Below are 55,020 nucleotides of genomic sequence, written 5' to 3'. Positions count from 1 at the left end.
ACTGTCCCTGATCGACATCTTCCGCCGCTCGCAGCGCCCGGTGGTCGGGCTGGGCATGGGCGGACTGCTGGTGGCCGAGCAGGCCGGCGGTACGGCCAGCGAGGAGCCGCCCTACGTGGCGCGTTTCACCACCGCCCACAAGACCGCGGCCGGCGAGGGTGACCCGGTGGCCGAGGCGGTGGACGGCCACCGCGTGCTGCAGCTGCACCACGGCTCGGTGGAGCTGCCCGAGGGTCTGGAGCCGATCATGGTGGATGACGATGGCCAGTGGCTGATGGTGCGGCCCGACGAGCTGACCTATGGCATGCTGTTCCGTCCGGAGGCCAAGCCCGGGATGCTCGAGGATATCCTGATGGAGGGCGACCACAATCCGCCGCCGAACATGGGCGAACTGCTCGGCGAGGCGCGCATGGAATGGAACCAGATGCAGCAGGTTACCGACGAACTGCTCGTCGCCCTGGTCAAGCAGCTGTCGCTGATGCAGGAGCGGCGCAAGATGCCCGTGTTCAGCCTGCAGATCGAGGGTGATGGATGATCCCGCCGAAGGGCTCGACGGACGCCGGCCTGCCCGGGGATCTCGGACAGGTCCTGGCCGGAGGCCAGGGCGGGCGCAAGCGTGATGTGACCACCGAGGCCATCGCCGAGGTGGCCGCGCGCCTGTCCGAAGCCGACCGGACGAGCCTGCTGAAATTCGCGCGTTTCCTCGAATCCCAGGGCGATGGCGCGGGCGAGGAGTCCGGTGACATCGCCGCGGGGTCCGAACCCGAGCCGGCCGGCGTGCCGGAACCCGAGCCCATCCCGCGGCCCGAGGGCGAGTCGGTGATCAAGGCGATGCGCCGGCTGACCGCCACCTATTACATGCTGGACCGCGGCAAGCTGCTCAACGAGGCCTCGTCCCTGATGGCCCAGCACGTGATGCAGGGGCGCGAGGCCAGCGAGGTCATCGACGAACTGGAAACGGTATTCTGGTCGCACTATCAGGCCAGGGTGCAGGCCGAGGACCCGCATCGCGACGGTAACGACAAGGACAGCCCGACGTCATGATCGACATGCTCCGCCAGTGGTACCGGCGGCACTTCACGGATCCGCAGGTGGTGATCCTGGCCATGCTGTTGCTGGCCGGGTTCCTGATCATCGTGTTCGCCGGGCGCATCCTGGCGCCGCTGCTGGCGAGCGTGATCATCGCCTATCTCCTGGAAGGGGCAGTGGCCAAGCTGCAGCGCCTGCGGGTGCCGCGCATCCTCGCGGTGATACTGGTGCTGCTGGGAGCACTGCTGGCCACGCTGGCCGCACTGTTCAGCGTGGTGCCGCTGATGTCGCAGCAGGTGACCCAGCTGGTGCGCGAGCTGCCGGGCATGATCTCCGAGGGGCAGAAACTGCTGCTGCAGCTGCCGGAGCGCTACCCCCAGCTGATCACCGACGAGCAGGTGTTCGAGCTGATGGGCGCGATCCGTGCCGAGGCCACCCAGCTGGGGCAGCAGGTGGTGACCTTCTCGCTGGCGTCGGCACGCCATCTGGTGGACGTGGTGATCTACCTGATCGTGGTTCCGCTGATGGTGTTCTTCATGCTCAAGGACCGCGACCAGATCCTCGGCTGGATCCGGGGTTTCCTGCCTCGGGATACCCATCTGGCCAGCGAGGTCTGGGGCGAGGTGAACGTGAAGATCGCCAGCTACGTGCGTGGCAAGTTCATCGAGATCCTGATCGTCTGGGTGGTCAGCTTCACCACGTTCAACTGGTTTCAGCTGGAATACGCGGTGCTGCTGTCGTTCATGGTCGGCATCTCCGTGATCATCCCCTACATCGGTGCCGCGGTCGTGACCATACCCGTGGCGGCGGTGGCGTATTTTCAGTTCGGCTTCAGTTCCGAGTTCGCCTGGGTGCTGGTGGCCTACGGCGTGATCCAGTTTCTCGATGGCAACGTGCTGGTGCCGCTGCTGTTTTCCGAGGTGGTTAACCTGCATCCGGTGGCGATCATCGCCTCGGTGTTCATCTTCGGCGGGATCTGGGGCCTGTGGGGCGTGTTCTTCGCCATCCCGCTGGCCACCCTGGTGCATGCGGTGATCAAGTCCTGGCCGCGGTCCCTGCCACCCGGATCGCCGCCGGGCGATCCGCCGCCGTCCGACGGGGATGCGGATCCTGCCGCAGCGATCCCCGCGCGCGACTCCGCCTGAGGCGGAGTCGCGTTCCTTTTTCGTACACGCCGACCAAAGATCCCGCATGACCGGAACCGAACTGCTGATGAACGTCACGCCCCAGGAGAGCCGGGTGGCCCTGGTCGAGAACGGCGTGCTGACCGAACTGCACATCGAGCGCGCGCGTCAGCGGGGCATCGTCGGCAACATCTACAAGGGGCGCGTGGTGCGCGTGCTGCCGGGGATGGATGCCGCGTTCGTCGAGATCGGTCGCGACCGCACCGCCTTTCTGCATGCCTCGGACGTCATCTCGCGCAACGAGGACGAGGGGCGGGGAAGCGAAGCGATCCGCGATCTGCTGCACGAAGGGCAGGAGCTGCTGGTGCAGGTGACCAAGGACCCGATGGGTTCCAAGGGCGCGCGCCTGACGACCTACATCACCGTGCCGGCCCGTCACCTGGTGTTGATGCCCAACCAGAACAACGTCGGGGTCAGCACGCGGATCGAGGACGATGCCATGCGTGCCCGCCTGCGCGAACAGGTCGAGGCCCTGCGCGACGAACTGGCCCCGCAGCACGGCTTCATCGTGCGTACCGCGGCGGAGCTGGCGGACCACGAGGCCCTGGGTACCGACACCGCGTTCCTCAAGAAGATCTGGGACAGCCTGCAGGAAGCCGCGCGCAGCGCGCCGGCCGGGACCGAGGTGTACGCCGACCTGCCGCTGGTTCAGCGCATCCTGCGCGACATGGTCGGGGTGGACCTGGAACGGGTCCGCATCGACTCGCGCGAGACCTACCAGAAGATCGTCGATTTCTCCCGGCGCTATCTGCCGGAGCTGACCGAACGCATCGAGCACTACCCCGGCGAGCGGCCGATCTTCGATCTGTTCAACATCGACGAGGAGATCCAGCGCGCGCTGGAGCGCAAGGTCGAGCTGAAATCCGGCGGCTACCTGATCTTCGACCAGACCGAGGCGATGACCACGGTGGACATCAACACCGGCGGCTTCGTCGGCCACCGCAAGCTCGAGGAGACCATCTTCAAGACCAACCTGGAGGCGGCCCAGGCCATCGGTCGCCAGCTGCGCCTGCGCAATCTCGGCGGGATCATCATCATCGATTTCATCGACATGCAGGATGACGAGCACAAGCGCCAGGTGATCCGCGCGCTGGAGAAGGCGCTGGAACGCGACCACGTGAAGACCCAGATCTGCGACGTGTCGCCGCTGGGACTGGTGGAAATGACCCGCAAGCGCACCCGCGACAGCCTCGAACACCAGTTGTGTGAGCCCTGTCCCACCTGTGGCGGCCGGGGGTATCTCAAGACGGCCGAAACCGTGTGTTACGAACTGTTTCGCGAGATCCTTCGGGAGGTGCGCCAGTACGATGCCCGCGAACTGCGGGTGCTGGCCTCGCAGAGCGTGATCGACCTGCTGCTGGACGAGGAGTCGGCGAGCCTGGCGGAGCTGCAGAGCTTCGTCGGCATCCCCATCCGTTTCCAGGTCGAAACCCTCTACACCCAGGAGCAGTTCGACGTCGTGTTTGTCTGACGGGAGGTCTTCCAGCGTGAATGCAGCGGAGCGAACCGGGTACGCCTGGAACAGGCTGCGCACGATCGCTCGGGTGCTGCTGCCTGCGTTGCTTGTCGTGGTCCTGCTGCTGGTGCTCGTGCTGCTGGGCCTGCGGCTGTTCCTGCCGCACTGGGACGGGTTGCACGAACGCCTGGAAACGGCCGCTTCCGAAACCTCCGGCATGCAGGTGCGGGCCGAGTCGGTGGAGCTGGGCTGGCGCGGCTGGACCCCCGAGCTGGTGGTGCGCGGGGTGCACATGGTCGAGGGCGAGGCCGAGCCCCTGGAGGTCGAACGGGTCGGGGCCACCCTGGACCCGGTGGCGTCGTTGCGCGCGTGGGCGCCCCGCCTGCGGCTGCAGGTCATCGGCATGGAGGCCCGTCTGGTCCGCCAGGCGGACGGGCGGGTCACCTTCCATGGCCACACCATGGGCACCGGCGAGGGCGCGGTGCTGGAACATGCGCTGGAGGCCTGGCCGGAGTTCGATGGCGAGGCGATCTCGCTGGTGTGGGAGGACCGCGTTGCCGGTATTACGTCGGCCGCCCGGCTGGAGCGTCTGAGCTTTCGCAGCGCCGCGGATGGCGACGGCCTGCTGCGGCTGGCGGGCGCCCTCGACCCGCAGGCCGCCGGTCGTTTCGAACTGGGCGTGCGGATCCCGGCGTCCGCCGCCCGCGATGCCCGGTTCTTCCTCGAGGGCCAGAGCCTGGAGATCGCTCACTGGGCACCCTGGCTGGCGTATCTCGGCCTGCCGGCGATCGACGGCACCAGCGGGGCGCGGATCTGGGGTGACCTGGAAGACGGTCGCCTCACCCGTCTGCGCGGGTTCCATACCACCCGGATGAACGGCGACGAGGACGCGCGCGAGCGCGAACTCGGACACCGCTTCGACTGGCACGTGGACGATGCCTGGCACCGCTCCGCCTGGACCGGCACGCGGCCCGGTTCCGGTGACCTGCGCATGCGCTATCGCCTGGAGACGGGGGCGCACGGCGCCGTGGTGGACCGGCTGGAGCTGGCCGCGCGCGGGCTGGAGGCCGACGTCTATGCCCCGTTCAAGCCTTTGCTGGATCATGCGGCGCCCGCCCTGGCGGACCCTGTGGCGCGCCTGCGTCCGCGCGGCCGCCTGGCGGAGGGCACGCTGGTGGCGCGGCGCGACGACGACCGTCTGCGGATCCGCGAAGCAGAGCTCGATCTGCGCTCGTTCAGTCTGCGCACCGATGGCGACTGGCCGGGGGTGCGTGGCCTGGATCTGCGTGCATGGTGGGACGCGGAGACCGACGAGGCCGGCGCCACGTTCGATGGCGAACACCTGCGTGCGGAGTTCCCGCGCGTGCTGGGTGACGAGATCCTGTGGCTGGACCGCCTGCGCGGCGAGCTGCATGCACGGCGGCATGCGCCGGGCGACTGGACCGTGACCGGCGAGGGGCTGGAGGTCCGGGCCGAGCAGGGGGCGGCTTCGCTGCGCGGAGAACTGCGCCTGGATGGTCACGAGCAGGGGCCGCTGCTGGCCATGGCGATGGACATTCACCATGCCGACGGGGCCTATGCCGCTCGCTATCTCCCCGAACGCTATCTCCCGGCGACCACCTATCAATGGCTGGCGCGCAGCATCGTCGACGGTCGGGGGACCGGCGGGGGCATGGCCTACCGGGGTCGCCCGCGCGAATTCCCGTTTGCGGACCACCAGGGCGTGTTCGATCTGTGGGCCGATATCGAGGACGGAGTGCTGGACTATCAGGAGGACTGGCCGCCGGCGGAGGAACTGGCGGGGCGTCTGTGGTTTCGCAACGAGGCCTTCCGCACCGAGGGTGCGCGGGCCCGCATCCTCGACACCCGCATCACGCGCGGCGATGTCACCGTGACCGACATGACCGGCGAGCCCGATCTCGAACTGGATGCGTCGGCCGACAGCAACGCGGCGGATCTGCTCGCATACCTGCGCCGGGCCGGGCTGGGCGACGAACTGGCGGAGCTGCGCGACGGGGCCGAGGCCGCCGGCCCGGCGGGCCTGGACCTGCAGCTCCTGGTGCCGCTGGACAGCGATCGCATGGATGACCTGCGGGTGGCCGGGCGGCTGCGGCCGCAGGGGCTGGACCTGAACGTGCCGCAATGGCCGGTCGCACTGGACGGACTGCGCGGCGAGATCCGTTTCGATACCGCGGACCGGGTGCATGCCGAGGGTCTGGAGGCAGGGGTGCATGGCGAACGGGTGGCCCTGGATATCGACTGGCCGCTGGACGGCGAACGCGCCCGGCTGGGGCTGCGTGGTCCGCAGCCGCTCGAGCCCTGGCTGGAGGGGATACCCGAACTGGCGGCCCATGCCAGTGGCCGCGCCCACTGGGACGCGGAACTGAGCCTGGGGGGCGGGATGGACGGGATGCGCCTGGATCTGCGTTCGGATCTGGAGGGGGCCTCCATCGACTGGCCCGCACCCGTGGGCAAGACCGAGGAGAAGCGACGCGAGCTGGAGCTGTCGTTGCCGCTGGGTAACCAGCGCCCGGCCGTGGGAGATCTGGTGCTGGGGGATGCCCTGCGGGCACGCGTGCGGGTCCTGGCGGAGACCGGGGTCGGGGAGCCGCCGGCGCTGCAGGCGCTGGCCCTGGGGCTGGGGCGGGCGACGGTGGATCCCCCCGGGCTGCCCTCGCAGGGTGCCGTAGTGGAGGGGCATTTCGGCGAGCTGGATGCCCGCGCCTGGGTCGATGCCCTGCAGGGCGCCCCGTGGGCGGGGAACGTACAGGTCGCCGGCCCCGGTACCGATGCCGCGGAGGAAGCCGTCACCGGGGTACCGCTGAATCGCCTGATCCTGCGCGTGGACCACGCCCTGCACTGGGATGGCCTCAGCGTTCCGGAAACCCGGATCCGGGCGGTGCGGGACCTCGGGGGCTGGCAGGTGGAAAGCCGTTCGGACTGGCTCGCGGGAACCGTGGGGTGGCGCTACGGTATGGGCGACCGGCGGGACCATCTGCAGCTGGGGCTGGAACGGGTGGATCTGCCGGAGCTGGAATTCGCCGGACCCGACGGGGATCCGTCCCTCGAGGAGCCGGCGGTCGTCGAGGGTCTGACCGATCCCCGCAACTGGCCCTCGGTGCGGCTTGCCCTCGACAGCCTGCGCCTGGGGGATTACCGTTTCGCCGACATCCGCGGGGATCTGGTCCCCCACTCCGATGGTCTGGCCCTGCAGGATCTGGTGCTCCGCAGCCCGGATCCGGGTGTTCGGGCATCCGGAAGCGGGGGCTGGCGCGTGGATGCCGAGGGTCGCGGGCAGAGTCGGCTGCAGTTCGAGCTGGAGGGTGGCGACTGGGGGCAGGGGCTGGAGTCCACGGGCCTGAGTCGGGCCCTGCGGGGCGGTGCCGGGAACGGCGTGGTGCAACTGGAATGGCCGGGGCCCCTGTTCCGGCCGTCGCTGCGGCGCCTCACCGGCGAGATGGCGCTGGCCATGAGCGATGGCGAGCTGGCCGATGTCGAGCCCGGCGCCGGACGGCTGCTGGGCCTGGTGAGCCTCGACCTCCTGCCGCAGCGGCTGCGTCTGGATTTTCGCGACCTGTTTGTCGAGGGGCTGGCCTTCAGCGAACTCGAAGGCACTGCCCGACTCCGTGATGGCGTGCTGCACGTGCCGGAGCTCCGCCTGGAAGCCGGCTCGGCCGCCATCCGGGTGCGGGGAGATACGGATCTCGTGGCGCGCGAATACGACCAGGAAATCGTGGTCGTGCCGCGCCTGCGTACGGCGTTGCCGATCGCGGGGGCGCTGCTGGGCGGCCCGGTGACGGGGGCGGCGGTACTGCTGCTCGAACGCGTGCTGGGGATCGGCGATCAAATGGAAGAGGCGGCCCGGGTGGAGTATCGCGTGACCGGGCCGTGGGAACGGCCGCGGGTGGAAGCCCGAGTGGAAGCCGCGGAGAACGAACAATAATGAATTCGAACAATCACGAGGAACGCGCATGACACCGGTCGCCGCCATCCAGATGGCATCCGGGACCCAGCCCCGGGCCAACCTGGCCGATGCCCGCCGGCGCATGGTCGAGGCGGCGGAGCAGGGAGCCCGGGTACTGGTGCTGCCGGAGAACTTTGCCTTCATGGGGATGCAGGAAACCGATGTCCTCGACATCGCCGAGGCCCCCGATGGTCAGGGCCCGCTGCAGCGTTTCCTGGCCGAACAGGCGCGCACTCTGGGGGTGTGGATCGTGGGTGGGACGGTGCCGCTGCAGGCCCCCGACGGTGAACGCGTGCGTTCGGCCTGCCTGGTGTATGACGACCGCGGCGAGCTCGCGGCCCGTTACGACAAGATCCACCTGTTCGACGTGCACCTGCCTGACAACAACGAGGCCTATACCGAGTCGCGGGTGTACCAGCCCGGTGATGAGGTGGTTACGGTGGACACCCCCGCCGGTCGCCTGGGACTGGCGATCTGCTACGACCTGCGTTTCCCCGAGCTGTTCCGCGCGCTGCTGGACCAGGGCGCGGAATGGCTCGCTCTGCCATCGGCGTTTACGGCGCAGACCGGGCAGGCCCACTGGGAGGTGCTGCTGCGGGCGCGTGCGGTGGAAAACCAGATGTACGTGGTGGCCGCGGCTCAGGGCGGTTTTCACGTGAACGGTCGCGAGACCTGGGGCCACAGTGCGGTGATCGACCCCTGGGGTCGCGTACTGGGGGAGCTGGGGCGCAACCCCGGGGTCCTGCTGGGGGAGATCGACGGCCGCGAGGTGGAACGCATGCGGACCGTGTTCCCCACTGTCTCGCATCGGCGTCTGGGTTGTGCCATTCCGGAGTGAGCCTCCCGGAGCGCGTGGGGGTTGCGAGAGCCCCCGCCGCTCGCGGGCTTGAAAGCGCTGCCCGGGCCCCAAGCCTCATACTGACGAAAACGAGCCAACCCGAGGGATGCATGATCGACAACCTGGCCCGACAGACCCTGCTGGATCCCGCCGGTCTCGGCGAATCCGAACTCTCCCGCCTGGTCGGAACGACTTTCGGCCAGGGGATCGACGGCGGTGACTGCTATTTCCAGTTCGCCTGCCAGGAGGGCTGGTCGCTGGAGGACGGGATCGTCAAATCCGCGAACTTCAACATCGAGCGCGGCGCCGGCATCCGCGTGGTGCGCGGCGAGCAGACCGGGTTCGCCTACTCGGACGATCTCGCCATGCCCGCGCTGCTGGAGGCGGCGGGCACCGCGCGCAGCATTGCCCGCGCGGGCCAGAGCGGCGGGGTGGCGGTGCAGGGGCGTACGCCCGCGCGCGAGCTTTACGTGCCCGACAATCCCATCGACTCCCTGGGCGAGCAGGAGAAGATCGACCTGCTCAAGGAGGTCGATGCCGAGGCCCGTGCCGCCGATCCGCGCGTGACCCAGGTGATGTGCTCGCTGGCCGGCTCGCGCGAGGTGGTGATGGTGCTCAACGCGCGCGGCGAACTCACCACCGACGTGCGTCCGCTGGTGCGGCTCAACGTGCAGGTGATCGTCGAGCAGGGCGGGCGTCGCGAATCCGGCAGCTCCGGCGGCGGCGGCCGCTTCGGCTATCGCCATTTCCTCGAGAACGGGCAGGCCGCCGCCTACGCGCGCGAGGCGGTGCGTCAGGCGCTGGTCAACCTCGAGGCGGTGGACGCCCCCGCCGGCAGCATGAAAGTGGTGCTGGGTCCGGGCTGGCCCGGCGTCCTGCTGCACGAAGCGATCGGCCACGGCCTCGAGGGCGACTTCAACCGCAAGGGTACCTCCGCCTTCGCCGGACGCATCGGCGAACGGGTCGCGGCCGAGGGCATCACCATCGTCGATGACGGCACGCTGGCCGGGCGCCGCGGCTCGCTCAACGTGGATGACGAGGGCAATCCGACCGAGGAAACCGTGCTGATCGAGGACGGCATCCTGCGCGGCTACATGCAGGACGAGCTCAACGCGCGCCTGAGCGGCACGCAGACCACCGGCAACGGTCGGCGCGAGTCCTACGCCCACCTGCCCATGCCGCGCATGACCAACACCTACATGCTGGGGGGCAACGCCGATCCCGAAGAGATCATCGGTTCGGTGGAAGACGGCCTGTATGCGGTCAATTTCGGCGGCGGTCAGGTGGACATCACCTCCGGGAAGTTTGTGTTTTCGGCCTCGGAGGCCTATCTCATAGAGAACGGAAAGGTGACGCGGCCGGTGAAGGGTGCGACCCTGATCGGTAACGGTCCGGATGTCCTGACCCGCGTGTCGATGGTCGGCAACGACATGCAGCTCGACCCCGGCGTGGGTACCTGCGGCAAGGAGGGGCAGGGCGTGCCGGTTGGCGTGGGCCAGCCCACGCTGCGCATCGACGGCATGACGGTGGGCGGTACCCAGGCGGCATGACCCGGCATCGTCCGGGGCGTCACCGGACCGGATCTGGCCAGCAAGAAAAGGAGAGCCGCATGAATACCGATTTTCTGGAACAGGAACGCTCCCTCCCCGAAGGGCACGGCCACGACAAGGTCGTTCAGTGGCACGTGTTCCGGGCCCGCGACAAGGCCGAGGAATTCGCCCGTCACGTCAATTTGGGCGAGGGCCAGGACCTGATCGGTGGCTGGACCCGTGACAGCGTCGGCATGCTCTACTGGGTCGGCGTGCACGTGGATGACCTCGAGCGCTGGGGTAACGTCGGCGCGGTCCACAAGCACGGCACCCGCGTCTAGCCCGACTTCCGCACGGGGTCCGGGTCCGCCCCCGGCAGGGGCGGGCGCGGACCCCGTGGTTTTTCTCTCCCCCAAATCGAAAACGGACCGGAATCCGCATGAGTCAACGTCCCGCAGTCGAGACCCCGGAAGCCGCCGCCCAGGCGCTCTCGCACAGCCCCGAATCCCTGCGCGCCCGCGTGCAGCAGGCGCTGGAAGAGGCAAAGAAGCAGGGGGCCACCGATGCTCAGGTGGTCGTCAGCCACAGCGTGGGCCTGGACCTGGGGGTGCGCAAGGGCGAGATCGAGACCCTGGAGCATGAACGCGACCAGAACCTGTCGCTGATCGCGCACTTCGGTCAGTCCAAGGGAGCTGCGTCGACCACCGATTTCAGCGAACAGGCCCTGCTGGATACCGTCGAGGCGGCCTGCCGCATCGCCCGGTACACCGAGCCGGATCCGTATGCCGGCATGCCGTCGATCGCCTTCAAGGCAGTGGACTGGCAGGACCTGGACCTCGATCACCCCTGGGAGCTGTCCATCGCGCAGGCCACCGAGCTGGCGCAGCGCACCGAACAGGCCGGGTTCGACGCCGAGTCGCGCATCGAGAATTCCGAAGGCGCCTCGGTGAATACCCGCCGCGCGATGGCCTTCCTCGGTGACACCCAGGGCTTCATGGGCGGCTATCGCAGCACCCGCCATTCGCTTTCCTGCGCCCTGGTGGCGCGCGGCGACGATGGCATGCAGCGCGATTACGCCTACAGCGTCAGCCGCCGCGCCGCCGATCTGGGTATCCCCGAGGACATCGGGCGCGAGGCGGCGGAGCGCACCGTGCGCCGGCTGGGCGGAGAAAAGCTCTCCACCCGCAGCTGCCCGGTGCTGTTCGCCCCGGAGATGGCGCGCACCCTGATCGGCAGCTTCACCCGCGCGATCTCCGGCCCGGCCCAGTTCCGCGAGAGCTCGTTCCTGCTGAACGCCCTGGACGAACGCATCTTCCCCGAATGGATGCGTATCGAGGAGCGCCCGCTGACCCCGCGCGGGCTCGGCAGCGCACCGTTCGACGGCGAGGGCGTGCAGACCCGCAACCGGCCGTTGGTGGAACAGGGCGTGCTGCGCAGCTACACCCTCGACAGCTACGCCGCCCGGCGTCTCGGCCGCGAGACTACCGGCAATGCCGGCGGGGCGCGCAACGTGACGGTGCGTCCGGGGACGCTGGATGCCCCGGGCATGCTGCGCGAGATGGGCACCGGACTGCTGGTGACCGAGCTGATCGGTCAGGGCGTGAATCCGGTGACCGGCGACTACTCGCGCGGCGCGGCCGGGTTCTGGGTGGAAAACGGCGAGATCGTCCATCCGGTGGAGGAGATCACCATCGCCGGCAACCTCAAGGACATGTTCCGTGCCATCGTCGCCACCGGGTCCGACGTCGACTACCGCGGGAACATCCGCACCGGCTCCATCCTGATCGAGTCGATGACCGTCGCCGGGGAATAGGCCTCGCTCACCGGGACCCTCCCGGAGGGCCGTGCTGGCCCCTGCAATCATGCGGGGCGCGCCGTTGCCAGTTGGGCCAATATGGCCGGGTACTGGCGTGAGGGAGTGGACGAAGATGAGGGATTCGGAACAGCGCCCCGTCCGGGGGTGCCTGCGCCGACGCCTGGCGTCGGGTGCACTGACTACCGGCCTGTGCCTGACGGCGGGGGGCGCGGTGGCCGCACCGCCGCAGGACATGGGCGAGGCTGCACGTGATTTCGTCGCAGCGGAAGGGTATTGCCGGGTCGAGAGCGGAGAGATACCGGACCTGTTGCGAGAGCGGCTGCCGCCGGAGCAGCGCGAATCGGTGCGGCCGTTCGAACGGGCCGGGCCGTGGACCGTGCCCGTCCTGCTGCTGGAGGGCCACGAGGGCCCGGCGGAACCGGCGCGTTACCGGATGCAGGCGGGCTTCGAGTGGATGGAGGGTAGTCCGCCCGGGCGGATGCGGGATCTGCATTTCGTGCAGATCGACCGTTTTGAACCTTCGGACGAGGACGCCGGCGACGGTAACGACGGTGGGGCGTGGGACGGGGTCTCCTGGCGCATGGTGATGAGCCCGATCCAGGGGTTCCCGGGGCACGTGGTCGCGGCCTCGCGCCGGAGCCTGGACGCATCGGCCATCGAACAGGCCCGCTGCCTCGAGCAGGCCTGTACCGATCCCGAACCGCTGGGTGACCGGGTCACGCAGTGGCGTGACAACGGCGAGGGGCTGTGGGATTTCGTCCCGCCATCGCTGTCGTCATCGCCGGAAGGCGCTCCGGCCCCGGCATTCCTGCTGGGGTCCCTGCTGGATACCCGGCCGGGACAGCTGGAGGCCCGCGAGAGCGTCGGCTTCGCCGAACCCTTCGCCGAAGCGGTGGTGGAGGTCGGGCTGGAGGAGCCGGGCAGCGTGGATATCCTGCTGCGCGACGGCGACCTGATGGACCACGAGCTGGAGGCGATCTGGCAGCGCCTGAGCGTCGGGCCGGACGCGCAGATCCGCACCGCGTGGGCGGTGGATCGGCGTCCGCCCCCGCCCTGGCTGGAGGAAGGTGACGCCCCGGATGCGGCCCCGGATGCCGCCCCGGACGACCCGGACGACGCCGGGAAGGACAGGCGGGATGCCGAGTACGGCAAGGGCGGTCAGCCCGCCGGTGCACTGCAGGGTTCGTGGCGTGCGGCGCTGGTCGAGGGTGACGTGCCGCTGGCGTATTTCAGCGTGTTCCATGGCCGTGGCGAGACCCGTGCGCAGGGCGATTTCCTGATGGGCAATGCCCGCGGGCCCGGGCTGGACGGCGCCAGCGGTGATCTGGATTCGGTGGCGCTTGCCGCAGACGGGGAACGCGTGGAACTGGTGTGGAACCCGACCCCGGACCAGCAGGAGAGTTACCACCTGGAGCTCGAACGCCTGGATGCGGACACCTGGGAGGGCCGCTTCCATGCGGCGCGCTATCCGCACGAACATGCGGTGCGGATGACGCGGCGCGTGGACTGAGACGGCCGGCTGGCGACGGGCGCCGGCCGGGGGGGTCAGAGATCGAAGATCTCGGCCTTCAGGCCCCACTTGGAGGCCAGGGTCTCGGTGGCGTTGAGGAACTCCTCGGCGCGGGCCGGGTGGTTCCACTGGCCCTTCGCGATCCAGTTGAGCGCGGTGTCGCGATCGGGGGCCAGCGACAGGATGTGGATCAGCTCGCCGGCGTCACCGCCGATGACCTCCCCGCCCAGCAGGCCGCCGGTGTCCATGTCGCCGATCAGGCGAACAAAGCCCTCGGGCTCGTCCTGCCCCAGGGCGCGTGGCGAGGTCTCGAACGCGGCGAAACCGACCGCGGGTTCCAGTTCCTCGTCCTCGGCATCGTCCTCGTCCATGCCCAGACGCGCCATCTCCACCGCCGAATAGATGGCGATCGGCACGTAGCGCTCGTCCTGCTCGCGGGTGTTGCCGGTCTGGATGTTCTCCACCGCGATGGTGGCATCGGCCAGCGCGTGGTTGGCGGTCTGCCATTCGCTGGCGACGTCGCCGATGGCATAGATGTGGTCGACGTCGGTCTGCAGGGTGGCGCGTCGCTGCACGAAGCCGCGCGCGTCGGTCTGCACGCCGACGGCCTCCAGGTTCAGGTCCGCGGTATGCGGCGTGCGGCCAGTACCGAGCAGGACCCAGTCGACCTCGTGGCGCCCGCCGTCCTGATCGGTGATGACGACGCCGTTATCGGTGGTCTCCACGCTCTCGTAGCCCTTCACCCGGATCGGCTCGACGCCGTTCTCACCCAGCTTGTCCTTCAGCGTCGACAGGGCCTGGGGGCTGAACTTCTGGCCGTTCAGGGGTTTCGAGCGGGTCAGCCAGGTCACTTCCTTGCCCAGCTGGGAGAAGATGAAGGCGAATTCGGTGGCCACCACGCCGGAGCCGATGATGGCGACCCGGTGCCCTAGCGGCGGACGCTCGTCGAACAGCATGTCGGTGGTGATCACCCGCCCGGGGACGGCCTCGAACGGTGCGGGCACGGTGGCCGTGGCGCCGGTGGCGATGATGGTGTGCTTCGCTTCCAGGGTCTCGCTGCCGTCGGCGCCGGTGACCTCCAGGGTGGTGGCGTCGCGAAAGCGCGCGGTGCCCTCGCGGTACTGGATCTTCAGGTGCTTCATGTACTCCAGGTAGGAGTCGCGCACCGAGGTCACGACCTCCTTCTGATGGTCCCAGGCCGGGTCCATCTCCGCGCTCAGCGAGCCCCGGATGCCGCGGCCCTCGAAGTGGCGCTGGGCGGCCACGGTGCGCGCGGTGTGGTACCAGTCCTTCTTGGGCACGCAGCCGCGGTTGAGGCAGCAGCCGCCCCAGGTGTCCTTCTCGATGATGACGACGGAGAGTCCGCGCAGGGCGCCGAGGACGGCGGCGCGATAACCGCCGGGGCCGCTGCCGATGATGGCCAGGTCGAAGGTTTCGCTCATGGATGTGCTCACGGATTGGGATCTTCGGTCAGGTCGATGATGGGTTCGTGCCATTCCAGCGCGGTGAGTTCGAGTTCGAACACGCGCCCGCCGGCTTCGTAGTCGAAGCGCACGGGGATGTGGTTCAGGTCCGGGGCGAACCAGGCGGCGAGTTCGACATCGCCGTTGTCGCTGCGGCGGACCACGCGCACGGTGTCCAGCGAGCCGATGCCGGAGTCCACGGTTTCCTCGCCGTCGCGGCGGAATTCGTATTCGCGCAGGCGGTCGCGCTCCAGGGTGCGGATGCGGACGGTGTCGCCGGTGACGCCCAGTTCGCCGGTTTCCAGCTGCTGCATCATCATGTAGAGCGAGCCAAGGAAGTCGAGGGTGCCTTCGGGCACGTCGAGCGTGAACCGCTCGCTGTCGATGTGGCCGATGGCCTGCTGTTCCTCGTGGTCCAGGCGGGTTTCGACTTTACGTTCCTCACGCGGGGTGACCTGGTGGGAGCGCGACGAGATCAGGTGCAGGCCGGAACCATTGGTGTTCAGCAGCGATTCGCGGCTGAGTTCGAAACGCCCGAGTACGCGCAGGAATCCGGTCACGTGGGCATCCATCGCCATGCGCGTGCGGAGGTCTTCGTGGTTGAGGCTCATGGAGGCATTCAGCGTGCTGGCCATGGCCGTGGCTTCGAAGCTGGCCGTGAACGGCGGAATCCGCGACGCGTCCGCCGGGTCCGCGTTGCTGTCGGTGGCAGGGGCGGCGGTCGGGAACGCCGTTGCGAGGATCGCGGCCAGCGCCAGGACGAGACCGGTCAGCAACCGCGCCGTGAAACGCCGTCGGGCGGCGTCAGGACGATTCACCTGGGGCATGGGAAGTCACCTCGTGATCGAGCTGCAGGGGCGCCTCCAGCGGGGCGCCATCGTACCGGATCGTGGGTTCCGACCACTGAATCCGCCCTGAACACACCAGCCCGGCTGCTGCGGGGTAGAGGCGGTGCTCGGCCTGCTGCGCGCGGGCACTCAGGGAGGCTTCGGTGTCGTCGGCCAGAACCGGGACCCGTGCCTGCATGATAACCGGTCCCCCGTCCAGTTCCGGCGTGACGAAGTGCACGCTGGCGCCGTGTTCGGTCTCGCCGTCGGCCAGGGCGCGGGCATGGGTGTCCAGCCCGCGGTATTTCGGCAACAGCGACGGGTGAATGTTCAGCAACCGTCCGGTAAAGCGTTCCACGAATCCCGGGGTCAGGATGCGCATGAACCCGGCCAGCAGCACCAGGTCCGGCTCGAACGCCTCGATGGCCCCGGCCAGGGCCGCGTCGAACGGTTCGCGCCCGGCGTAGTCGCGGTGGTTGAGGACCTGTTCCGGGATGCCTCGGGCGCGCGCGAACTCGAGTCCGCCGGCGTCGGGGCGGTTGCTGATCACGCCGACCACCTGGCCGTTGATCTCGCCGCGTTCACAGGCGTCGATCAGGGCCTTGAGGTTGCTGCCGCGCCCGGAGATCAGCACGACCAGCCGTTGCGGGGTCATGCCTGTCATCCCGCGGTGTACACCACGCCGGGTTCGTGTTCCGCGCACTCGGCCACCACGCCGATCGGCCAGGCGGGAATGCCGGCGGCCGCCAGTTCGGTGGTGGCCGCATCCACGTGCGCTTCCGGCAGGATCAGCGTCATGCCGATGCCGCAGTTGAAGGTCAGCAGCATCTCCTCGTCGGCGATGCCGCCCTGCTGCTGCAGCCAGCGGAACACCGCCGGCCACTGCCAGGCGTTGGTGTCGATGCGCGCATGCAGGGTCTCCGAGAGCAGCACGCGCGGCAGGTTCTCGGTCAGGCCACCGCCGGTGATGTGGGCCGCCGCATGCACCGGATGCCGCGCCATCAGTTCCAGCAGCGGCCGGGCATAGATGCGGGTGGGCGCCATCAGGGCCGCGCCCAGGGTCTCGCCGTCGCCGCCCGGCAGCGGCGCGTCGAGGTCCGCCTGCACGTGTTCCAGCACCCGCCGGATCAGCGAGTAGCCGTTGGAATGCGGACCGCTGGACGCCAGCCCCAGGATCACGTCGCCCGCGGCCACCTGGCTGCCGTCCAGCAGCTGATCCTTCTCCGCGATGCCGACCGCGAAGCCGGCGACGTCGTAGTCCTCGCCCTGGTACATGCCGGGCATCTCGGCGGTCTCGCCGCCGATCAGCGCGCAGCCGGCCTGTTCGCAGCCCTCGGCGATGCCGGTGATGACATCGCCGGCGATGTCGATGTCGAGGTGGCCGGTGGCGTAATAGTCGAGAAAGAACAGCGGCTCGGCGCGCTGCACGATGATGTCGTTGACGCACATCGCCACCAGATCGATCCCGATCGAGTCGTGACGATCGGTCTGCTGGGCGAGCCGCAGCTTGGTGCCGACCCCGTCGGTGCCGGATACCAGCACCGGCTGGCGGTAGCGATCGACGGGCAGTTCGAACAGCGCGCCGAAACCGCCCAGGCCGGCCAGGACCTCGGGGCGCAGGGTGCGCTGCGCGTGCGGCTTGATGCGTTCGACGAGTTCCGACCCGGCGGCGATGTCGACGCCGGCCTCGCGATAGGTCAGACCGGAAGAGGATTCGGACATGGGCAACGTTCCCGGAAAAGGGCCTTCTGGCGGGCCGCGACGCTGCCCGTGGGCAGGCGCGCATTGAACCCGGGCATGTTAGCCGCCCGTGCCGGGGCGTGCAAAGCGCGGGCGGCGCGCCGGCGGCGGGCGCTGTGCTATGTTGAGCGGCGTGTTGCCTGCCTGCTGCCCGTGAGTCCCATGTCTGCCGTGTCGCGTTCCATCTCCGCCGTCGTCCTGTTCCTGTCCCTGTGGCTGATCGCTTTGCTTCCACAGGCCGCGGGGGCGGGGACGCTGGTCGTTCAGAGCGATGCGGAAGAGCGCGAAGCGGCGCTGGCGGAAGGGCTTCACGCGGCGCTGGTGCGGGTGGCGGGGCTGGATTCCGACGCGGTGCGGGCGCTCGCCGACGAGCTGCGCGAGGCCCCGGACGATGACGAACTGCCGGCGGCGCTGGAGCGCCAGCAGGCGCGCGAGGCGGGCGGCTATCGCCTGGAGTTCGACCGGACTGCCCTGCGCCGGTCGCTGCGCGACGCCGCCGTTCCGATGCTTGTCGGCTCGCGTCCGTCCCTGCTGGTGTGGGCGGTGGAGGAGGCCGGCGGCCGACGTGACCTGCTGGGCACCGCGTCCGTCGGGGAGGACTCCGGCGTGCTGGCCGCACTGGAGACCCTGGCCGGCGAGCGGGACATGCCGCTGCTGTTCCCGCTGGGGGATCTGCAGGACCGGCGCGAGGCGCGCATCAGCGACATCGTCGGACGCGTGACCGAGCCGCTGTTCGAGGCGGCCGGGCGCTACGGCCCGGACGGCCTGATCCTGCTGCACCTGCGACCGGCGGAAGGCGAGACCCGCGCGCGGGCCCTGCTGGTGCACCGGGACCGCGAATACCGTGCCGAGGCCACCGGCGCGGATGCCCCGGCGGCCGCGCGTCAGGCGATCGCCGCCGCGCTGGACCGGATGGGCGCTGACCTGGCGCGGGTGCCGGACGAACCCGAGTGGATCACGGTGGGCTTTACCGGGGTGGCGGGTTTCGACGGTTTTCGCCAGCTGCGTGCCCGGCTGGACGGCATGGAGGCCATCGAACGCGTGCAGCTGGACTCGCTGGGCAGGGCCGCCCTGACCTTGCGGTTGCGCACCGGTCTGGATGCCGAGGCCCTGGGCGAAGTGCTGCAGGAGGCGGGTTTCCCTGCGGCCGGGGAGGAGGAACGGGAAGAGGCCGGACTCCCCGACGCTGCACTGTGGCTGGGTGTGCGTTGATCCGGGGGAAGATCCGATGAGCGCCACAGAAACCCTGCCCCCCGGTGGCCCGGCCCCGGGGAACGTATCCGCCGCCACCGTGGCCGCCCTGCTGGGGCTGCTGGTCGTGGCCGGCGCGCTGTATCTGCTGGCGCCCATTCTCATGCCATTTCTGGTCGCCCTGCTGGTGGGTTACCTGTTCAACCCGCTGGTGACCCGCCTGGGGGTGCGTTTGAATACCTCGCGCACGGTGGCCACGCTGGTCATCTCCCTGCTGGTGATGCTGCTGCTGGCGGCGGTGGTGCTGGTCCTGATCCCGCTGGTGGCCGCCCAGCTGGAGCGCCTGTTCCTGTTCCTGCCGGAGATCATGGCCTGGTTCGACCAGCAGGCACGGCCATGGCTGGAGCGGCATGTCGGCGACGGCATCCCGGCGCTGGATCCGCAGGCGGTGCAGGACATGGTGGCGCGCCACTGGCAGGAGGCGGGCGGCCTGGCCGGCGGCGCGCTGCACTGGATCGGCAGTTCCACCACCGCGCTGGTGATGGGCGTGCTCAACCTGGTGCTGATCCCGGTGGTGAGCTTCTATCTGCTGCGCGACTGGCCGCGCCTGATCGACGGCCTGCACGACCTGCTGCCGCTGGCCTGGCGCCCGTCGGTGGAGACTTTCGCGCGCGAATCCGACGAAGTGCTGGGTGCGTTCCTGCGCGGGCAGCTGCTGGTGATGGTTTCGCTGGGCCTGTTCTATGCGGTGGCCCTGTCGCTGGCGGGCGTGGAGCTGGGGCTGGCCATCGGCGTGATCGCGGGCGTGGTGAGTTTCATCCCGTACGTGGGCGTGATCGTGGGCATCAGCCTGGCCAGTGCCGCGGTGCTGTTTGCCGGGGATGGCTGGCTCCTGCTGCTGGTGGTCTGGGCGATCTTCGCGGTGGCGCAGGTCCTCGAATCGGTCTGGCTGACCCCGTGGCTGGTGGGGGACCGCACCGGGCTGCACCCGGTGGCAGTGATCTTCGCCGTGCTGGCCGGGGGGCAGCTGTTCGGGTTCGTGGGGGTGCTGCTGGCCCTGCCGGTGGCGGCGGTGCTGGCCGTTGCGGTGCGCCACGCGCTGGCGCATTATCGCGCGCTCAATCAGCCCGCCCCCGGAGGGGATGCCGACCCGTGACCCGAGATCCTGCCAGCGTCGACACCGACGTGGCCCAGCTCCCGCTGGACCTGCGGCTGCGCGATGCATCGCGCTTTGTGGAATACCACGCCGAGGCCAATCGGATCGCGCGCGACACCGTCGAGAGCCTGGGGCGCAACGCCGGGCTGAGTCAGCCGCAGGTCTATCTGCACGGGCCGGGCGCGACCGGCAAGACCCATCTGCTGCAGGCCGCCTGCCACGTGGCGCATGAACGCGGCGACCGGGCCGCCTACCTGCCGCTGGCGGAACTGGCCACGGCGCCCCCCGCGGCGGTGCTGGACGGGCTGGAGCGTGCAGGGCTGGTGGCGCTGGATGACCTTGCGGCGGTGGTCGGTTCGCCGGCCTGGGACGAGGCGCTGTTCGGCCTGCTCAACCGTCTGCGCGATGCTGGCTGCCGGGTGCTGCTGGCGGCGCCGGAGCCGCCGGACGACATGGGCGCGACCCTGCCGGATCTGAGCTCCCGCCTGGGCTGGGGGCCGGTATTCCGCCTGGAGCCCCCGGAGGAGGAGGATCTACGGCGCATCCTGGTGGACCGCGCCCGGCGGCGCGGCCTGGAGATGCCGGATGCGGTGGCCGCCTATGTGCTGCGCCACCAGCGGCGGGATGTTGCCGCGCTGCTGGCCCTGCTGGAACGCCTGGACCTGGCGGCGCTGGCCGAACAGCGCCGCCTGACCATCCCCTTCGTGCGCGATCAGCTGGCGCGTTCGGCCGCCGACTGAGCCGCGCGGGCGCGGCGCGCGTCCAGCTTCACGAACAGCAGGCAGCCGGCAAACCAGGCCAGGCTGAAGCCCGTGACCAGCGCACCGTAGAGACGGTCGCTGGCGACCGACGCCAGTGTGATCCCGAGGGTGATGTAGGCCAGCGCCAGCAGGCTGGCCCAGGCATGGGTGTAGCGGCGCGCATGCAGGATCCCGCGCAGCGGGAACAGCAGCGGCACCAGCAGGATCGCCAGGGCGAGGGCGCGCGGCAGGGCCTCCGGCGGCTGCAGCCAGCCGGTGAACGCCAGCAGGGTGGCGAACAGGCCGAACCAGCCGATCAGGGCCATCCAGCGGAACAGGGCCACGAGGTTCATGCCTTGCCGCCTCCCTGGCCCTCTGCGGCCTGAAGCCGCTGCGCCAGCCGCCCCACGCGCTCGCCCAGCGCGCTGGCGATGCGCTGCTCCTCGCGCGAGACCGGCGCCTCGCCGCGTTCCCCGGCCACGTGGCTGGCGCCGTAGGGCGTGCCGCCGGTGGTGGTCGTGGAGAGTTCCGGCACGGTGTACGGCACGCCGGCCCACAGCATGCCCTGATGGATCAGCGGCAGGGCCATGGTCAGCAGGGTGGTCTCCTGACCGCCGTGCTGGGTGGCGGTGCTGGTGAACACCCCGAACGGGCGGTCCACCAGGCCGCCGCTGGCCCACAGCCCGCTGGTGCCATCGAGGAAGTGCTTGAGCGGCGCGGCCATGTTGCCGAAGCGGGTCGGCGAGCCCAGCACCAGCCCGGCGCATTCTTCCAGATCGCGGGTCTCGGCCCAGGGCGGGCCGCTGTCGGGCACCGCCGGGGTGTCGCCGGGGGTGCCGGTGGTCACCGGCGGGACCGTGCGTACCCGGGCGGTGGCCCCGGACTGCTCCACGCCGGTGGCCACGTGGCGCGCCAGTTCGGCAGTGGCGCCGTAGCGGCTGTAGTACAGCACCAGGACTTCCACGGCGGCGCTCACGGCAGGATCTCCAGGATCTGTTCGGGCGGCCGGCCGATGCGTGCGGCGTCACCGTGGACCAGGATCGGGCGCTCGATCAGTTTCGGGTGTTCGACCATGGTCCGGATCAGCGCCTCGTCGTCCAGCTCGGCGTCCTTCAGGCCCAGTTCGCGGTATTCGGCCTCGCCGGTGCGCAGCAGCTCGCGCGGGCGCACTTCCAGACGCTCGAGGATCGTGCGCAGGGTGTCCGCGTCCGGCGGGGTCTTCAGGTATTCGACGATCTCCGGCTCGATGTCGCGTTCACGCAGCAGGGCCAGCGCGGCGCGGGACTTGCTGCAGCGCGGGTTGTGGTACAGCGTAGGGCGTGGCGATTCGGACATGCACGGACTCCGGAGGTGAAGGATTCATGACTGAGGCCAATGATAACCGGGCCCGCCGCTGGCGTGTCAGCGGCCGGGTGCAGGGCGTGTTTTTCCGCGCCTCCACGCAGAAACAGGCGCGCCCGTTGGGCCTGACCGGCCATGCCCGCAATCTCCCCGACGGCAGCGTGGAGGTGCTGGCGGTGGGCTCGCCCGAGGCCCTCGACCGGCTCGGGACGTGGCTGCAGGAGGGCCCGCGCCAGGCCCGGGTGGACGATCTGCAGGTCGAGGACGTTCCGATCCCGCAGCCGCCGCCGGAGCGGTTCACCACCGGCTGAGCCGGGTCGAGTCTTTCCCCCGACGCATTGCGGGTGTAGATTAGAACGAACGTTCGTTTTAGTGAGGCGTCGATGACTGCCAGTCCCGGAAAGGTCGTACGCGGGGAGACCCTGCGCAAGCTGGTTCTGGACACTGCGCTGGAGCGCTTCAGCACCGACGGCTATTTCAATACCTCCATCCACGACATCCGCCGCCAGGCCGGGGTGTCGATTGGTTCGATCTATCACCACTTCGGCAACAAGGAGGCCCTGGCCAAGGCGCTGTACGACGACCTGCTGCAGCGCATGGACGCCGGGCTGCAGCAGGTGATGGAGGAGAGTCAGGACTGCCGCACGCGCTGCGACGGGATCATCGCCTTTCTGTTCGAGACCACCGCACAGGCCCCGCAGACCATGCGCTTCGTGCTGGAGTCGCGGCACCGGGAGTTCCTGCCGGATGAACCGCCGGTGTGTTCGTCGCAGCCGTTCCAGCGCATGCGCGAATGCATCGAGCAGGGCATGGCGGCCGGCGAGCTGCGGCCGATGGAGGTGCCGGTGGCGGCCACCGTGGCCTTCGGTGGAGCCATCCGCCTGCTGCACCTGTACCTCGATGGCGTGCTGGACCGGCCCCTGTCCGACTTTTTGCCCGACATGCAGGAGGCGGCATGGCGGGCGATTGCGATGGATCCGCCTCGCAACACCACTCGGGAGAACGCATGATGATGAAAAGAATGGCCGTACTGCCGTTGCTGCTGGCGCTGGCCGCCTGGCCAATGCTGGCGGTGTCCGCCGCCGAAGCCGGCGCTGAACCCACCGACGCGAAGGCGCTGGAGGGCGTCGAAACCGGGCGCGTGGTGTTCGATCTCAACAACAGCGACCCCGAGGGGCTGGCGCTTTACCTGACGGTGATCCGCGAGACCCACGAGGACTTCACCGACCAGGGCGTGGAGCCGGACATGATCCTCGCCTTCCGCGGGCTGGCGGTGACCATGGTCAGCGAGGACCGCGAGCGGTTCGAACTGACGCAGTTCGAGCATCTGGACGCGATCGAGGAACACATCGCCGCGCTGCGCGAGAAGGGCGTGCGGATGGAGGCCTGTTCGGTGGCCACGCGCCTGTTCGGCGTGGATCACGGCGAGCTGCTCCCCGGCATCGAGCCGGTGCGCAATACTTTCGTGTCGCTGACCGGGTATCAGGCGCAGGGCTATGCGGTGATCCCGATCTACTGACCCCGGGAAGAGAACCGGAAAACCACCAGGAGGAGGAAACTACATGAGAAAAACGATACTGAGCATCTTTTTCGCCTGCGTCCTGCCGCTTGGCCTGGCCGTGCCGGCGGTCGCCGACGACGAGGGCCTGGACAACCGTGAGGCCACGCAGGGGATCGAGACCATGCGGGCGGTCTACGACATGCGCAAGTCCGATCCGGACGTAATGCTGGCGTACCTGCGCGGCATTGCCACCAACCACGAGAACCTGCTCAAGGAGGGCGTGGAGCCCGACCTGCGCATGGTGTTCATCGCCGAGGCGGTCAAGTTCATCACTACCGATCCGGAGCCGGAGGTGGACATCGACCACGCGGAGACCCTGGAGGAGATCGCGAAGGCAGTGGACCGGCTGGATGAGCTGGGCGTGCAGATGGAAGTCTGCTCGGCCGCCACCCGCGCCTACGGCGTGGACAACGACACCATCCTGGAGCCGATCAAGCCGGTTCGCAGCGGATTCATCGCGGTGATGGGCTACCAGAACCAGGGCTACGCGCTGGTACCCGTCTACTGAACCCGGTGGACGGCACCGGGCATCGGGGCAATGTCCGGTGCGCCGGTGTCGTCCTCCCCGCTGGACAGCAGATGTTCCAGCGGTTCGGGTTGATGGATGTGGAAGCCCTGGCCGAATTCGATGCCCACCTCCCGCAGGATCTCCATGGCGGTGGTGTCCTCGACGTATTCGGCGATGGTGCGCAGTCCCAGGGTTCCGCCGATATGATGGATGGACTCCACGATCGCTCGATCGGAGGGGCTGGATGCAATGTCCCGGACGAACCGGCCATCGATTTTCAGATAATCCACCGGCAGTTGTTGCAGGTAGGCGAAGGACGACAGGCCGCTGCCGAAGTCGTCCAGCGCGAACTCGCAGCCCAGCCCCCGCAGCTCGTGGATGAATGCGGACACGGCCTCCAGATTGTCCACCACCGCCGTCTCGGTGATCTCGAAGCAGATCGTTCCCGGTTCTGGTACGTGGTCGCGGATCTTCCCGGTCACGAAGCGCAGGAATCCGGGATCGCTGAGCGAGGCCCCGGAAAGGTTGATGTTCCATGCGACACGATGGCCGCTGCGTTCCGGCTCGTCGCGCAGTGCAAGGGTGCGGGTGACCACCCAGCGGTCGATGGCACCCATCAGGCCGAAGCGTTCCGCGGCGGGGATGAACTGCCCCGGCAGGACAGGTTCCTCGTCGGGCCTGTCCTGCATGCGCACCAGAACCTCAATGCGCCCTGCCGGATCGTCCTCCAGACTCTGGATGCGCTGGGCGTACAGGGCAAAGCCGCCGCGTTCGATCACGCCGCTGAGGTGCGCGGCCCAGTGCATCTCGTCGTGACGGCGGGACAGCTCGCCGTCGTGGGTGGTGTAGGTCTGTACCCGGCCGCCCCCCCGTTCCTTGGCCATGTAGCAGGCGGTATCCGCTGCGGCCAGGATGTCGCGCACGTCATTCTCGCTGCCGTCGAACAGTGCGATGCCGGCGCTGGCGCCGATGCGGAACTGACGCTCCTGCCATTCGAAGCGGTAGGTGCGGACGACCCGGATCAGTGCGTCGGCGGCGCCCCGGGCGCCGTCCTCGGTTGTGCCGGCGAGCAGGATGCCGAATTCGTCACCGCCCAGCCGGGCGATGGTATCCGCCTCGCAACCCGCGGACCGCAGGCGGGCGCCGAGTTCCTGCAGCAGCTGGTCGCCGGCCATGTGCCCGGCGGTGTCGTTGACGATCTTGAACTGGTCGAGGTCCAGATAGATCAGGGCGTGAAACCCCTTCTCGGCATCCGGGGCGGTGGAGCCGAGCGTGTCCAGCCGCTCAAGGAAGAAGCGTCGGCCATGCAGACCGGTCAGGTCATCGTGGTGGGCCTGCCACGTGGTCTCGCGGACCAGATCGTTCAATCGGGCATGCTCCTCGCAGGCATGCAGGGCAACGGCGAGGCGTTTGGCCAGCTGGGCGATCTCCTGCACCAGATCCTGGCTGAAGGGTCGGGCACGCCCCAGGACGAGAGCACCGAAGCCCTCCAGGCGCCACAGATAATAATGGCGGTCATTCCGGAGCAGAGCCGGGACCGGCAGCGGATCGTCCGAACTCAGGGCTTCGTCCAGCTGCGGCAGCAGCGACCGGATGTCCACGCTGCGGGGGGCCGACATCACGATTCGTGGCCCGTCGGCGAGGACGGTGACCGAGGTGCAGCGGAGACGGCGCAGGAACAGGGGCAAGCAGTGCCCGAGCATCCCGTCACGATCGAGGCTGACGCCGATCGCCATCGCGATTTCGTGCAGCACTTCAAATTCGTACAGACGGTTGTGGCTCACAGCAGGCCTGCCGTTACGGTCTTGTTGTAGAACTCGAGTGATTCCTCGCCACAGTTCGCGATCTCGCCCAGCGAAAGCGCGCCCGCCAGCGGCAGGGTGTCCTCCTCGCAGAGGGTTGCGACCTCCTGGTCGTAAGCCCGTCCGAGAAAATGGGCCCGCGATATGCAGTCCATGGTCAGGCGGATGGTCGGAGTGAATTCTTCCGCGCCTTCCCGGCTGCGTTCCCGTGCCTTGCGGGCTGCGTTGAGAAGCGTGTGGCGATTGCCGGTCAGGACCCGCACGAACGCCCCCTCCGGCACCTCGCCGACACAGACCAGTGCATTTCCTTCGAGCTGAATCGGGTCGCGCACCACCAGCTCGCCGCCAATGCGGCCGATGCCGAAGGGGTAGGCGGGCGCGAGGCGGGTGAACGAGGCCGGTGTGGGGGCCTCTCCGCCGTGTTCCTGCACAATCCGGCCCCATACGGAAGCGGCCGGTTTCCAGTCAAGGCCGTGTATGGTGTTGCTGCTGGCGGATGTCACCTTGAGGGGGGCGGATATCGGCTCCCAGCCGTGGGCCACGCCGATGCCGGCAGGCAGATCCAGCCAGGCTACCACTGCACTGTCGGCGTGCAGCCCTTCGGAATCCAGTACCACCGGGCCGGGCTGTAAGCGAGCATTGCCGCAACCGCCACCGATATAGCCGGTTTCCAGCCCGAAATGGTCGTACAGTGCATTGACCAGGCGATCAATGCCGGCCGCCAGTCCGTCGACGAAGACGAACAGCAGGCCGTGGCCCGGTGGATCCGGGAAGGCCCTTTCGAGCGCTTCGGGCGGGTCGCATTCGGGCTGCGACAGCGCATCGATGCGGGCGACCCGGGAGAACCGGGGAAGCCCCACGGCGATCGCGCCGCTCTCCATGACACCGTCGTGTGTCACCAGGCCGGGGAACTCGCCGCCGAAAACGGGGCATTGCCGCGTCCCCAGTAATTCGGTCCAGGCCGCGGGTTCGGGCCGGGAATGGCCGTGGGCGACCATCAGCAGGATGCCGCCAATCGACGGGTCGGCCTCGAGATCCCGCAACATGACCTCAAGGTTTTCTGTCCTCGAGTCGGAACTCGTCCTGAGCTGTATCAATCGGTGCTCCTTCGCCGGACTCCCGGACCCGCCGATGAAGCCCTACCTTAACACCGGTTTTTGCCGAGGTCGCTACGGTGGAGGCATCTTTTCTTCAGCCGCGCGCCAGCCGGCGGTTGAGCACCCATACGGATAACGGCGCGAACACCGCCGCGATCCCCGCCGCCCAGGCCAGCGATGCCAGCGCCGGGGCCGCGACCGCTCCGTCGTCGTTCATCAGCCCGCGCGCGGCCTCGGTCAGGAGCGATACCGGGTTGGCCTGGACGAAGCCCTGCAGCCACTCGGGCATGGTCTCCACCGGGACAAACGCCGAGCTGACGAAGGTGACCGGGAACAGCGCGGTGAAGCCGAACAGCTGCACGTGTTCCGGGTCGCGCGCGAGCACGCCGACCAGCACCATCACCCAGGAGAACGCCACCGCGAAGGTGAGCACCAGCAGCACCATGACGAGCAGATGGCCGAAGGAGGTGGCCAGGCGGAAGCCCAGCAGGTAGCCCACGATCAGCAGCAGGGCGATGCACAGCACCTGCTTCACTACGTCCGCGAGGATGCGGCCGGCCAGCGGCGCCCAGCGCGGGATGGGCAGGGCGCGGAAGCGGTCGAACACCCCGCGGGTCAGGTCGGTGTTGAGGCCGTGGCCCACATACACCGTGACGAACAGCATGTTCATCACGATCACGCCCGGCAGTACGAAGGCGAGGTAGTCATCCGGCGAGCCGGCGATGGCCCCGCCGAACACGAACAGGAACAGCACCAGGAACAGGATCGGCTGGATGGAGTAATCCCCCAGCTCCCACGGATTGCGGCGCACCTGCACCAGGCTGCGCCAGGCCAGCGCGAGGGTCTGGTCGAGGGCATTCATGCGGCATCCTCCCCGCTGTCCCCGGCGGCATCGGCCGGCGCGTCGGTGCTGCCGGTCTGCCCGGTGAGTGTAAGGAACACGTCGTCCAGGCTGGCGCTGCGCAGGCCCAGCTCCGCGACCTCGATCCCGGTGGCATCCAGTTCGCGCAGCACCGCCGGCAGCAGCGAGGCCTCGGCCACCGGTGCGCTGAGGGTCTCGCCTTCCACATGCGGGTCGCTGCCGGTGAGGGCGGCCACCTGGCGGGCGGCCGCATCCGCCTGGTCCGCCCGCGCCAGGCGCAGGAACAGCGTGCGCGTGCCGACCCGGGCCTTCAGCTCCGCGGCCGTGCCCTCGGCGATTACGCGGCCCTGATCCAGCACCACGATGGAATCGGCCAGTGCATCGGCCTCCTCGAGGTACTGGGTGGTCAGCAGCACCGTGGTGCCCGCGTCCTGCAGCCGGCGTACCCGCGCCCACAGGTCGCGGCGGGCACGCGGGTCCAGTCCGGTGGAAGGTTCGTCGAGGAACAGGATGCGCGGGCGGCCGACCAGGCTGGCCGCCAGATCCAGCCGCCGGCGCATGCCGCCGGAATAGGTCTGCACCGGGCGGTGCCCGGCGTCCCGCAGGGAGAAGTCGGCCAGCAGCTCGTCGGCGCGGGCCCGGGCCGCGGCGCGTTTCATGCCCAGCAGGCGGGCGATCAGGATCAGGTTCTCGCGCCCGGTCAGCTTCTCGTCCACCGATGCGTACTGGCCGGTCAGGCCGATGATCTCGCGCACCCGCGCCGCCTCGTCGACGACATCGAGGCCGCCGACCCGCGCGCGACCGGCGGTGGGCGAGAGCAGGGTCGCCAGCATGCGCACCGTGGTGGTCTTGCCGGCGCCGTTCGGGCCCAGCAGCCCGAGTACATGGCCGGCGGGGACCTGCAGGCTGACCTCGTCCACCGCGCGGGTGCCGGCGAAATCCCGGACCAGGCCTTCCACTTCGATGGTGTTGTCCACGCTCACCTCCGCTCGCGCGCGGACGGTCAGGCGTGCTGCAGCTCGCGCGTCAGCTCGCGCCGGATCATCCAGTCCACGTACAGGAACCCGAAGGGCACCACGCCCATGATCAGCACCAGCAGCCACTTCAGAACCGACCAGCCGCGCATGTGGCTGGCCACCACGGTGGCGGCCGCATAGATCAGGAACAGGATGCCATGGATCCAGCCGACCCAGGTGACCGCCATGTGCATGTCCGCGTAGGTGCGCAGCGGCATGGCGACAAACAGCAGCGTGATCAGGGAGATACCCTCGATCACGCTGATCGCGCGAAAGTATTTCATGGCCTTCCGGTATCGCTGGTGAAACGGCCGCGAAGGGTAGCACGCGGGCGCCCCGTTGGCGGCATTCCCGGTGCCTGACGCAGCCCTAAGGGAAACACTGATCCATGTACACGCTCGCGCTTGAGTCGCTTTTGCGTGCGAACAAGGCGCGGCGACCGCCGTGCAGTCATTCTGCACAAGGAAGCCGCAACGCCGTGCGCGCGCAAAAGCGGCCGAGCCCCTACGGGGTTGGGCCCCGGGTTCCCCGATCCGGCGTTGCGCCGCTTGCGGGTAGAACCACTACCCACTGCACGACGCGCCTTGTCTCGGAAAACCCGGGGCACCAACGCGAGCGTGTACATGGATCAGTGTTTCCCTTAGGGGGTGATGGTGACCGGGGGCTCGAGGGCGCCGAGCAGGGCGTCGCCCTGCGGGCCGGCCAGCAGCGGGCTGCGGCGGCCGAGCACCACTTCGGCCGCCGGCTGACGTTCCAGTGTGCGGAGCAGCTCGCGGGGAGCGCTCGAGCGCAGCGAGCGAACCCGCACCGGAGGGTCGTCGGTCGCCACCCATTCGCTCAGGGCCCGGTCCCGCTCCCGCGCGGCGTCGGGGTCGTCCAGCGGGACGAGCAGCACGGTCAGGGGGCGCCTTTGCTGGCGGGCCCGGGCGCGGGCGAAGACGAGCGCTTCGTGCGCGGTCTCCGGGGCATCGACCACCACCAGGACCGGGCTGTCGGGGCGTGTCGGCCGGGTTCCGGTGAGGTGGACCCGTCCCGGGGCTTCATGGACCAGGCTGCGCGCGGTGGAGCCCAGGCGGCTGCCGGTCGCGGCCGACCATCCGATCTTGCCCAGCACGAGGAAATCACCCGGGGTGGTCAGCGCAAGCACCTCGCGGCGCACCGATCCGCGGCGGACCTCGAGCGAGCAGTGGATCCTTGCACGCGCGGCGGCCTGTTCGGCCGCACGGCGGAGGTGGGCGGCGCGGCGCCGCAGGCGGGTTTCCAGCAGCCCGGTTTCCAGTGGCCGCGGCTGCCCGGAGAGCGAACCGATCTCGCGGGTGAAGGGGTAGGCGGCGCTGCGCAGCAGATCGGCCTCCTCGACAAAGATCGCCTGCAGCTCGCCCTGCAGCGTGGCGGCCAGGGTCGCCGCGGCCTCGAGCGCGGCCTGGCTGGCGTGCGAGGCGTCGAGCAGGACCAGGATGCGCCCGGCCTCCGCCGACGGGAGCGGCTGGGTGCCCGCGGGGTCAGTCATCGTCCTCGGCCCGAGGAACGGGTCCGGCGTCCTCGGCGCCCGCGTCGTCGTGCCGGCGATGCCGCGCAAGGCGGGCGAAGGTCGCCAGCCGGTCGGCGACCGCACGGTTGAAGCTCTCCGCCGGGAACTCGCCATCGGCGTCCGCTTCCCCGGGGGACATCTCGGTGAGCAGGCCAATGGCGTCGTCTACCGTGCGTAGCGGGTACACGCGGAAGTGGCCGGCGGCCACGGCTTCGCGCACGTCGCGCCGCAGCATCAGGTGCTCGACGTTGCTGGCGGGGATGAGCACGCCGTGGCCGTTCATCTCGCCCGCTTCCCGACAGACATCGAAGAACCCCTCGATCTTTTCGTTGACCCCGCCGACGGCCTGGACTTCGCCGTGCTGGTTGACCGAGCCGGTCACCGCCAGCGCCTGCTTCAGCGGGATCCGTGCGATGGCCGACAGCAGGGCACAGATCTCGGCCACCGAGGCGGAATCGCCCTCGATCCCGCCGTAGGACTGTTCGAAGGCGAGGCTGGCCGACAGCGACAGCTCCGCATCCCCGGTGTAACGGCTGGCGAGAAAGCGTGAAAGGATCATCACGCTCTTGCTGTGGATCGGCCCGGCCAGTCTGGCCTCGCGCTCGATGTCGATGACCTGGCCCTTGCCCGGCCGCGCGGTCGCGGTGATGCGCATCGGGCGTCCGAACAGGTGGCTGCCCAGCTGCATCACGGACAGCCCGTTGACCTGGGCCGTCTGCGTGCCTTCCGTGGCGATCATCACCGTGCCGCGGCGGATCTGTTCCAGGCTGCGCCGCTGCACGCGTGCCGAACGCTCGATGCGTTCCTCGATCGCGCGTTCGATGTGGGCGGCGCCGATGGTTTCGGCCTCTGCCTGACGCGCCCAGTGGTCGGCCTCCATCAGCAGGTCGCGCAGGGTGCGGTCGTGAGCGGTGAGTTTCGTCTGATCCCCGGCCAGACGGCTGGCGTGTTCGATGGTGCGGGCCACGGCGCCGCGGTCCAGCGGGCGCAGCTCGTCGCGCCGCGCCATGCTGGCGAGCATGCGCGCGTACAGGGCGTAACCGGCCTCGTCGCGCTCGAGGTCGTCCTCGAAGTCGGCCTCGACCTTGAACAGCTCGGCGAAGTCCGGGTCGTAATGCGACAGCAGGTAGTACAGCAGGCGGTCGCCCACCAGCACCACCTTGGGCGATACCGGGACCGGCTCGGGTTCCAGGCTGACCGTGCTGACCAGGCCGTAGAGCCGCTCCAGTGATTCGATGCGGATCTCGCCGGAGAACAGCACGCGCTTCAGGCTGTCCCACGCCATTGGCTGCATCAGCACTCGCCGGGCGTCGAGGATCAGGTAGCCGCCGCTGGCATGGTGCAGCGCACCGGCGCGGATCAGCGAGAAGTCGGTGTACAGCGCGCCGTTGTGCACGTGGTGTTCAATCTGGCCGGTCAGATGCTGGTGATTGGGCAGATCCTCGTAGATCACCGGCGCCCCTTCGGTTTCCGCATGGTCCACCAGCAGGTTGGCGCGAAAGCGGGCCAGCATCGCTTCCGGGGGCGCGTGATCCTGCCCGCTCTGCTCATCCTGCCCGCCGTGTTCGTCGTGGCCGCCGCGGAAGATCTCCGCGTGTTCCACCACGTGGCCGTGGATGGCGTCGAGCTGTTCCGCCACGCGTGGCAGGTGCGCCCACTTCTCCTTCAGATCGTGAATCGGATCGCCGAGGGTCAGCTGCACCATCTCCTCGTTCAGCGAGTGGACCTTCTCCCGCAGTTCCTTGCGCAGGCGGGGCACCTGCTGGATGGCCTGCTGCAGCTGTTTCTGCAGCTCCTCGGCCTTCTGCTCGATGCGCTCGCGTTCTTCCTCTGGCAGCTTTTCGTATTCCTCGGGGTCCAGGACCTCGCCGTCACGCACGGGTGCGAAGGTGAAGCCGCTGGGGGTGCTGACCAGCTCGATGTCGTGCTTGTTGGCCTCTTCCTGGACCTCGCGGACGCCCTCGTTCTGGCGTTCGGACATCTCCTCCTGCAGTTCCCGCAGCCGCCCCTGGTATTCGTCGCTCTCGAAGGCGGCAGGGATGCTGGTGCGCATCTCCTCGACCAGGTTCTCGAGATCATCGCGCAGTTGACGTCCTTCGCCGGCCGGCAGGCGAATCGCGTGGGGGCGTTCCGGCCGGTCGAAATTAAAGACATGGCACCAGTCCGGCGGGACCGCCTCGCTGGCCGCGCGGCGGGCGAGAAAACGGCGCACCAGGTCGTGCCGGTCGCTGCCCTCGGGGCCGAGCACGAACAGGTTGAAACCCGCGCTGCGCATGCCCGCACCGAATTCCAGCGCGCGCAGCAGCCGGTCCTGGCCGCAGGGGAGTTCCAGTTCTTCCAGCTCTTCGGTGGTGTCGAACTCGAGCTGCTCCGGCGGGCAGCGATGGTAGGTCCGTTCCGCGTCCAGGGGTGTCGGTCGGGTCATGCCAGCTCTCCTTGATCCGTACCCCGGACCATAGCCGGATACGCGCCCCGGCGACAAAGACCTGTGCCCCGGGGTTGCCGGGCCGCGTTCCCGAAGCCGGGATCAGCATGCCGGGGTGCCCCTGGTTCGGATGGATGCCCGGGACGGGTCATTCGTTATGTTGCCTGTTGGTAAACCTTTTTCTACACTCTTCTTCGTGTGCCGGTTGAACTACAAGAAGTCGGCACTCAAGTGCCTGGCGCGGATGCCGCGTGGAGAGCGCCAGCGCGTGACCGGGGCGCTGAGCCGGCTGGCGCGGGACCCGGACGAACCGGGACTGGATGTCAGACCACTGCAGGGGCGCGAAGGTTACCGTCTGCGCATCGGCCGGTGGAGGGTTCTGTTTCGTCGGCAGGATGACGATCTGGTCATTCTGGTGTTGGACGCAGGCGCACGAGGAGGCATCTACAAATGAGTGAAGCGGTTCAGATCATCGAGCGCGACGGCAAACCCGAATATGCCGTGGTCCCCATCGACACCTATGAGCGCCTGGTGGCGAGCGCCGAAAAGGCCGAGGACATCCGGACTTTCGACCGCGCCATGGTCGAGCTGGAGCGTGGCGAGGACGAGGTTGTGCCGGAGGCGGTTGCGCAGCGGCTTCTGGCCGGGGACGAGCACCCGATGCGCGTCTGGCGTGAACATCGTGGGTTGACGCAGGAGTCGCTGGCGACGGCGGCGGGGGTGGGCAAGTCCTACATCTCCCAACTGGAAGCCGGTAGCAAGTCCGGTTCCGTGGATGCCATGCGTCGCATCGCCGCTATCCTCGAGGTCGACATCGAGGATCTGCTCCCGGTAGAGCCCTGAGGAACGGCGGCCTTTGGAGGCCCCCGGCGCTGACCGAATGCCGATCCGGGGACAACGCGGATACCCTGCTCAGGCGCGCCGACCGGGCGCTGTACTCGGCCAAGAACGACGGACGCGACCGGATCGATGTGGTTGATCCGGGGGCCGAGCCGGGGGCGTTCGCTCCGGACCCCGCTGTCCCGGCCGATACGTCGCGAAACGGGCCCGGTGAGGCCCGCTCAGGCCGGTAGCGGAATCAGCCTTCCCCGCGGAACGGACCCAGTTCCAGCAGCTCCAGGCGGTGATTGCCCGAGGGGTGCGGCTCGGAGGGGCCCTGGACGAGCAGAGCCAGGCCTTCGTTGATGCCGTTCTCCGCGAGCCACTGGCGCGCAAAGTCGTTCCAGTCGCTGCGGTCCTCGGCCACGGCCTCCGGCCGGACACCGTAGGAAAACTGCAGGCCCTGAGCGGTCTCGGGGTGCGGCGTAAAGGCCGCGATCCAGCAGGGCAGGCCCAGGCCGGCGATGCGTCGGGCGGTGGCGCCGCTGAGCGTGGGCACCAGCGTGACCTGCGGTCGGCTCCGGTGCGCGGTGTGGAACACGCTGCGCGCGATCAGGTCGGCGGCGCGCTCCTGCTCGGGCAGGTCGGGTTCGTCGGGGTGGTCGGTGCCCGCGGCGGCGTCGCGTTCCGGTTCGATCGAGCGGGCGATGGCCGCCAGCATCGCCACCGACTCCACCGGATAGCGCCCCATCGCGGACTCGCCGGAGAGCATCACGCAGTCGGTGCCGCCGAGGATGGCATTGGCCACGTCGGTGGCCTCGGCGCGCGTGGGCCGGCGCGAGTTCACCATCGACTCCAGCATCTGCGTGGCGGTGATCACCGGGCGGTTGTGTCGGTTGGCGCGGCGGGTGATGCGGCGCTGGGCCAGCGCGATGCTCGCGATCGGAATCTCCACCCCCAGGTCTCCGCGCGCCACCATGATGCCGTCGGCCGTCTCGAGGATGCTGTCGAGCTGCTCCAGCGCATCGGCGCGCTCGATCTTGGCGATGATGAATGGGTTGTAGCCCAGATCCTCCGCGGCCTTGCGCACCGCCAGGATGTCCTCGCCGTCGACCACGAAGCTCTGGCTCACCGCATCCACGCCGTGTTCCGCCGCAAACCGCAGCCATTCGTGATCGTCCAGCGTGAAGGCGCGGATCCCGAGATCGATGCCCGGCAGGTTCAGCCCCTTGCGCGAGCGCAGTTCCCCGCCGGTCTGCACGCGGCAGCTGACGTCGGGGCCGGCGACCGACATCACCTCCAGCTCGATGTAGCCGTCGTTCAAAAACAGCGCATCGCCCGGCTGCACCGCCTCCGGCAACCCGGAGAACGACACGCTGACCCGCGAGGCGTCCCCGATGCACTCCCGGGTGGTCAACGTGATGCCCTGACCCGGCTCCAGCTCGATCGGCTCCTCGGCCAGCTCGCCAATGCGCATCTTCGGCCCCGGCAGATCCCCGAGGATGGCCACACGGGTGCCGGTCTCCTGCGCCGCTTCGCGGATCTGCGCGATCAGGCCGGCGTGACAGGCGGGATCGCCATGCGAGAAGTTCAGCCGGACCACGTTCAGCCCGGCCTGCATCATCCGCCGCAGCGTCTCCGGTGAATCGGACGCCGGCCCGACGGTGGCCACGATCTTCGTCTTCTGCGCGGGCAACGGCATGGCAGGCCCTTATTTGTTCACTGCTATCGAGAGTAAACCGTCCGCGCCAGCCTGTCGCCACCGAGCCCGGCAAGCGTCCTCCATCCGGAACCCGGATGCCTCGCAATGGTCCATTGGTATGTGTTTCGGGGGAGGGGATCCGCCAGACCGACAAATCCGGCTGTCAACATATCAAGCCGGAAGGATGGTGCACGTGATACGGACGAACGGGATCTGCACATGGCCCATGGTCCTGGTGGCCGTGGCGCTTCTGGTGTTCGGCCTGAGCGGCAACGCGGCCGCCGGGGAACGGCAGGCCGAGATCGTGCAACTGGTGGAAGGCCTGGACGAGGACGAGCTCATCGTCTTTGAGCCGGATGGCGCCCAGTACACCGTGACGGTCTTTACCGACGTCAACTGCCCCTATTGCCGCGAGTTCCACCAGCAAATCGATGACTACCTCCTGTGGGACATCCGCATTCGCTATGCGGCGTTCCCCGTCATCGGCAACGCCTTCGAGCAGATGGAGGCGGTGTGGTGCAGCGACGACCGGCAGGATGCCATCACCCGGGCCAAGCGGGCCGAGACCATAAAGGCGGAAGACTGCCCGAATCCCGTGGCCGATCATCTGGCCATCGCCCGGGAGCACCGCTTCCTGGGTACCCCCACCATCATCACCCCCGAGGGCCAGATCAGGTACGGCCTTGTCCCCGCAGCCGAACTCGCAGATATGCTGGAAGCCGAGGCGGCCCGGTAAGCAGCGTAACGAGACGGAAGGGGTCTTCTTCTCCATGCGCTGGAGGCCCCCTCTGGTCCTTAACGATATCGGTGGATGCCTCGGCGCTGACCGGGCCGGGGGTAGCCACCTTGCCCGTCGCGCACCTGCTTGCCGGGCTACGCGCCTGGTTGTCCGCTGTCGCCGAGCCCGTCGAACTGGATTCGCTGTACGCCGTCCAGCTTCACGCTCCTGCGTGCACACCAGAGGTCGTGCTGGTCCTGCATGGCAAGCCAGCTTTCCGGAGACCGCCCGAGCGTTTTCGAAAGACGCAGCGCCATCTCGGGGCTGACTCCGCTGCGCCCCTGCAGGATACGCCCCAGGGTGGAAGGCGAGACATCAAGCTTGCTGGCCAGGTGGCGGGCACTCAGCCCGAATGGTTCCAGATAGACCTCGCGAATGAACTCGCCCGGATGCGGAGGGTTGTGCATCGTCATCTCACCGGATCGCCCGGACGCCGCCACGACGCCCGATACCGGCAGCCACCCGGAACAGGTCGGGGATATTCAGACGGCCATCGGCCGTGCGACTCATCACGCCGATCTCGATTGCGGCCTCGATGAGCGCGTCTTCCGCACACTGGCCGGCGGCGGGCGTTTCCAGCGCATGCGGTGGCAGGTAGGGGCGTGCGGAGTCGTCCTGGTTGCTGTCGTCCGTTGCGGCCTGCTGGATGGCGTCCACCACGCCGCTTTCGCGCCAGCGGGTCTGGAGGTCTTCTCTGGTAGCCGGTACTGTCATCCCGTGCAGTGGTTCGAGCATCTGCTTGATCCAGGGGTAGTCCTCCTGCAGTTCCTGCAAACGGATGCGCGAGGCTTCCTGTACGCCGCGCTTGATGCCCTCAAAGTGAAGCAGAACGCCGGAATCGGCGTACTGGTGCTCGGTGAGCACATGAGCCTGTTTCAGTGCCACCAGGAAACTACGTGGACTGATTTGCCCTTTGGCATCCGCCAGATGGGTTGGCACCCATGTGTAGGTCTTGCCCCTGCGTCGGTCGCGCCCCATGAAGGGGCTTGCAATGGCCCGAAGTACTTCGGCCTGTGCCTTGTCCTGTGTTCGCAGCGATTCCGGGACCACGAAAACGGTCTCGCCGTCGATCTCCACCGACTCGAAGTGTTCGTTGTGCGTAGCGGCCAGCCATTCGCGGAAAGCGGGGCCGGATTGTGGATCGTTTCCCAGGTGGTGCCACAGCAGGCCATACAGATCGGCGCGATGCCATTCCAGCAGTACACGCCCGTGGGTGAGCTTGGATGCATCGGGGAAGGCCCAGACACTTTCGTCTTCCCACATGTCGGGGCGCAGAAAGAATTTGGTGCGGATCGCACTGTATTCCCGCAGATCGAGACCAACCCGCAGCAGCCCCCGCAGCAGGGTGCGGATGCGCGCCCAGTCATCGCCCAGACGGTCCAGCGCATCAAATACCACCAGGTGCCGTTCCCCGCGTGCCTTCAGGTCAGCGTCCAGCGTTGCAAACAGTTGTTCTTCGGTCTCCGGGTCATCGACGATTCGCTGAACACGTTCGGCCCAGCGTTCCGCCCCCCGAAACAGGCCCTGTTCAGCTGGACCGGCAAGCTGGTAGAGGATGACCGTGCGCCAGATGTCCTCGGCCCGGAATCCTTCGTCAAGCAGCTTCCGCAATACTCGCCGGGAAGGGTGGCTGTGGTTGCCTGTCTCGGAAGAGTAGCCCCAGCCGACACGAACCTTGTCGAGCCTCAGCCGCTTCAGCTGGCGGCCGATCATCATACGAGTGGTTTCACCGTTGAGGGCGGCACTCCAGAAGCTCTTGCCCGTGCCCCGGTCCCCGACCACCACTGGTGTATTGGGGTTGAGTGCACTTTCGTGACCGGGGACCACGTATACGCTCGCGGGTGCCGGAGGGTGGGTACCGTGATGCGCCACTTCTTCCGGGATGGCTTCAAAGGCCGCGCGCAGGTCGTCACGGTGCAAGGCGGGCTGATTCATCCGGCTTCTTCCTCCAGCAGGCTCAGACAGGAGTGCAGGCCTTCGAAGAGCTCTCCGAACGCCTCCCGTATCGCAGCCTCCCCGACGTCCGCCAGCTGCTCCATCGGATTGAATGCCTCGAAGTGCTCGCTACGCAGGATGCCGAATGGCCAGTGGGGTGCTTCAGGGTCACGTTCGTCGAATGTGAATGCGATATCCGGGCCGTCCATGCCATCCGATGAAACGGCATCATACAGAGTGTCGACCCATACCCCGTAGGAACTGGAGGCGAAACGGTACTTGTCTTCCATGCGCATGGTTGAACGCGCCTGAACCATATGGAAGCGCGTTCGCCACTGCGCATCGTTCGATCCGGAACCGCTGACGGATGCCAGCTGGGCGAGATGCGCGAACAGGTACCGGTAACCTTCCCATGTGGCGGGTACGTCCACGGCAAAAAAGAACACTTCCGCATCCAGATGCAACAGGGGCGCTGCGACCGTCTCGTGAAGGCCGGCCCGGCTGTCGATCAACACGACATCCGGTTGTACCTCTGCCTCCAGGGCACCGAGCATTTTTTGCAGACGCACCGCAAAGCCGCTTCCATCCTCGCCTTCGAGGTAGGCGCGCGCGAGCTTGGCCAGCGCACTTTCGGAATGCTCGGCTGCGGTTCGACCCAGGGCCGGGGCCAGCCAGAGTCCCGGCCGGTCGACCAGTGAACTTTCAGCCACCATGTCGGCCGCCAGGCCCGGGTGGGTGTTGCCGACAAGATCCTCCACCAGCCAGTCCAGCACGCCGTATTCCGGTCGGTTTTGTTCGGGCAGCATGTGGGCGCCAAGCCCCGGGGCCTCGAGGTCCAGATCCACCAGCAGCACCGTACGCCCCTGTCGGACAAGCTCTCGGCCCCACAGCATGAGCGCCGTGGAACGCCCGACACCGCCCTTCAGGCTGTGGAACACGAATCGCGGCGGATGTGAGGTCTGACCAGGGTCAGGTTGCAGGACCCAGTCCTGGCCCATGGCACGCCGCTCCACGAGGTGCACCCCCGTATCGCCCACCCACTGCACCAGGCTGGGTTCTCGGTAAAGCGCTTCGCCAGACAGCGTTTCCGAGCATCTGGCCACGCCATTGTTCCTGCCCGGGCTGAACGGTCCAAGCACCCGGTGCAGTTGCTCGCGCAATGTGTCGAGGGCCGGCTGGGGCCAGTCATCCGGGACTGTCAGATACAGGCGGCCGTGCATGTCGCGCACCACGCGCAGTCCGGAGAAATCGGCGGTCGGTTCGACCGAGCGCACTGCATGCACGAGCTCCGGGATGCAGCGGTCGAAGGATATCTGGCGGCCTTCCATGTTCACGCCCCCAGATTCGCCGCGCGGCACGTCCGGCGAGCGTGGTCGCGGTAGCGTTCGGCCATTTCGACATCAAACGCATCGTCTCCCCGGTAGCGGTTGTCGATCGTCCAGCCTTCCATATAGCCCGTGGAATTCAGCAACTGGTAAAGCCCGCGCTGGGTGCGCCCGCTGAACCAGCGCTTGCCGTCATCGATCAGGTCCGGCAAGTGCCGGCGGGGGAGTTCACGCTCCCCTCCCGGAAGCCGGTCCATCGCGTGTTTCACCGCGCATTCGGCGGCCAGCCCGAAGGCGTGACTCGCCCCACCGAAGCGATCTGAACGAAGCAGACACTCTCCGTCCTGTAACCATCGCATGGCTGCTTCCCGATAATCGTCCATGATCCGCCTTCCTCAATCACACCAAGATCCACCGAATCGGCCCTCCGTTTCTGACAGTTATCAACTTTCAGGCCAGACCAGCTGCCGATCTGAACAAAGACCGGGTTTCTCTCCCCGGCTGGCTCGGGTGCAAGTAATACTAACAGTCGACGGTCCCGTGCATGGATGGCCTGGCACAAATGGGTGGTCAGTCGAGAAAGGCGACGGATTTGACGAGGGCGTGGGCGCGGGTGCCGGGCTTCAGGCGGAGGCGTTCGGTGGAGAGGCGGGTGAGTTCGGCCATCAGGGTCTGACCGTCGTCCTGACGGCAGGTGACAAGGACCCGGGCGGGGCCATGGTGGCCGGGGGCTTCGTCCCGGGACTCGATGGTGACGGGGAGGATGTTGAGGATGGAGACGTCCTCCGGGGCGGTGAGGGCAAGTGACACGTCGCGGGCGTCGATGCGCAGGCGGGCCTGGTTTCCGGCGCCGTTGGTGGCGCCGGGGGTGGTCGGTACGCGGTAGCGGGCCTCGGGCGGGCCGAAGGGGTGCAGGCCGTGTTCGTCGGGCGGGCCCAGTTCGCCTTGCAGGACGGAGACGGCGCCTTCGTCGCGGAACAGGGGCGAGTCGGCGCGGGCGAGCGCCTCGCGCAGGGGTTCCAGGCGTTCCAGGCGGCCCTGGTGCATGAAGGCGACGCGGTGGGCGAGGCGTTCGACCTCGTCCGGGGCGTGGGTGACCAGCAGGGTGGGGATGCCGGTCTCCTCGGACAGGCGGGCGAGGAAGGGCATGATCTCGCGTTTGGTCTGGGTGTCGAGGGCGTTCAGGGGTTCGTCGAGCAGCAGCAGGTCGGGGCTGGTGAGCAGGGCGCGGCCGAGGGCGACGCGCTGGCGCTGGCCGCCGGAGAGCGCCTCGGCGCGGCGCTCCAGCAGCTCGTCGATGCCGAGGAGGTCGGCGACCTCGTCCAGGTGCAGGCGGCGCAGGGGCTCCGGCGTGCGCTTGTAGCCGTAGAGCAGGTTGCCGCGTACCGACAGGTGCGGCAGCAGGGTGGATTCCTGGAACACGAGGCCGACGCGGCGCCGGTGCAGCGGGACGAAGGTCTTGCCGGACTGCCAGACGGTATTGCCGAAGTGCAGCTCGGCGCCGGGCGGGTGTTCCAGCCCGGCGATGATGCGCAGCAGTGTGGTCTTGCCGCAGCCGGAGCGGCCGAACAGGGCGGTGACGCCCTCCAGTGGGATGGCCGTGTCCACGTCCAGCGCGAAGCCGGGGCGCTCCAGGCGCGCCTGGATGCGCAGCCCATCGCTCATCAAGGGCAGGCTCACAGGCGCACCGTGTCGAAGCGGCGGTTGATCGCGTAGACCACGAACAGCACCACGAAGGCGAAGATCAGCAGGCCCAGCGACAGGCGGTGGGCGGAGGCGAAGTCCATCGCCTCGGCGTGGTCGTAGATCAGGATGGACAGCACCTGGGTCTCGCCGGGGATGGCGCCGCCGAGCATCAGGATCACGCCGAACTCGCCGAGGGTGTGGGCGAAGGCGAGCGTGGCGGCGACGATGAATCCGCCGCGCGACATCGGCAGGATCACGGTGAAGAAGCGGTCCATGCGCCCGGCGCCCAGCGAGCCGGCGATCTCGGTGGGCCGGCGGCCGAGGTTGGCGAAGGCCTGCTGCAGGGGCTGCACGGCGAACGGCAGGGAGTAGATCACCGAGGCGATCAGGATGCCCTGAAAGGTAAAGGCCAGGTGGTTCAGGCCCCAGCTCTCGAGCGTGCTGCCGACCGGGCCGGCGGGGCCCAGCAGGACCAATAGATAGAAGCCGAGAACGGTGGGGGGCAGCACCAGCGGCAGGGCCACCAGGGCCTGCACCGCGGTGCGCAGCCCGCCGGGGGCGCGGCCGTTGGCCAGCCACCAGGCGATGGGCGTGGCGATCACCAGCAGGATCAGCGTGGTGTAGATCGCGAGCTTGAGGGTGACCTCGATCGCCATCCAGTCCGTGGGGCTCAGCTCGAACATGTCCGGTTACCGGGTGGCGTCGTCGGGCAGCTCTTCGCCGGGCATCACGAAGCCGTAGCGGCGCATGATGTCGCGGGCGGTGTCGCCGTTCATGTAGTCGGCGAAGCGGTGCGCGGTCGCGTTGTCTTCGCCGCGTCGGGTGATGATGAAGCCCTGGGTGAGTGGTTCGTGCAGGGCGTCGTCGATCAGGTGGTGCGGGTGTTCGGCGAGGTCCGGGAACTCGGCCAGCGACAGCGCGATGATGCCGATCTCGGCACCGCCGGCCTGGATCATGCGTGCGGTCTGGGCGATGTTGTCGCCGTTGACGATCTTGGGCTGCAGATCCTCCCAGATACCGACGGACTTCAGCGCCTCCATCGCGCGCACGCCGTAGGGCGCGTGGGTGGGCGAGGCGATGGCGACCCGGCGGATGTCGTCGCGCAGCAGGTCTTCAAGCGTCATCTCCGAGGCATCCATGCGATTGCTCCACAGCACGATGCGGCCGATCGCGTAGACCTCCGGTTCCGTCACGGCATGGCCCTCGGCGCGCAGCTTCTGCGGGTAGGCGATATCGGCGGAGAAGAAGACGTCGTACGGCGCACCGTTCATGATCTGCGTGGTCATGCGGCCGGAGGAGCCGTAGGTCACGCGGACCGCGTCGTCCGGGTGTTCGCGTTCGTATTCCTCGATGATGTCGTCCAGGGCGAAGCGCAGGTCGGAGGCGGCGGCGATGGTCAGCGGGCCGTTGGCGGCCACCAGGCCGGGGAGCAACAGGAACAGGGTCAGGAGCAGGGTGCGCAGGTGCATCATCGGTCGTCCTTTTCTTCGGGCTGAATGCGTCTGGGAACGCCTTGTCTGTACGTTCTTCCCCGTACGAGGGTATTCGTACCTTTCACAGCGGATCGGGCCATGGCTGGAGGATCCGGGTGACAGGTCGGCGGGGATTTTTGCATTCGCGTTATGTTTAATGAAACATAACGGGCTCGATTAACCCGGTCAAGCATCGGGCGGTCGGGCCCGGTGGCCGCAGGGGCCGGGGGACCGCCGGCCGTGCATTCCGGATCCGGGATGCCTCGATTCAGCGCCTTTTTGAAGGAGTGCGCATGAGTAACGAAAGGAACGAACCGATGGACGAGCCGCAGCTGGAGATCAGCGTGGATGCGTCGCGCGAGCTGGTGGATATCGGGCTGGCGGTGCTGCTGGACATCCGCCAGCCGTTCGAGCTGGAGCTGGAAGGCGCGGTGGATGGTGCGGTGTCGGTGCCGCTGTTCCGGCTGAAGCAGCTGCTGGGCAAGCATCTGTCGGAAGAAGAACAGGAGCTGCTGGATGCGGACGAGCCGGACGAGCGGGACTTCCAGCACTTCCTGTCGCTGATCAACCAGCACCATGTGCGGCAGGATCAAATTCTGCTGTGTCTGTGCAACAGCGGGCGGCGCAGCCTGCGGGCGGCGCAGCTGCTGCGCGATCTGGGGTATGCCCGCAGCCTGTCGGTGCGCGAGGGGTTTCGCGGGTGGCAGGGGGCCGGGGAGGCGGATTGAGGATGGCGGGAGGTGGCCGGGTTCGGTCCGGTCGGGGGCGGCAAGGCCGTTGTTCGCGTGCGAGCACGCTCCCACATACCCACATACCCGCATAGCCAGATACCCACCTGGCCAGATACCCAGATACCCGCCTGGCCAGATATAGATGTGCGGGCTATTCGCTGTCGTCGCGCAGCAGTGGGCGCATGGCGTCGAGCTCGTCGCGGATGGCCTCGGCGGCGCGCTCCTCCATGCGGCGGTAGCGGGCGAGGACGTCCTCGCCCAGCGGTGTGACCCGGGCGCCGCCGCCCCGGGAGCCTCCACGTGCGGTGTCCACCAGGGGTTCGCGGAAGCTGCGGTTCATGGTCTCCACCAGGTTCCAGGCCCGGCGATAGGACATGCCCATGTCACGCGCCGCAGCGGAGATCGAACCCGCGCTCCGGATGGCCTCCAGCAGGCGTGCCTTGCCCGGTCCGAGGGCCGTCACCTCGCCCAGCAGGATGCGCAGGCGGGGCGTCGGGTCATGTCGGTTTCCGCTGTTGGGGGCGCTGTCGGGGTTGTCGGGGTCGCTGCTCATGGCCGGCCGTGGTCGCAATCTGCGTCGATGGTGCCGTGAAAGGACGCGGATTGCGAGGCATGCGCCCGGCAGGCGGCGCGGCGCAGCGGGATCTGCGAGACTGAGGATATGGTGAGCAAGCTTTCCAGATCGGCCCCGTTCCGCGTCGGCCGGGCCGACCGCGACGTCCGCTGGCGGGTGCCCCGTTCGCGATGAGCGCGACGATGGCCCGCGAAGAAGCGGCGGCGCTGGAGGATCTGCTGGGGCCGCTGGATGCGGCGCTGTCCTCGCACGGGGCGGCGGTACTGGTGGCCGAGCCCGGGGCGGGCAAGACCACCCGCGTGCCGCTGCATCTGGCCTCCGGGGAGTCGCCCGGGCGCGTGGTGGTGCTGCAGCCGCGGCGTCTGGCCGCGCGCATGGCGGCCACGTTCATGGCCGGGCAGTGCGGCGACGCCGTGGGGCAGACGGTGGGCTATCGCGTGCGCGATGCGCAGCAGGTGTCGGCGCAGACCCGGGTGGAGCTGGTCACCGACGGGATCTTCTTGCGCCGGATCCAGGCCGACCCGCTGCTCGAGGGGGTCGATACCCTGGTCTTCGACGAATTCCACCTGCGCCGGCCGGAGGCGGAGCTGGCGCTGGCCTTCGCGCTGCAGGTTCGCCGGCTGCTGCGCCCGGAGCTGCGCATCGTGGTGATGTCGGCCACCCTGGATGACGATGCGGTGGCGCGCCTGCTGGCCGGGGCCGGGCCAGACGGCGGCTCAGAGGGCGGGGCCGACCCCGTGCCGGTGCTGCGGGCACGCGGCCGGCAGTTTCCGGTGGATGTGCGGCATGCGCCGCCGGGGCCGGACGCGTCGCTGGCGGACGCGGTGGCCGGGGCGGTGCGCGAGGCGCTGGCGGCCGAGAGCGGTTCCCTGCTGGTCTTCCTGCCGGGGGAGCGCGAGATCCGCGAGGTGGCTGGGCGGCTGCAGGCGGGCGGGGAAGCCGGCCTGGATACGCCGTCCGGTTATGCGCGGGTCGTGCCGCTGTTCGGCCGTCTCTCCGCGGAGGAACAGGCGCGCGCGGTGCAGCCGGCCCCGGCGGGCGAACGCAAGGTGGTGCTGGCCACCGACATCGCCGAGACCAGCCTGACCATCGAAGGCGTGCGGGTGGTGGTGGATGCGGGTCTGGCCCGCGAGCCGCGCTTCGATGCGGCCACCGGGCTTTCGCGCCTGGTGACGGTGGCGGCCTCGAAGGCCGCGGCCGAACAGCGTGCCGGGCGTGCCGGACGCACCGAACCCGGCGTCGCGATCCGCCTGTGGGCGCGGGCGGAGGAGGTCGCCCGGCCGGACTATGCAACCCCGGGACTGCGCCAGGTGGACCTTCTGCCGCTGGCGCTGGAGCTGGCGGGTTGGGGCGAGCCGGTGGCCGGGCTAGACTGGCTGGAACCGCCCCCGGGGCAGGGACTGGCCTCGGCGCAGGCGCTGCTCGCGGAACTGGGCGCGGTGGACGCAGTGGGGCGCATCACCGATCACGGGCGTGCGCTGCTGCGCCTGCCGACCCATCCGCGGCTGGCGCACATGCTGCTGCGTGCGCAGGAACGCGGGTGGTCGCGGCTGGCCTGTGAGCTGGCGGTGCTGGTGGAGGAGCCGGGTCTGGCCGGACCGGAGATGCCCCTGGATCTGGAACTGCGGCTGGAGCGGGCGCGGCGCGCGGGCGGACGGACCTGGCAGCGATCCCTGCGGCGTCTGGAACAGGGACTGGAACGGGGCGCGGGCGCGGCCGGAGTCGGCGAAGCGGCGGCGAACGAGGCAATGGACGAGTCCGCCGCCCCGGGCGTGCTGGCCGCGCTGGCCTGGCCGGAGCGCATCGCCCGGCGCCGTGGCGGCGCGGCCGGGCGTTTCGTGATGGGCAACGGCCGCGGCGCGGTGCTGCCGGAGCGCGAACGCCTGGCGCATGCGGAATTCCTGGTGGCGGTGGACTGCAGCGATGCCGAACGCGAGGCCCGCATCCGCTGCGCGGTGGCGCTGGATCCGGCGGAGCTGGAACGCGAGGCGCCGGAGCTGTTCCACCGCGAGACCCGCTGCGACTGGGTGGAGGACGGTGCGCGCCTGGAGAATGCGCGCATCCGCCGGGTCGGGACGCTGGTGATCGAACGGCAGATGATCGCCCTGGAGGATCCCGCCGACACCGTTGCCCCGTGGTGCGCGCGGCTGCGTCGCGAGGGGCTGGAGCGGCTGCCGTGGGACGCGGCGGCGAGCCAGCTCCGCGCGCGCATCCGCCTGCTGCACGAGGCGATGCCGGAGGCGGGCTTTCCGAATATGGACGATGCCGCGCTGCTGGCGGACCTGGAGCAGTGGCTGGGCCCGTATCTCGCCGGGATCACGCGGCGGCGCGATCTGGAACGCCTCGATCTGGCGGCGATCCTGCGCGCACGCCTGGACTGGGCGCAGCAGCAGCAACTGGAGCGCGAGGCGCCGGCGCGCATCGAGGTGCCCTCCGGTTCCGCGCACCGGGTCGACTACACCTGCGACCCGCCGGTGCTGGCGGTCAAGCTGCAGGAGCTGTTCGGTCTGACCGACACCCCGACGGTCGCCGGCGGCCGGGTGGCGGTGATGCTGCATCTGCTGTCACCGGCCGGGCGCCCGGTACAGGTCACTCAGGATCTGAAAAGCTTCTGGGCGAACGGCTACCCGGAGGTGCGCCGCGAGCTGAAGGGGCGCTATCCGAAGCATCCGTGGCCGGAGGATCCGTGGAACGCGCCGGCGACCCGGCATGCGAAGCGGCGGTGATCGCGGGGGCCGCTCCCCCGGAGTCCGGCTCCGGCTCGGGTCCACGATGCGGCGCGCGGCGTTCTCGGGTAGTGTCGCGTTCAGCACCACTGCGAGAAGATTCCCCCGATGCTGAAGTTCCTGACCGCGATCCTGATCCTGCTGTTCATCTGGTGGCGGGTGTCGCGCTGGCTGGAGGTGCGCCGGCGCCGGGCACGCGGCGAGGACATCTCCTACGAGGTGCGGATCAAGGGTTATCGGCCGATCACCATCCTCAGCGTGATCTTCCTGATCCTGTACGGGGGGTATGTCGTCTGGTACCTGCTGACGGAACATCTGGGACTGCTGTAGTCCGTTCGTCCCGCAAGCGGTGTGCGGGGCCTCGCCGAGGAGAGGCCCCGCGGGTCGAGCCGCGGGTCAGCAGTCCCCGATGCGCTCGCCCTCGATCTCCATGATGATCGTCATCGGGCCCATGGGGCTGTCGACGTCGGTGGTCATGGTACCTTCGGAGCGCGTCCCCATGAAGCGCATCTCGCCTTCCATGGTGGCGCGGCCGCCCTGCGGATCGGTACAGGTCATGGCGAAGTCGGCGCCGTCGGAACGGACGTCCACGTGATCCAGGGTGCATTCTTCCGGGACCTCGATGACGTCCTCACCCTTTTCGATGTCTTCCTGCGTCACGCATTCGCGGGTGACTTCGACCTGGTCCTGCATCTGGGGCATGCCTTCGATGGTGGTCGTATGGGTGTACTCCCATTCACCGGGTTCGATGTTGGGCGTCTCGGCCTGGGCGGCCACGGGCAGGGCCAGCAGGGCCAGCGGGATCAGGAATCGAAGCATGACGGTTCTCCGGATGCGGAAAAGGGCTTTCCCGATCCATCTTGCATGGGGGCCGGAGGTGTGGCAACTCTGCATTTGCAGGGGAAGAGGAGTACGCAATGACGGGACGCTGGTGGTTGCCTCTGGTCGTGGTGCTGGTCGCGATCGGGGGGTGGCGCGAACTGGTGGAGGAGGGGGCGGAGCAACCGGGGAATCCGGTCACCACCCTCGCGGAGCATCCGGTCGCTCCGGGATGCCGGCTGCCGGTGAGCTTTCACCTCGACCGGGTCGACGCCGAGTTCGGACTGTCGGAGCGCGAGGTGCGCGCGGCCCTGCGCGATGCCCGGGGGATGTGGGAGGAGACCACTGACGCGGAGCTGTTCCGTGAGGAAGAGGGTAAGGGGGTTGCGGTGCGGCTGGTGTTCGACGAGCGTCAGGCTGCGGCCCTGCGGCGGGATCAGGCCCGGACGGGCCTGGAGGAGCTGTATGCGGAGATCGAGCGCCGGCGCGAGCGTCTGGATCACGCACGTTCCGCGCTGGAGGCGGATATCCGGCGCCATGACGAAAACCGACAGGAGCTGGCGGAACGTCAGGCGGCCCACCAGCGCGACGTGGCCTCATGGAATGCCGGAGAAGGGCGCCGCACCGAGGCGCGTCGTGCGCGGCTGGAGCGCGAAGCGGAGGCCATCGAGCGCCAGCGGCGCGAGCTGAACCGCCGGGCCGAGCGGCTGGGCGAACGCCGTGATGAACTGGAGGACCGCCGAGCGGAGCTGGACGCGGCGATCGCGGACTACAATGCACGTGCGGACGGCCATAACGAACGCTCGCGCGAGGCGAGCGGATTCAACGTGGGATTGTACGAGCGCTCCGGCGAAGGGCGTTCGATCACCGTCTATCAGGCTACCGATCGCGAGCAGCTGACGCTGGTGCTGGCGCACGAGCTGGGGCATGCGCTGGGCATCGGCCACGTCGCGGATCCGGCCGCGGTGATGTACGCCAGTCTGGGTGCCGAGAATGCGGGGCGCGAGCGGCTCGCGGAGGCCGATCGGCGTGCGCTGGAACAGGCCTGTGACGTGACCACCGGGCCCACCGGGCCCACCGGGCCTGCACGGGGTCAGTAGCGGTAGCGCAGCCCTGCCGACAGGATGTTCACCCGCCCGCGGGTGCTTCCGCTGTATTCCACCGTGCCGGTGTCGAATTCGCGGGTCAGTTCGATGTCCTCGCTCGACACGTGGACGTAGGAGTAACCGAGGTCGACGCTCAGTCGTTCCGACGGATGCCAGGAGGCCCCCAGCGACAGCCAGGTGCGGTCGCCGTCCGGGGTTCGGGTCGAGCGATGGCTGTCGCGGGTGGGGGTGCGGTCGTACTGGATGCCGCCGCGCAGGGTCCAGGCCGGGTTGAGCTCGTATTCGGCCCCGATCGCCAGCGCGTAGCTGTTGCGATAGTCCTGCTCCAGCTCCTGTTCGGCCAGCGGGTGGTTGGACTCCACCGCGATCTCGTCGAAATTCGACCAGTTGAACCAGGTGTACTGCAGCAGCCCGGTCCAGCGTTCGTTGAAGCGATGGCTGAGCGCGGCGCTGGCGATGTCCGGGAGCTTGAGGTCGGCCTCGCCGGTGGCCACCACCGGCCCGGTCAGCGGCGGGCCGTTCTCCGGCATGGCGACGCGCGCCGTGCCCTTGAGCGTGTGGGTCACCCCGCTGCGATAGTGCAACCCGAGGCGAGTGGTGTCCGCGAGGTCGATCAGCACGCCGAGGTTGTACCCCACGTCCCAGCTGTCCCCTTCCAGGCGGTATTCGCCGTCGAGTGCCGGGTCCGGACCAATCGGGTCCGGGATGGCCGCACGCAGCGTGGCATCGGCGTACTGCAGGTCGATGCCGCCGCCGACGGAGACCCGATCGCTGACCTGCACGGCGATGCTGGGCTGCAGATTGAGCACCCGCAGGTCGGTCTCCAGCGAGTCGTAGCGGGCGAAGAAATCGTCGTCATACTCGCCCTTCAGTCCGAAATGGGTGCCCAGGCCGAAGCCCAGCCATACGCGATCCGACTGTGGCTCGGCCCAGTAGAAATTGGGCAGCGGGGTGGGGTCGTAGGGGTTGTCGCCCTCGCTGCCTTCCACGGGGAGCGTCTGGCCGTTGGCATTCGTGAAGCTCGAGCCGTCGTTGCGGGTGCTGGAGCGCGGGAACAGCAGATGCGCACCGGCCTGCACCTCGGCGCTTTCCAGGCGGGTCATGCCGGCGGGGTTGAAATAGATGGTGCTGGCGTCGGAGGCGATGGCGGCCTCGCCGGCATAGGCCCGGCCCAGGCCGGTCACCCCCTGTTCCTGCAGGTAGAAGCCGGCGGCCAGCACGGTGGCCGGGGCCAGACCGAGCGGCGCGGCGATGGCCGCGGCCGCGAGATGGCGCGGTCGAACAGACATGCTTCCCCCTTCATGCCTCTGGAGCGTACGGTCATGATCCGTTTTGCAGCCGACAGTAGCGGGGGCGCCCGAAGGGCACAAGCGTCGCGGGGGGCGTGAACCGTGGCGGTTATACGAGGAGAACGCCCAGACCGATGGCGGCAGTGACGGCGCCGCCGCCGGTGAGCCCCAGGGTGCGGGCGGTGAAACGCCCGACCACGGGACGGGCGCTTTCGCGACGGGTGAAGGCATCCTGTACCCCGACCAGCGCAGTGATGGCGCCGGCGACCAGCAGGATGATGCCGAAGATGTCCAGCAGTGCGGCGTATTCCATGAAGCTCCCGGGCGAACGACGGATCCTGCATCATGGATCATGCGTTGCGTTCCCCCATTTCGCATCCCAACCCTGATCTCACCGGGGTTGGTTGTGAACGGAGTCTCAGTGCTCGAAGGTGGTAATGACCATTCAGGATAGTGGGTTGTCAGGAGACAGCCAATCGGGAGGGATCTCATGTCATCGTTCTTGCTCAATCGTTCGCTGCATGCACGTCACTGGTCTCGGTCGGGCCTGGTGGCCGCCGGCGCGGCCATACTGATGGCCTGCGGCCCCGGCGAAGGGCAGTCCGAGGTGCCCGGGGTGGAGGCGGCCGCGCTGGCGCATCCGGAGGAAGCGGGCGAACTGGTGGTGGTCACCCGCAACGCACCCACCGCCTGGTTCTACGACCGCCATACCCGGACCGCCGGTCCCGAGCACGATCTGGTCGAGGCCTTCGCCGAAGCCCGTGGCTGGGAGGTTGAATGGAAGGTTGTGGATTCGGTCGATGCCGTGCTGCGGAGCCTGGCTTCGGGGGATGTCCACATGGCCGCGGCCGGCCTCACGCATCTCGCTTCGCGCGACGAGGATTTTCTGCGGGGGCCGAAGCACACCGAGGTGACCGAACGGGTGGTCTGTCATCGCGACCAGCGCCCGCAGCCCGCGGAGGCCGCCGATCTCGACGGCCTGGAGCTGGCGGTGAGCGCCAACAGTGCGTACGTGGAAACGCTGCAGGCGCTGGAGGAGCCGGTACCGTATCGCGCCGAGCCGAAGGGCACCGAGCGACTGCTGGCGGCGGTGGAGAAGGGCGAACTGGACTGCACCGTGGCGGACTCGCATATCGCCGAGCTCAACCGGCGGATGTTCCCGCATCTGGAGGTGTCTTTCGACCTGAGTGACGTCCGCGCGATTGGTTGGTACCTGCACCCCGATTTCGAGGGGCTGGCCGGACAGGCGCGCGCCTGGATGGACACCGACGAGGGGGTGCAGGCGCGTGCCCGGGTGGACGAGCTGTACTACGCCTATGTACCCGAATTCGATTTCGTCGACCTGCGCGCGCTGACCCGGCGCATCGACCAGCGGCTGCCGGATTTCCGCCCGGTGTTCGAGGAGGCCGCGGACGAGCACGAACTGCCCGCCGACTTGCTGGCCGCGCTGGCCTACCAGGAGTCGCACTGGGATCCGGAAGCCCGCAGTCCCACCGGGGTGCGCGGCCTGATGATGCTCACGCAGCGCACCGCGCAGGAGCTGGGCATCGAGGATCGCCTGGATCCGGAGCAGAGCATTCGCGGCGGGGCACGTTACCTGCGCCAGATGCACGAGCGCCTGGATGAGGACATCCCGGAACCGGACCGTACCTATCTCGCGCTGGCCAGTTACAACATCGGCCGCGGGCATCTGCTGGACGCGCGGCGTCTGGCGCGCGAGCTGGGCCGCGATCCCGACCGCTGGGCGGACATGCGCGAGGTGCTGCCGCTGCTGACCGAGGAGCGTTACTACAGCAACCTGCGTTACGGCTATGCGCGTGGCTACCAGCCGGTGTACTACGTCCAGCGCATCCGCAATTACCGCGACGTGATCCGGCCGGTGTTCGTCGAGGACGAATCGGTGCCGCTCACCGGACCGCGGGTGGCGCTGGACTGAGCACGCTCCCGGTCAGGTCCTCCAGGGCCCGCGCCCAGGCCGGCAGCAGCGCGGTGGTTTCCAGCGTCGAGACGTCCACCGGTGGCGGCAGGCCGTCGGTGAGCCAGCCGTCCAGTCGCGCGGCCAGGGCCTCGGAGTCGCCGGCCGGATAGCGGTACTCGCGGGGGTACTGCTCCGGGTAGCAAAGGGCGTCCGGCACCAGCGGGCGGGCGCCGGCGGCGCTCGCCTCCAGCATCGACAGTCCCTGGAATTCGTGTGCGGTGCTGCTGACCACGATGCCCGCGCGCCGCAGCAGGGCGTCGTATTCCTCCCGTGGCACGCGCCCGTCGGCGACGATCCATGCACCGAAACGCTGCCGTATTCGTTGCAGGGCGTCGGGGGGCGGTTCCGGACGCGGACCCAGCAGGGCCAGGCGAAAATCCCGCCCGCGCGCGGTCAGTCTTTCCAGCGCCTCGGCGAAGAGTTCCGGGCGCTTGTCGTATTCCCAGCGATGGTTCCACAGGATCAGTCCCGGGTCACGTTCGGGTGTTCCCCCGTCGGGGCGCCGCGGCGGCGCGACCGGGACCGGGAGTACGCGGGCCCGCTCGGACAGGCGTTCGGGGACGCCGGGCGGAACTGCGTCGGGCATGCGCCGCAACAGGGCCCGCAGGCCGTCGAGGAAGGAGTCGCGGTTGAAGGCCGAATTGAACGCGAGATGCCCGGCGGACAGCGCGCCGTACACCTGGACCATCTGCGGCTCGACGGAACGCACCTGTTGTTCGCCCACGGGGTAGGCGAACTGGTTTTCGTGGAAGTAGTACAGCGCGGGCAGGGCCGCCAGCGTCGGGTGCAGGCCTCGCAGCGTGGCCAGATCCACCATCGAGGTGGCGACGATCGCATCGGCCTGAACGCCTTCCAGCGCATCCAGCCACGAGATCGGGTTGCCGCGGATGCGCCAGCGGAAATGGCGCCCGGGCAGCTCGAAGCGCTGCCAGTCGATCCCGGGAAAGGCGGTCACCAGGGCGTCCGCCCACGCGGCATGGCTGTCGGCACGATAGGCCGACAGCAGCAGCACGCGTGGACGCATTTCCCGGTTCATTCGGACTGCGCTCTGCCTCAGCCGCCGGCCGGGGCCGTCCAGCGTTCGCCCTGCATCGGTTCGTCCACCGGTGTGGCGGCGATGTGGTTGGTGTAGTTGGACAGGGTCTTGAGGCCGATGGCGAGGATGACCTCCAGCATTTTCTGCGGTGTGTGGCCGGCCTCCAGAAAGGCCTGCTTGTCCGTCTCGTCGACCCAGCCGCGGTGTTCCAGCATGGCCCGGGCAAACCCGCGCAGGGCCTCCAGCGCGGGGTCCTCCAGCGGCCGGTCCTCGCGCAGGGCGTCCACCACCGAATCGGCGACGCCGGCCATGCGGCCGGTCATGCTGTGGGCGGCCATGCAGTAATCACAGGCGTGGAAACGGCTGACGGTGAGCAGGAGCACGGCCTGTTCCTCGCCGCTCAGCGAGGTCTGCTGCAGGAGTTCGTTGAGATCGAGATAGGCCGCGGCCAGGGCCGGGACGGTGGCCATCTTGCGGATCAGGTTGGGGACCATGCCGAAGGTGGCCTCGGCGCGGTCGAAACTGGCGGCCGCCGCGGGGGCCGATGCGCGGTCGTGCAGTGGGAAATCGGATTCGGTCGTCATGGCGCGTCTCCGTCGGGATGGGTGGTGAGCAGCAGATCCTGCAGCGCCGGGGCCAGGCGCAGGATGGTGTCCGCGTCCTGTTCCGCCCGCGCCATCAGCAGGATGCCCTCCATCAGCGCGAGCCAGTGATCGGCGAGGCGGGCGGTGTCGGTGCGTGCGTCCAGTTCGCCGTGTGCGACGGCCGCGTCGAGGGCCGCGCGGAATTGCGCGCGGATCGCGTCCAGATGGCCCTGCATGGCTTCGCGCAGGCGCGGGCTCTGCGTGCCGGTTTCCACCGCCAGGCTGCCGAACGGGCAGCCCGGCAGGCGGCCCTCCGCGGCCTGCATGCGGGCCTGGAAAGCGTGGATCGCGCCGACGAAGGCCGCCATTCGTTCCCGCAGTCCGCCGGGGCCGCGCAGGGCGGGCTCCAGGACTTCCGCTGTGAACTCGGTATACAGCGCCTCCAGCGTGGCGATGACCAGATCCTCCTTGCCCGGGAAGAAGTGATACAGGCTGCCCCGCCGGACGCCGGCGCGCTCGCAGATGCCGGCGATGCCCACCGAACCGTAGCTGCGGGTGAGCACCAGACCGCGGGTGGCGTCCATCAGGGCCTGTCGACTGTTGTCCGTGGTGTTCATGATCTAGAGTCTAGTTGACCAGTCGGTAAACGCAAGGGGAGGAGATCCAATGGCAGATCCCATGAACGAAGCGAATGGCTCTGCACGGGGCGTTTCGGATGACGGGGTCCCGGGTACCTCCGGTGGATCGGCCATACCGCCGGTGCATGTGCCGGTACGTTATTGCAGGACATGGGAGGATGGCTTCGGCGGGCGCGCTGATGCAGCTGGCGCTGCGCACGGGTTCGGATCCGGTGGAGGACTATCGTCAGATGATCGACGAGGACCTGCTGCCCGGGCGTCCGGTCGCGGACGACTGGCCGGCCCTGTTGCCGGAAGCCCTGCGGCCCGTGACGGATACTCGCCCCGATCCGGAACATCTGCGAGGGCTGGCGCAGTGGGCGGGGCAGGGGGCCCTGCGGGCACTGCTGGTTGCAGGCTTCGTGCAGGCCGGGTACGCGCGTCTGGCGACCGCGCACGCGAACTGGGAAGGATACGGTCTGGACGTGCGGGCCCGGGAGGCGATTGCGCTGGCGCTGCAGCGCCTGTTCGAACGTCTGGACGAACGCATGCTGGCGGGCGACGTGCGGCACGCCGAGGGGGAATTCGAGATCACCGACCGGCGGGTGGTTTATCGCGATGCCGGCGGAGCGTTGGAGGACGCGGAGATCGTGAGGGAAGACCCCGCNNGCGCCTTCCTGGAACTGCGGGTGATCCGCGGCATCGGCCGCGTCGTTGACGTAGTCGTGGGCGTGACCGTCTTCGGCCTTCTCCTCCGCGGCGTGGACGGACTGCGTGCCCATCAGGCTCACCACCGGAATGGCGGCCACAGCGGCGGATGCGCGGCGCAGGAAGGCACGGCGATTGGCGTTGTGCTTGTCGGACATGGAAAACCTCCGTACTTGCGTAGGCTTGTGAATGTTCTTCGCTGACAACGTCCGGTGTTTTTTCACGATGTATTCCGGACGCTGCTTTCGAGTGTTACAGATGACGAGGGTTCCCGGCCAGATCCGGGATCCGGGTCGCGGGGCTCCGGTCTGTACATGGGCCTCACCCTGAGTAGATGACATGGGGTCGCGGGAAATTCCTTCCGCTCCCGCCGGCGCAGCCGATCGGTACCGGCTCCGGCAGGCTTGCGGTACACCGTCACCTGCCCCGGGCAGTTTTACGGGTCGGGTGTCAGCGTTAAACTTCCGCGAAACACAAGCTTTTCCGGGAGTTCGACATGCAGGTTCGCAGGATGATGTTCGCAATGGCCGCCGCCCCGCTCCTGGCGGT

At 68.7% G+C, this 55,020-nt stretch carries 54 protein-coding genes and 1 pseudogene (1 of these 55 only partly in view); 25 read left to right on the top strand and 30 right to left on the bottom strand.

Annotated features, from left to right (window positions below; translation table 11 throughout):
• From B1A74_RS06165 to B1A74_RS06120, 10 genes are all read left to right on the top strand, one after another.
• Window positions 1–535 carry the 3' portion of a type 1 glutamine amidotransferase gene (locus B1A74_RS06165; protein WP_018870130.1) on the top strand. 212 nt of this gene lie to the left of the window's left edge, so the window shows 535 of its 747 coding nt (coding positions 213–747); the start codon falls outside the window, past its left edge; the stop codon is at window positions 533–535.
• Entirely contained in the window at window positions 532–1,044 is a 513-nt protein-coding gene (locus B1A74_RS06160; RefSeq protein ID WP_077244093.1) for a hypothetical protein, read from the top strand. The genes B1A74_RS06165 and B1A74_RS06160 overlap by 4 nt, the downstream gene beginning before the upstream one ends.
• Window positions 1,041–2,174, top strand: coding sequence for an AI-2E family transporter (locus B1A74_RS06155; RefSeq protein ID WP_077244092.1), 1,134 nt, complete (start codon window positions 1,041–1,043; stop codon window positions 2,172–2,174). Before B1A74_RS06160 ends, B1A74_RS06155 begins: the two co-directional genes overlap by 4 nt.
• 46 nt (window positions 2,175–2,220) lie before the next feature.
• Window positions 2,221–3,684, top strand: coding sequence for a ribonuclease G (gene rng, locus B1A74_RS06150; RefSeq protein WP_077244091.1), 1,464 nt, complete (start codon window positions 2,221–2,223; stop codon window positions 3,682–3,684).
• A gap of 16 nt (window positions 3,685–3,700) precedes the next feature.
• On the top strand, window positions 3,701–7,612 hold the full coding sequence (locus B1A74_RS06145) for a YhdP family protein (RefSeq protein WP_279625489.1): 3,912 nt from the start codon (window positions 3,701–3,703) through the stop codon (window positions 7,610–7,612).
• A 28-nt stretch (window positions 7,613–7,640) separates the two neighbouring features.
• The gene (locus tag B1A74_RS06140) at window positions 7,641–8,471 is read left to right on the top strand and encodes a carbon-nitrogen hydrolase family protein (protein WP_018946518.1); all 831 of its coding nucleotides are present in this window, start codon (window positions 7,641–7,643) and stop codon (window positions 8,469–8,471) included.
• Window positions 8,472–8,581: 110 nt separating this feature from the next.
• Window positions 8,582–10,021: a metalloprotease TldD gene (tldD, locus tag B1A74_RS06135; RefSeq protein WP_077244090.1), complete on the top strand. Its 1,440-nt coding sequence runs from the start codon at window positions 8,582–8,584 to the stop codon at window positions 10,019–10,021.
• Between the two features lie 59 nt (window positions 10,022–10,080).
• Complete coding sequence (locus B1A74_RS06130; RefSeq protein WP_018946516.1) at window positions 10,081–10,341, top strand: hypothetical protein; 261 nt, start codon at window positions 10,081–10,083, stop codon at window positions 10,339–10,341.
• A gap of 98 nt (window positions 10,342–10,439) precedes the next feature.
• Window positions 10,440–11,813, top strand: coding sequence for a metalloprotease PmbA (gene pmbA, locus B1A74_RS06125; protein WP_077244089.1), 1,374 nt, complete (start codon window positions 10,440–10,442; stop codon window positions 11,811–11,813).
• A 235-nt stretch (window positions 11,814–12,048) separates the two neighbouring features.
• Window positions 12,049–13,326 (top strand): hypothetical protein, encoded by a 1,278-nt coding sequence (locus B1A74_RS06120; protein WP_077244115.1) that lies wholly within the window; start codon window positions 12,049–12,051, stop codon window positions 13,324–13,326.
• Window positions 13,327–13,361: 35 nt separating this feature from the next.
• Here the strand turns inward: B1A74_RS06120 and B1A74_RS06115 are convergent, their stop codons facing one another.
• Genes B1A74_RS06115 through purM form a run of 4 tightly spaced genes read right to left on the bottom strand, consistent with a single transcriptional unit; the run spans window position 13,362 to window position 17,338 of the window.
• Window positions 13,362–14,768 carry a dihydrolipoyl dehydrogenase family protein gene (locus B1A74_RS06115; RefSeq protein ID WP_077244088.1) on the bottom strand — a complete coding sequence of 469 codons (1,407 nt, stop codon included), beginning with the start codon at window positions 14,766–14,768 and terminating at the stop codon, window positions 13,362–13,364.
• An 8-nt stretch (window positions 14,769–14,776) separates the two neighbouring features.
• A complete protein-coding gene (locus B1A74_RS06110) occupies window positions 14,777–15,616 on the bottom strand; it encodes a DUF3108 domain-containing protein (protein ID WP_167769401.1) in 840 nt (279 codons plus the stop codon).
• Window positions 15,594–16,271: a phosphoribosylglycinamide formyltransferase gene (gene purN / locus B1A74_RS06105; RefSeq protein WP_077244086.1), complete on the bottom strand. Its 678-nt coding sequence runs from the start codon at window positions 16,269–16,271 to the stop codon at window positions 15,594–15,596. Before purN ends, B1A74_RS06110 begins: the two co-directional genes overlap by 23 nt.
• A gap of 5 nt (window positions 16,272–16,276) precedes the next feature.
• The gene (purM, locus tag B1A74_RS06100) at window positions 16,277–17,338 is read right to left on the bottom strand and encodes a phosphoribosylformylglycinamidine cyclo-ligase (protein ID WP_018946510.1); all 1,062 of its coding nucleotides are present in this window, start codon (window positions 17,336–17,338) and stop codon (window positions 16,277–16,279) included.
• A gap of 180 nt (window positions 17,339–17,518) precedes the next feature.
• Here purM and B1A74_RS06095 point away from each other — a divergent pair, with 180 nt between their 5' ends.
• Genes B1A74_RS06095 through hda form a run of 3 tightly spaced genes read left to right on the top strand, consistent with a single transcriptional unit; the run spans window position 17,519 to window position 20,443 of the window.
• Window positions 17,519–18,568, top strand: coding sequence for a DUF2066 domain-containing protein (locus B1A74_RS06095; RefSeq protein ID WP_077244085.1), 1,050 nt, complete (start codon window positions 17,519–17,521; stop codon window positions 18,566–18,568).
• 16 nt (window positions 18,569–18,584) lie between these two features.
• Window positions 18,585–19,703, top strand: coding sequence for an AI-2E family transporter (locus B1A74_RS06090; protein ID WP_077244084.1), 1,119 nt, complete (start codon window positions 18,585–18,587; stop codon window positions 19,701–19,703).
• Window positions 19,700–20,443: a DnaA regulatory inactivator Hda gene (hda, locus tag B1A74_RS06085; protein ID WP_077244083.1), complete on the top strand. Its 744-nt coding sequence runs from the start codon at window positions 19,700–19,702 to the stop codon at window positions 20,441–20,443. The genes B1A74_RS06090 and hda overlap by 4 nt, the downstream gene beginning before the upstream one ends.
• Here the strand turns inward: hda and B1A74_RS06080 are convergent.
• The 3 genes from B1A74_RS06080 to arsC are packed head-to-tail and all read right to left on the bottom strand — an operon-like array spanning window position 20,416 to window position 21,778.
• The gene (locus B1A74_RS06080) at window positions 20,416–20,796 is read right to left on the bottom strand and encodes a DUF2069 domain-containing protein (protein ID WP_077244082.1); all 381 of its coding nucleotides are present in this window, start codon (window positions 20,794–20,796) and stop codon (window positions 20,416–20,418) included. The two genes, hda and B1A74_RS06080, sit on opposite strands and share 28 nt — an antisense overlap.
• Complete coding sequence (wrbA, locus tag B1A74_RS06075; RefSeq protein ID WP_018946506.1) at window positions 20,793–21,419, bottom strand: NAD(P)H:quinone oxidoreductase; 627 nt, start codon at window positions 21,417–21,419, stop codon at window positions 20,793–20,795. The genes B1A74_RS06080 and wrbA overlap by 4 nt, the downstream gene beginning before the upstream one ends.
• Entirely contained in the window at window positions 21,416–21,778 is a 363-nt protein-coding gene (gene arsC, locus B1A74_RS06070) for an arsenate reductase (glutaredoxin) (protein WP_018946505.1), read from the bottom strand. The genes wrbA and arsC overlap by 4 nt, the downstream gene beginning before the upstream one ends.
• 26 nt (window positions 21,779–21,804) lie before the next feature.
• Here arsC and B1A74_RS06065 point away from each other — a divergent pair, with 26 nt between their 5' ends.
• The 4 genes from B1A74_RS06065 (at window position 21,805) to B1A74_RS06050 (ending at window position 23,853) form a co-directional block, all read left to right on the top strand.
• Window positions 21,805–22,095 carry an acylphosphatase gene (locus tag B1A74_RS06065; protein ID WP_018946504.1) on the top strand — a complete coding sequence of 97 codons (291 nt, stop codon included), beginning with the start codon at window positions 21,805–21,807 and terminating at the stop codon, window positions 22,093–22,095.
• A 72-nt stretch (window positions 22,096–22,167) separates the two neighbouring features.
• Window positions 22,168–22,794, top strand: a complete 627-nt coding sequence (locus B1A74_RS06060; protein ID WP_018946503.1) for a TetR/AcrR family transcriptional regulator — start codon at window positions 22,168–22,170, stop codon at window positions 22,792–22,794.
• Between the two features lie 2 nt (window positions 22,795–22,796).
• Entirely contained in the window at window positions 22,797–23,303 is a 507-nt protein-coding gene (locus B1A74_RS06055) for a DsrE family protein (RefSeq protein WP_026288918.1), read from the top strand.
• A 43-nt stretch (window positions 23,304–23,346) separates the two neighbouring features.
• A complete protein-coding gene (locus B1A74_RS06050) occupies window positions 23,347–23,853 on the top strand; it encodes a DsrE family protein (protein WP_018870105.1) in 507 nt (168 codons plus the stop codon).
• On the opposite strand, the gene B1A74_RS06045 is transcribed toward B1A74_RS06050, so the two are convergent.
• The 7 genes from B1A74_RS06045 to B1A74_RS06010 all read right to left on the bottom strand — a co-directional run bounded on the left by B1A74_RS06045 (window position 23,847) and on the right by B1A74_RS06010 (window position 32,586).
• Window positions 23,847–25,637, bottom strand: a complete 1,791-nt coding sequence (locus B1A74_RS06045) for a putative bifunctional diguanylate cyclase/phosphodiesterase (RefSeq protein ID WP_077244081.1) — start codon at window positions 25,635–25,637, stop codon at window positions 23,847–23,849. The two genes, B1A74_RS06050 and B1A74_RS06045, sit on opposite strands and share 7 nt — an antisense overlap.
• Window positions 25,634–26,701: an FIST signal transduction protein gene (locus B1A74_RS06040; protein WP_077244080.1), complete on the bottom strand. Its 1,068-nt coding sequence runs from the start codon at window positions 26,699–26,701 to the stop codon at window positions 25,634–25,636. Before B1A74_RS06040 ends, B1A74_RS06045 begins: the two co-directional genes overlap by 4 nt.
• A 145-nt stretch (window positions 26,702–26,846) precedes the next feature.
• Window positions 26,847–27,614, bottom strand: a complete 768-nt coding sequence (locus tag B1A74_RS06035) for an ABC transporter permease (protein WP_024328509.1) — start codon at window positions 27,612–27,614, stop codon at window positions 26,847–26,849.
• A complete protein-coding gene (locus B1A74_RS06030; RefSeq protein WP_077244079.1) occupies window positions 27,611–28,591 on the bottom strand; it encodes an ATP-binding cassette domain-containing protein in 981 nt (326 codons plus the stop codon). Before B1A74_RS06030 ends, B1A74_RS06035 begins: the two co-directional genes overlap by 4 nt.
• A 26-nt stretch (window positions 28,592–28,617) precedes the next feature.
• A complete protein-coding gene (locus B1A74_RS06025) occupies window positions 28,618–28,914 on the bottom strand; it encodes a DUF3817 domain-containing protein (protein ID WP_018946498.1) in 297 nt (98 codons plus the stop codon).
• A gap of 356 nt (window positions 28,915–29,270) precedes the next feature.
• The gene (locus tag B1A74_RS06015) at window positions 29,271–30,140 is read right to left on the bottom strand and encodes a universal stress protein (protein ID WP_018946497.1); all 870 of its coding nucleotides are present in this window, start codon (window positions 30,138–30,140) and stop codon (window positions 29,271–29,273) included.
• Window positions 30,133–32,586: a Lon protease family protein gene (locus B1A74_RS06010; RefSeq protein WP_077244078.1), complete on the bottom strand. Its 2,454-nt coding sequence runs from the start codon at window positions 32,584–32,586 to the stop codon at window positions 30,133–30,135. The genes B1A74_RS06015 and B1A74_RS06010 overlap by 8 nt, the downstream gene beginning before the upstream one ends.
• Window positions 32,587–32,791: 205 nt before the next feature.
• Here B1A74_RS06010 and B1A74_RS06005 point away from each other — a divergent pair, with 205 nt between their 5' ends.
• Window positions 32,792–33,040, top strand: coding sequence for a type II toxin-antitoxin system RelE family toxin (locus tag B1A74_RS06005; protein ID WP_244263432.1), 249 nt, complete (start codon window positions 32,792–32,794; stop codon window positions 33,038–33,040).
• Window positions 33,037–33,429 (top strand): helix-turn-helix domain-containing protein, encoded by a 393-nt coding sequence (locus B1A74_RS06000; protein ID WP_018946494.1) that lies wholly within the window; start codon window positions 33,037–33,039, stop codon window positions 33,427–33,429. The genes B1A74_RS06005 and B1A74_RS06000 overlap by 4 nt, the downstream gene beginning before the upstream one ends.
• Window positions 33,430–33,664: 235 nt before the next feature.
• On the opposite strand, the gene pyk is transcribed toward B1A74_RS06000, so the two are convergent.
• On the bottom strand, window positions 33,665–35,107 hold the full coding sequence (gene pyk / locus B1A74_RS05995) for a pyruvate kinase (protein ID WP_077244077.1): 1,443 nt from the start codon (window positions 35,105–35,107) through the stop codon (window positions 33,665–33,667).
• Window positions 35,108–35,333: 226 nt separating this feature from the next.
• Between pyk and B1A74_RS05990 the strand changes: the two genes are divergently transcribed.
• Window positions 35,334–35,843, top strand: a complete 510-nt coding sequence (locus B1A74_RS05990; RefSeq protein WP_077244076.1) for a DsbC family protein — start codon at window positions 35,334–35,336, stop codon at window positions 35,841–35,843.
• Between the two features lie 137 nt (window positions 35,844–35,980).
• On the opposite strand, the gene B1A74_RS05985 is transcribed toward B1A74_RS05990, so the two are convergent.
• The 7 genes from B1A74_RS05985 to modA form a co-directional block, all read right to left on the bottom strand.
• Window positions 35,981–36,298 carry a HigA family addiction module antitoxin gene (locus B1A74_RS05985; protein WP_077244075.1) on the bottom strand — a complete coding sequence of 106 codons (318 nt, stop codon included), beginning with the start codon at window positions 36,296–36,298 and terminating at the stop codon, window positions 35,981–35,983.
• A gap of 1 nt (window position 36,299) precedes the next feature.
• A complete protein-coding gene (locus B1A74_RS05980; protein WP_077244074.1) occupies window positions 36,300–37,820 on the bottom strand; it encodes a hypothetical protein in 1,521 nt (506 codons plus the stop codon).
• The gene (locus B1A74_RS05975; RefSeq protein ID WP_077244073.1) at window positions 37,817–39,148 is read right to left on the bottom strand and encodes a ParA family protein; all 1,332 of its coding nucleotides are present in this window, start codon (window positions 39,146–39,148) and stop codon (window positions 37,817–37,819) included. The genes B1A74_RS05980 and B1A74_RS05975 overlap by 4 nt, the downstream gene beginning before the upstream one ends.
• 2 nt (window positions 39,149–39,150) lie before the next feature.
• Entirely contained in the window at window positions 39,151–39,528 is a 378-nt protein-coding gene (locus B1A74_RS14135; RefSeq protein ID WP_143592232.1) for a hypothetical protein, read from the bottom strand.
• 187 nt (window positions 39,529–39,715) lie between these two features.
• On the bottom strand, window positions 39,716–40,810 hold the full coding sequence (gene modC / locus B1A74_RS05965) for a molybdenum ABC transporter ATP-binding protein (RefSeq protein WP_425274672.1): 1,095 nt from the start codon (window positions 40,808–40,810) through the stop codon (window positions 39,716–39,718).
• Between the two features lie 11 nt (window positions 40,811–40,821).
• On the bottom strand, window positions 40,822–41,514 hold the full coding sequence (gene modB, locus B1A74_RS05960; RefSeq protein WP_077244070.1) for a molybdate ABC transporter permease subunit: 693 nt from the start codon (window positions 41,512–41,514) through the stop codon (window positions 40,822–40,824).
• Between the two features lie 6 nt (window positions 41,515–41,520).
• A complete protein-coding gene (gene modA, locus B1A74_RS05955) occupies window positions 41,521–42,300 on the bottom strand; it encodes a molybdate ABC transporter substrate-binding protein (RefSeq protein ID WP_024328522.1) in 780 nt (259 codons plus the stop codon).
• A gap of 296 nt (window positions 42,301–42,596) precedes the next feature.
• Here modA and B1A74_RS05950 point away from each other — a divergent pair, with 296 nt between their 5' ends.
• Window positions 42,597–43,031, top strand: a complete 435-nt coding sequence (locus B1A74_RS05950) for a rhodanese-like domain-containing protein (protein ID WP_024328523.1) — start codon at window positions 42,597–42,599, stop codon at window positions 43,029–43,031.
• Window positions 43,032–43,185: 154 nt separating this feature from the next.
• Here B1A74_RS05950 and B1A74_RS05945 read toward each other — a convergent pair whose 3' ends face one another.
• On the bottom strand, window positions 43,186–43,587 hold the full coding sequence (locus B1A74_RS05945; protein WP_077244069.1) for a winged helix-turn-helix domain-containing protein: 402 nt from the start codon (window positions 43,585–43,587) through the stop codon (window positions 43,186–43,188).
• Between the two features lie 203 nt (window positions 43,588–43,790).
• On the opposite strand from B1A74_RS05945, the gene hrpB reads away from it, so the two are divergent.
• Window positions 43,791–46,334 (top strand): ATP-dependent helicase HrpB, encoded by a 2,544-nt coding sequence (gene hrpB, locus B1A74_RS05940; protein WP_077244068.1) that lies wholly within the window; start codon window positions 43,791–43,793, stop codon window positions 46,332–46,334.
• Between the two features lie 108 nt (window positions 46,335–46,442).
• A complete protein-coding gene (locus tag B1A74_RS05935; protein ID WP_018870091.1) occupies window positions 46,443–46,664 on the top strand; it encodes a hypothetical protein in 222 nt (73 codons plus the stop codon).
• 66 nt (window positions 46,665–46,730) lie between these two features.
• On the opposite strand, the gene B1A74_RS05930 is transcribed toward B1A74_RS05935, so the two are convergent.
• Window positions 46,731–47,153 (bottom strand): DUF3617 domain-containing protein, encoded by a 423-nt coding sequence (locus B1A74_RS05930; protein ID WP_018946474.1) that lies wholly within the window; start codon window positions 47,151–47,153, stop codon window positions 46,731–46,733.
• Between the two features lie 98 nt (window positions 47,154–47,251).
• Between B1A74_RS05930 and B1A74_RS05925 the strand changes: the two genes are divergently transcribed.
• Window positions 47,252–48,253, top strand: coding sequence for a matrixin family metalloprotease (locus B1A74_RS05925; protein ID WP_077244067.1), 1,002 nt, complete (start codon window positions 47,252–47,254; stop codon window positions 48,251–48,253).
• On the opposite strand, the gene B1A74_RS05920 is transcribed toward B1A74_RS05925, so the two are convergent.
• Together B1A74_RS05920 and B1A74_RS05915 are read right to left on the bottom strand one after the other, a co-directional pair.
• Entirely contained in the window at window positions 48,247–49,548 is a 1,302-nt protein-coding gene (locus B1A74_RS05920; protein WP_077244066.1) for an OmpP1/FadL family transporter, read from the bottom strand. The two genes, B1A74_RS05925 and B1A74_RS05920, sit on opposite strands and share 7 nt — an antisense overlap.
• Before the next feature lie 109 nt (window positions 49,549–49,657).
• Complete coding sequence (locus B1A74_RS05915) at window positions 49,658–49,861, bottom strand: DUF3185 family protein (protein ID WP_077244065.1); 204 nt, start codon at window positions 49,859–49,861, stop codon at window positions 49,658–49,660.
• 177 nt (window positions 49,862–50,038) lie between these two features.
• On the opposite strand from B1A74_RS05915, the gene mltF reads away from it, so the two are divergent.
• Window positions 50,039–51,484, top strand: coding sequence for a membrane-bound lytic murein transglycosylase MltF (gene mltF, locus B1A74_RS05910; RefSeq protein ID WP_077244064.1), 1,446 nt, complete (start codon window positions 50,039–50,041; stop codon window positions 51,482–51,484).
• On the opposite strand, the gene B1A74_RS05905 is transcribed toward mltF, so the two are convergent.
• From B1A74_RS05905 to B1A74_RS05885, 4 genes and pseudogenes are all read right to left on the bottom strand, one after another.
• On the bottom strand, window positions 51,456–52,562 hold the full coding sequence (locus B1A74_RS05905) for a tRNA-queuosine alpha-mannosyltransferase domain-containing protein (protein WP_208855983.1): 1,107 nt from the start codon (window positions 52,560–52,562) through the stop codon (window positions 51,456–51,458). The two genes, mltF and B1A74_RS05905, sit on opposite strands and share 29 nt — an antisense overlap.
• Before the next feature lie 17 nt (window positions 52,563–52,579).
• A complete protein-coding gene (locus tag B1A74_RS05900) occupies window positions 52,580–53,146 on the bottom strand; it encodes a carboxymuconolactone decarboxylase family protein (RefSeq protein ID WP_077244063.1) in 567 nt (188 codons plus the stop codon).
• Complete coding sequence (locus tag B1A74_RS05895) at window positions 53,143–53,763, bottom strand: TetR/AcrR family transcriptional regulator (RefSeq protein ID WP_483028310.1); 621 nt, start codon at window positions 53,761–53,763, stop codon at window positions 53,143–53,145. The genes B1A74_RS05900 and B1A74_RS05895 overlap by 4 nt, the downstream gene beginning before the upstream one ends.
• Window positions 53,764–54,434: 671 nt before the next feature.
• Window positions 54,435–54,629: pseudogene (locus tag B1A74_RS05885) on the bottom strand (twin-arginine translocation signal domain-containing protein); the annotation flags it as partial.
• Between the last annotated feature and the right edge of the window lie 391 nt (window positions 54,630–55,020).

It is taken from the genome of Thioalkalivibrio halophilus, assembly GCF_001995255.1.
Lineage (GTDB): Bacteria > Pseudomonadota > Gammaproteobacteria > Ectothiorhodospirales > Ectothiorhodospiraceae > Thioalkalivibrio > Thioalkalivibrio halophilus.
This window is presented reverse-complemented; position numbering and strand designations above follow the sequence as displayed.

What these genes read in the sequence shown, in the direction of transcription:
- B1A74_RS06000 (WP_018946494.1), top strand. Translation starts at nt 33,037, where the DNA reads ATGAGTGAAGCGGTTCAGATCATCGAGCGCGACGGCAAACCCGAATAT.
- tldD (WP_077244090.1), top strand. Translation starts at nt 8,582, where the DNA reads ATGATCGACAACCTGGCCCGACAGACCCTGCTGGATCCCGCCGGTCTC.
- B1A74_RS05930 (WP_018946474.1), bottom strand. Translation starts at nt 47,153, where the DNA reads ATGCTTCGATTCCTGATCCCGCTGGCCCTGCTGGCCCTGCCCGTGGCC.
- B1A74_RS14135 (WP_143592232.1), bottom strand. Translation starts at nt 39,528, where the DNA reads ATGGACGATTATCGGGAAGCAGCCATGCGATGGTTACAGGACGGAGAG.
- B1A74_RS06155 (WP_077244092.1), top strand. Translation starts at nt 1,041, where the DNA reads ATGATCGACATGCTCCGCCAGTGGTACCGGCGGCACTTCACGGATCCG.
- B1A74_RS05980 (WP_077244074.1), bottom strand. Translation starts at nt 37,820, where the DNA reads ATGAATCAGCCCGCCTTGCACCGTGACGACCTGCGCGCGGCCTTTGAA.
- B1A74_RS06130 (WP_018946516.1), top strand. Translation starts at nt 10,081, where the DNA reads ATGAATACCGATTTTCTGGAACAGGAACGCTCCCTCCCCGAAGGGCAC.
- B1A74_RS05950 (WP_024328523.1), top strand. Translation starts at nt 42,597, where the DNA reads ATGAGTAACGAAAGGAACGAACCGATGGACGAGCCGCAGCTGGAGATC.
- B1A74_RS06060 (WP_018946503.1), top strand. Translation starts at nt 22,168, where the DNA reads ATGACTGCCAGTCCCGGAAAGGTCGTACGCGGGGAGACCCTGCGCAAG.
- B1A74_RS06025 (WP_018946498.1), bottom strand. Translation starts at nt 28,914, where the DNA reads ATGAAATACTTTCGCGCGATCAGCGTGATCGAGGGTATCTCCCTGATC.
- B1A74_RS06110 (WP_167769401.1), bottom strand. Translation starts at nt 15,616, where the DNA reads ATGCCCCAGGTGAATCGTCCTGACGCCGCCCGACGGCGTTTCACGGCG.
- B1A74_RS06120 (WP_077244115.1), top strand. Translation starts at nt 12,049, where the DNA reads ATGGGCGAGGCTGCACGTGATTTCGTCGCAGCGGAAGGGTATTGCCGG.
- mltF (WP_077244064.1), top strand. Translation starts at nt 50,039, where the DNA reads ATGTCATCGTTCTTGCTCAATCGTTCGCTGCATGCACGTCACTGGTCT.
- B1A74_RS06090 (WP_077244084.1), top strand. Translation starts at nt 18,585, where the DNA reads ATGAGCGCCACAGAAACCCTGCCCCCCGGTGGCCCGGCCCCGGGGAAC.
- B1A74_RS05985 (WP_077244075.1), bottom strand. Translation starts at nt 36,298, where the DNA reads ATGACGATGCACAACCCTCCGCATCCGGGCGAGTTCATTCGCGAGGTC.
- B1A74_RS05945 (WP_077244069.1), bottom strand. Translation starts at nt 43,587, where the DNA reads ATGAGCAGCGACCCCGACAACCCCGACAGCGCCCCCAACAGCGGAAAC.
- B1A74_RS06010 (WP_077244078.1), bottom strand. Translation starts at nt 32,586, where the DNA reads ATGACCCGACCGACACCCCTGGACGCGGAACGGACCTACCATCGCTGC.
- rng (WP_077244091.1), top strand. Translation starts at nt 2,221, where the DNA reads ATGACCGGAACCGAACTGCTGATGAACGTCACGCCCCAGGAGAGCCGG.
- B1A74_RS05920 (WP_077244066.1), bottom strand. Translation starts at nt 49,548, where the DNA reads ATGTCTGTTCGACCGCGCCATCTCGCGGCCGCGGCCATCGCCGCGCCG.
- hrpB (WP_077244068.1), top strand. Translation starts at nt 43,791, where the DNA reads ATGGCCCGCGAAGAAGCGGCGGCGCTGGAGGATCTGCTGGGGCCGCTG.
- B1A74_RS05900 (WP_077244063.1), bottom strand. Translation starts at nt 53,146, where the DNA reads ATGACGACCGAATCCGATTTCCCACTGCACGACCGCGCATCGGCCCCC.
- B1A74_RS06080 (WP_077244082.1), bottom strand. Translation starts at nt 20,796, where the DNA reads ATGAACCTCGTGGCCCTGTTCCGCTGGATGGCCCTGATCGGCTGGTTC.
- modC (WP_425274672.1), bottom strand. Translation starts at nt 40,810, where the DNA reads ATGAGCGATGGGCTGCGCATCCAGGCGCGCCTGGAGCGCCCCGGCTTC.
- B1A74_RS05935 (WP_018870091.1), top strand. Translation starts at nt 46,443, where the DNA reads ATGCTGAAGTTCCTGACCGCGATCCTGATCCTGCTGTTCATCTGGTGG.
- B1A74_RS05905 (WP_208855983.1), bottom strand. Translation starts at nt 52,562, where the DNA reads ATGAACCGGGAAATGCGTCCACGCGTGCTGCTGCTGTCGGCCTATCGT.
- arsC (WP_018946505.1), bottom strand. Translation starts at nt 21,778, where the DNA reads ATGTCCGAATCGCCACGCCCTACGCTGTACCACAACCCGCGCTGCAGC.
- B1A74_RS06160 (WP_077244093.1), top strand. Translation starts at nt 532, where the DNA reads ATGATCCCGCCGAAGGGCTCGACGGACGCCGGCCTGCCCGGGGATCTC.
- B1A74_RS05925 (WP_077244067.1), top strand. Translation starts at nt 47,252, where the DNA reads ATGACGGGACGCTGGTGGTTGCCTCTGGTCGTGGTGCTGGTCGCGATC.
- B1A74_RS06095 (WP_077244085.1), top strand. Translation starts at nt 17,519, where the DNA reads ATGTCTGCCGTGTCGCGTTCCATCTCCGCCGTCGTCCTGTTCCTGTCC.
- B1A74_RS05990 (WP_077244076.1), top strand. Translation starts at nt 35,334, where the DNA reads ATGGTCCTGGTGGCCGTGGCGCTTCTGGTGTTCGGCCTGAGCGGCAAC.
- B1A74_RS06065 (WP_018946504.1), top strand. Translation starts at nt 21,805, where the DNA reads ATGACTGAGGCCAATGATAACCGGGCCCGCCGCTGGCGTGTCAGCGGC.
- B1A74_RS05895 (WP_483028310.1), bottom strand. Translation starts at nt 53,763, where the DNA reads ATGAACACCACGGACAACAGTCGACAGGCCCTGATGGACGCCACCCGC.
- B1A74_RS06140 (WP_018946518.1), top strand. Translation starts at nt 7,641, where the DNA reads ATGACACCGGTCGCCGCCATCCAGATGGCATCCGGGACCCAGCCCCGG.
- modB (WP_077244070.1), bottom strand. Translation starts at nt 41,514, where the DNA reads ATGTTCGAGCTGAGCCCCACGGACTGGATGGCGATCGAGGTCACCCTC.
- pmbA (WP_077244089.1), top strand. Translation starts at nt 10,440, where the DNA reads ATGAGTCAACGTCCCGCAGTCGAGACCCCGGAAGCCGCCGCCCAGGCG.
- B1A74_RS06050 (WP_018870105.1), top strand. Translation starts at nt 23,347, where the DNA reads ATGAGAAAAACGATACTGAGCATCTTTTTCGCCTGCGTCCTGCCGCTT.
- pyk (WP_077244077.1), bottom strand. Translation starts at nt 35,107, where the DNA reads ATGCCGTTGCCCGCGCAGAAGACGAAGATCGTGGCCACCGTCGGGCCG.
- purN (WP_077244086.1), bottom strand. Translation starts at nt 16,271, where the DNA reads ATGACCCCGCAACGGCTGGTCGTGCTGATCTCCGGGCGCGGCAGCAAC.
- purM (WP_018946510.1), bottom strand. Translation starts at nt 17,338, where the DNA reads ATGTCCGAATCCTCTTCCGGTCTGACCTATCGCGAGGCCGGCGTCGAC.
- B1A74_RS06040 (WP_077244080.1), bottom strand. Translation starts at nt 26,701, where the DNA reads ATGTTGCGGGATCTCGAGGCCGACCCGTCGATTGGCGGCATCCTGCTG.
- B1A74_RS06115 (WP_077244088.1), bottom strand. Translation starts at nt 14,768, where the DNA reads ATGAGCGAAACCTTCGACCTGGCCATCATCGGCAGCGGCCCCGGCGGT.
- modA (WP_024328522.1), bottom strand. Translation starts at nt 42,300, where the DNA reads ATGCACCTGCGCACCCTGCTCCTGACCCTGTTCCTGTTGCTCCCCGGC.
- B1A74_RS05915 (WP_077244065.1), bottom strand. Translation starts at nt 49,861, where the DNA reads ATGGAATACGCCGCACTGCTGGACATCTTCGGCATCATCCTGCTGGTC.
- B1A74_RS06055 (WP_026288918.1), top strand. Translation starts at nt 22,797, where the DNA reads ATGAAAAGAATGGCCGTACTGCCGTTGCTGCTGGCGCTGGCCGCCTGG.
- B1A74_RS06015 (WP_018946497.1), bottom strand. Translation starts at nt 30,140, where the DNA reads ATGACTGACCCCGCGGGCACCCAGCCGCTCCCGTCGGCGGAGGCCGGG.
- B1A74_RS06035 (WP_024328509.1), bottom strand. Translation starts at nt 27,614, where the DNA reads ATGAATGCCCTCGACCAGACCCTCGCGCTGGCCTGGCGCAGCCTGGTG.
- B1A74_RS05975 (WP_077244073.1), bottom strand. Translation starts at nt 39,148, where the DNA reads ATGGAAGGCCGCCAGATATCCTTCGACCGCTGCATCCCGGAGCTCGTG.